53 protein-coding genes, 3 tRNA genes and 1 pseudogene (1 of these 57 only partly in view) are annotated in these 55,800 nt (G+C 74.8%); 39 read left to right on the forward strand and 18 right to left on the reverse strand.

Going from position 1 to position 55,800, the window contains the following annotated elements:
• A pseudogene (locus O2W20_RS06385) lies at positions 1-418 on the reverse strand (hypothetical protein); the annotation flags it as partial.
• Positions 419-578: 160 nt separating this feature from the next.
• Here O2W20_RS06385 and serA point away from each other — a divergent pair.
• The 4 genes from serA to cimA all read left to right on the forward strand — a co-directional run bounded on the left by serA (position 579) and on the right by cimA (position 6,199).
• A complete protein-coding gene (gene serA, locus O2W20_RS06390) occupies positions 579-2,180 on the forward strand; it encodes a phosphoglycerate dehydrogenase (RefSeq protein ID WP_269170888.1) in 1,602 nt (533 codons plus the stop codon).
• 136 nt (positions 2,181-2,316) lie between these two features.
• Positions 2,317-3,336, forward strand: a complete 1,020-nt coding sequence (locus O2W20_RS06395; RefSeq protein ID WP_269170889.1) for a 3-isopropylmalate dehydrogenase — start codon at positions 2,317-2,319, stop codon at positions 3,334-3,336.
• A 79-nt stretch (positions 3,337-3,415) separates the two neighbouring features.
• On the forward strand, positions 3,416-4,381 hold the full coding sequence (locus O2W20_RS06400; protein WP_269170890.1) for an NAD(P)-dependent alcohol dehydrogenase: 966 nt from the start codon (positions 3,416-3,418) through the stop codon (positions 4,379-4,381).
• 201 nt (positions 4,382-4,582) lie between these two features.
• On the forward strand, positions 4,583-6,199 hold the full coding sequence (gene cimA / locus O2W20_RS06405) for a citramalate synthase (RefSeq protein WP_269170891.1): 1,617 nt from the start codon (positions 4,583-4,585) through the stop codon (positions 6,197-6,199).
• A 9-nt stretch (positions 6,200-6,208) separates the two neighbouring features.
• On the opposite strand, the gene O2W20_RS06410 is transcribed toward cimA, so the two are convergent.
• A complete protein-coding gene (locus tag O2W20_RS06410; protein ID WP_269170892.1) occupies positions 6,209-7,015 on the reverse strand; it encodes an IclR family transcriptional regulator domain-containing protein in 807 nt (268 codons plus the stop codon).
• 222 nt (positions 7,016-7,237) lie between these two features.
• Between O2W20_RS06410 and O2W20_RS06415 the strand changes: the two genes are divergently transcribed.
• Genes O2W20_RS06415 through mdlC form a run of 5 tightly spaced genes read left to right on the forward strand, consistent with a single transcriptional unit; the run spans position 7,238 to position 12,376 of the window.
• A complete protein-coding gene (locus O2W20_RS06415; RefSeq protein WP_269170893.1) occupies positions 7,238-8,071 on the forward strand; it encodes an ABC transporter permease in 834 nt (277 codons plus the stop codon).
• Position 8,072: 1 nt separating this feature from the next.
• The gene (locus tag O2W20_RS06420; protein WP_269170894.1) at positions 8,073-8,861 is read left to right on the forward strand and encodes an ABC transporter permease; all 789 of its coding nucleotides are present in this window, start codon (positions 8,073-8,075) and stop codon (positions 8,859-8,861) included.
• Entirely contained in the window at positions 8,861-9,724 is an 864-nt protein-coding gene (locus tag O2W20_RS06425) for an ABC transporter ATP-binding protein (protein ID WP_269170895.1), read from the forward strand. The genes O2W20_RS06420 and O2W20_RS06425 overlap by 1 nt, the downstream gene beginning before the upstream one ends.
• A gap of 49 nt (positions 9,725-9,773) precedes the next feature.
• On the forward strand, positions 9,774-10,742 hold the full coding sequence (locus tag O2W20_RS06430; protein WP_269170896.1) for an ABC transporter substrate-binding protein: 969 nt from the start codon (positions 9,774-9,776) through the stop codon (positions 10,740-10,742).
• A gap of 2 nt (positions 10,743-10,744) precedes the next feature.
• A complete protein-coding gene (gene mdlC / locus O2W20_RS06435; RefSeq protein ID WP_269170898.1) occupies positions 10,745-12,376 on the forward strand; it encodes a benzoylformate decarboxylase in 1,632 nt (543 codons plus the stop codon).
• 4 nt (positions 12,377-12,380) lie between these two features.
• On the opposite strand, the gene O2W20_RS06440 is transcribed toward mdlC, so the two are convergent.
• The gene (locus tag O2W20_RS06440) at positions 12,381-12,779 is read right to left on the reverse strand and encodes a VOC family protein (RefSeq protein ID WP_269170899.1); all 399 of its coding nucleotides are present in this window, start codon (positions 12,777-12,779) and stop codon (positions 12,381-12,383) included.
• 91 nt (positions 12,780-12,870) lie between these two features.
• Between O2W20_RS06440 and O2W20_RS06445 the strand changes: the two genes are divergently transcribed.
• The 6 genes from O2W20_RS06445 (at position 12,871) to O2W20_RS06470 (ending at position 17,024) form a co-directional block, all read left to right on the forward strand.
• Positions 12,871-13,680: a fumarylacetoacetate hydrolase family protein gene (locus O2W20_RS06445; protein WP_269158877.1), complete on the forward strand. Its 810-nt coding sequence runs from the start codon at positions 12,871-12,873 to the stop codon at positions 13,678-13,680.
• Positions 13,677-15,161, forward strand: a complete 1,485-nt coding sequence (gene gltX / locus O2W20_RS06450) for a glutamate--tRNA ligase (protein WP_269170900.1) — start codon at positions 13,677-13,679, stop codon at positions 15,159-15,161. Before O2W20_RS06445 ends, gltX begins: the two co-directional genes overlap by 4 nt.
• Positions 15,158-16,519, forward strand: a complete 1,362-nt coding sequence (locus O2W20_RS06455) for a CPBP family intramembrane glutamic endopeptidase (protein WP_269170901.1) — start codon at positions 15,158-15,160, stop codon at positions 16,517-16,519. Before gltX ends, O2W20_RS06455 begins: the two co-directional genes overlap by 4 nt.
• 85 nt (positions 16,520-16,604) lie before the next feature.
• A tRNA-Gln gene (locus O2W20_RS06460) sits at positions 16,605-16,676 on the forward strand.
• A gap of 52 nt (positions 16,677-16,728) precedes the next feature.
• Positions 16,729-16,801 (forward strand) — tRNA-Glu (locus tag O2W20_RS06465).
• 150 nt (positions 16,802-16,951) lie between these two features.
• Positions 16,952-17,024: transfer RNA gene (locus O2W20_RS06470), tRNA-Glu, on the forward strand.
• Between the two features lie 66 nt (positions 17,025-17,090).
• On the opposite strand, the gene O2W20_RS06475 is transcribed toward O2W20_RS06470, so the two are convergent.
• Genes O2W20_RS06475 through O2W20_RS06485 form a run of 3 tightly spaced genes read right to left on the reverse strand, consistent with a single transcriptional unit; the run spans position 17,091 to position 19,110 of the window.
• Positions 17,091-17,891: a M23 family metallopeptidase gene (locus O2W20_RS06475; protein WP_269170902.1), complete on the reverse strand. Its 801-nt coding sequence runs from the start codon at positions 17,889-17,891 to the stop codon at positions 17,091-17,093.
• The gene (locus O2W20_RS06480; protein WP_269170903.1) at positions 17,888-18,406 is read right to left on the reverse strand and encodes a helix-turn-helix domain-containing protein; all 519 of its coding nucleotides are present in this window, start codon (positions 18,404-18,406) and stop codon (positions 17,888-17,890) included. Before O2W20_RS06480 ends, O2W20_RS06475 begins: the two co-directional genes overlap by 4 nt.
• A gap of 41 nt (positions 18,407-18,447) precedes the next feature.
• A complete protein-coding gene (locus tag O2W20_RS06485; RefSeq protein WP_269170904.1) occupies positions 18,448-19,110 on the reverse strand; it encodes an IclR family transcriptional regulator in 663 nt (220 codons plus the stop codon).
• A gap of 88 nt (positions 19,111-19,198) precedes the next feature.
• Between O2W20_RS06485 and leuC the strand changes: the two genes are divergently transcribed.
• Together leuC and leuD are read left to right on the forward strand one after the other, a co-directional pair.
• On the forward strand, positions 19,199-20,623 hold the full coding sequence (gene leuC / locus O2W20_RS06490; RefSeq protein WP_269170905.1) for a 3-isopropylmalate dehydratase large subunit: 1,425 nt from the start codon (positions 19,199-19,201) through the stop codon (positions 20,621-20,623).
• 5 nt (positions 20,624-20,628) lie between these two features.
• Positions 20,629-21,234 (forward strand): 3-isopropylmalate dehydratase small subunit, encoded by a 606-nt coding sequence (gene leuD, locus O2W20_RS06495; RefSeq protein WP_269170906.1) that lies wholly within the window; start codon positions 20,629-20,631, stop codon positions 21,232-21,234.
• A 36-nt stretch (positions 21,235-21,270) separates the two neighbouring features.
• Here the strand turns inward: leuD and O2W20_RS06500 are convergent, their stop codons facing one another.
• From O2W20_RS06500 to cofC, 3 genes are read right to left on the reverse strand one after another with little or no spacing between them, the layout of a single operon-like run.
• Positions 21,271-22,239, reverse strand: a complete 969-nt coding sequence (locus tag O2W20_RS06500; protein ID WP_269170907.1) for an NUDIX hydrolase — start codon at positions 22,237-22,239, stop codon at positions 21,271-21,273.
• Positions 22,223-24,295, reverse strand: a complete 2,073-nt coding sequence (locus O2W20_RS06505) for an RNA degradosome polyphosphate kinase (protein WP_269170908.1) — start codon at positions 24,293-24,295, stop codon at positions 22,223-22,225. Before O2W20_RS06505 ends, O2W20_RS06500 begins: the two co-directional genes overlap by 17 nt.
• A 14-nt stretch (positions 24,296-24,309) precedes the next feature.
• A complete protein-coding gene (cofC, locus tag O2W20_RS06510) occupies positions 24,310-24,939 on the reverse strand; it encodes a 2-phospho-L-lactate guanylyltransferase (protein WP_269170909.1) in 630 nt (209 codons plus the stop codon).
• 128 nt (positions 24,940-25,067) lie between these two features.
• Here cofC and O2W20_RS06515 point away from each other — a divergent pair, with 128 nt between their 5' ends.
• The 6 genes from O2W20_RS06515 to O2W20_RS06540 all read left to right on the forward strand — a co-directional run bounded on the left by O2W20_RS06515 (position 25,068) and on the right by O2W20_RS06540 (position 32,237).
• Positions 25,068-26,492, forward strand: a complete 1,425-nt coding sequence (locus tag O2W20_RS06515) for a serine hydrolase domain-containing protein (RefSeq protein ID WP_269170910.1) — start codon at positions 25,068-25,070, stop codon at positions 26,490-26,492.
• Complete coding sequence (locus tag O2W20_RS06520) at positions 26,489-28,033, forward strand: amidohydrolase (protein WP_269170911.1); 1,545 nt, start codon at positions 26,489-26,491, stop codon at positions 28,031-28,033. The genes O2W20_RS06515 and O2W20_RS06520 overlap by 4 nt, the downstream gene beginning before the upstream one ends.
• Positions 28,034-28,219: 186 nt before the next feature.
• The gene (locus O2W20_RS06525; protein ID WP_269170912.1) at positions 28,220-29,215 is read left to right on the forward strand and encodes an NAD(P)H-dependent glycerol-3-phosphate dehydrogenase; all 996 of its coding nucleotides are present in this window, start codon (positions 28,220-28,222) and stop codon (positions 29,213-29,215) included.
• 39 nt (positions 29,216-29,254) lie between these two features.
• The gene (locus tag O2W20_RS06530) at positions 29,255-30,415 is read left to right on the forward strand and encodes a cystathionine gamma-lyase (protein WP_269170913.1); all 1,161 of its coding nucleotides are present in this window, start codon (positions 29,255-29,257) and stop codon (positions 30,413-30,415) included.
• An 11-nt stretch (positions 30,416-30,426) separates the two neighbouring features.
• On the forward strand, positions 30,427-31,590 hold the full coding sequence (locus O2W20_RS06535; RefSeq protein WP_269170914.1) for a D-alanine--D-alanine ligase family protein: 1,164 nt from the start codon (positions 30,427-30,429) through the stop codon (positions 31,588-31,590).
• Positions 31,587-32,237 (forward strand): hypothetical protein, encoded by a 651-nt coding sequence (locus tag O2W20_RS06540; RefSeq protein WP_269170915.1) that lies wholly within the window; start codon positions 31,587-31,589, stop codon positions 32,235-32,237. The genes O2W20_RS06535 and O2W20_RS06540 overlap by 4 nt, the downstream gene beginning before the upstream one ends.
• Before the next feature lie 1,034 nt (positions 32,238-33,271).
• Here the strand turns inward: O2W20_RS06540 and O2W20_RS06545 are convergent.
• Together O2W20_RS06545 and O2W20_RS06550 are read right to left on the reverse strand one after the other, a co-directional pair.
• Complete coding sequence (locus O2W20_RS06545) at positions 33,272-33,895, reverse strand: DUF3515 family protein (RefSeq protein WP_269170916.1); 624 nt, start codon at positions 33,893-33,895, stop codon at positions 33,272-33,274.
• A 5-nt stretch (positions 33,896-33,900) separates the two neighbouring features.
• On the reverse strand, positions 33,901-34,134 hold the full coding sequence (locus tag O2W20_RS06550) for an Lrp/AsnC ligand binding domain-containing protein (RefSeq protein ID WP_014742398.1): 234 nt from the start codon (positions 34,132-34,134) through the stop codon (positions 33,901-33,903).
• A 122-nt stretch (positions 34,135-34,256) separates the two neighbouring features.
• On the opposite strand from O2W20_RS06550, the gene O2W20_RS06555 reads away from it, so the two are divergent.
• The 3 genes from O2W20_RS06555 to O2W20_RS06565 are packed head-to-tail and all read left to right on the forward strand — an operon-like array spanning position 34,257 to position 36,428.
• The gene (locus O2W20_RS06555; RefSeq protein ID WP_269170917.1) at positions 34,257-35,297 is read left to right on the forward strand and encodes a thiamine-phosphate kinase; all 1,041 of its coding nucleotides are present in this window, start codon (positions 34,257-34,259) and stop codon (positions 35,295-35,297) included.
• Positions 35,281-35,814 carry a GNAT family N-acetyltransferase gene (locus O2W20_RS06560; protein WP_269170918.1) on the forward strand — a complete coding sequence of 178 codons (534 nt, stop codon included), beginning with the start codon at positions 35,281-35,283 and terminating at the stop codon, positions 35,812-35,814. The genes O2W20_RS06555 and O2W20_RS06560 overlap by 17 nt, the downstream gene beginning before the upstream one ends.
• The gene (locus O2W20_RS06565) at positions 35,802-36,428 is read left to right on the forward strand and encodes a cytidylate kinase-like family protein (RefSeq protein ID WP_269170919.1); all 627 of its coding nucleotides are present in this window, start codon (positions 35,802-35,804) and stop codon (positions 36,426-36,428) included. Before O2W20_RS06560 ends, O2W20_RS06565 begins: the two co-directional genes overlap by 13 nt.
• Positions 36,429-36,515: 87 nt before the next feature.
• On the opposite strand, the gene rpmB is transcribed toward O2W20_RS06565, so the two are convergent.
• Positions 36,516-36,707 (reverse strand): 50S ribosomal protein L28, encoded by a 192-nt coding sequence (gene rpmB, locus O2W20_RS06570; protein ID WP_036339964.1) that lies wholly within the window; start codon positions 36,705-36,707, stop codon positions 36,516-36,518.
• 234 nt (positions 36,708-36,941) lie between these two features.
• Here rpmB and O2W20_RS06575 point away from each other — a divergent pair, with 234 nt between their 5' ends.
• The 12 genes from O2W20_RS06575 (at position 36,942) to smc (ending at position 49,605) form a co-directional block, all read left to right on the forward strand.
• Entirely contained in the window at positions 36,942-38,543 is a 1,602-nt protein-coding gene (locus tag O2W20_RS06575; RefSeq protein ID WP_269170920.1) for a DAK2 domain-containing protein, read from the forward strand.
• An 11-nt stretch (positions 38,544-38,554) separates the two neighbouring features.
• Positions 38,555-40,744: an ATP-dependent DNA helicase RecG gene (recG, locus tag O2W20_RS06580; protein WP_269170921.1), complete on the forward strand. Its 2,190-nt coding sequence runs from the start codon at positions 38,555-38,557 to the stop codon at positions 40,742-40,744.
• Positions 40,745-40,811: 67 nt separating this feature from the next.
• Complete coding sequence (gene rsmD / locus O2W20_RS06585; RefSeq protein WP_269170922.1) at positions 40,812-41,366, forward strand: 16S rRNA (guanine(966)-N(2))-methyltransferase RsmD; 555 nt, start codon at positions 40,812-40,814, stop codon at positions 41,364-41,366.
• A complete protein-coding gene (gene coaD, locus O2W20_RS06590; protein ID WP_269170923.1) occupies positions 41,363-41,848 on the forward strand; it encodes a pantetheine-phosphate adenylyltransferase in 486 nt (161 codons plus the stop codon). Before rsmD ends, coaD begins: the two co-directional genes overlap by 4 nt.
• Positions 41,845-42,534, forward strand: coding sequence for a hypothetical protein (locus tag O2W20_RS06595; protein WP_269170924.1), 690 nt, complete (start codon positions 41,845-41,847; stop codon positions 42,532-42,534). The genes coaD and O2W20_RS06595 overlap by 4 nt, the downstream gene beginning before the upstream one ends.
• Before the next feature lie 144 nt (positions 42,535-42,678).
• Positions 42,679-43,404, forward strand: coding sequence for a YceD family protein (locus tag O2W20_RS06600; RefSeq protein WP_269170925.1), 726 nt, complete (start codon positions 42,679-42,681; stop codon positions 43,402-43,404).
• A 2-nt stretch (positions 43,405-43,406) separates the two neighbouring features.
• Entirely contained in the window at positions 43,407-43,586 is a 180-nt protein-coding gene (rpmF, locus tag O2W20_RS06605; RefSeq protein WP_269170926.1) for a 50S ribosomal protein L32, read from the forward strand.
• A gap of 16 nt (positions 43,587-43,602) precedes the next feature.
• Positions 43,603-44,421: a ribonuclease III gene (gene rnc, locus O2W20_RS06610; RefSeq protein ID WP_269170927.1), complete on the forward strand. Its 819-nt coding sequence runs from the start codon at positions 43,603-43,605 to the stop codon at positions 44,419-44,421.
• 3 nt (positions 44,422-44,424) lie between these two features.
• Positions 44,425-45,303 carry a bifunctional DNA-formamidopyrimidine glycosylase/DNA-(apurinic or apyrimidinic site) lyase gene (gene mutM / locus O2W20_RS06615; RefSeq protein WP_269170928.1) on the forward strand — a complete coding sequence of 293 codons (879 nt, stop codon included), beginning with the start codon at positions 44,425-44,427 and terminating at the stop codon, positions 45,301-45,303.
• Positions 45,300-45,575 carry an acylphosphatase gene (locus O2W20_RS06620; protein ID WP_269170929.1) on the forward strand — a complete coding sequence of 92 codons (276 nt, stop codon included), beginning with the start codon at positions 45,300-45,302 and terminating at the stop codon, positions 45,573-45,575. The genes mutM and O2W20_RS06620 overlap by 4 nt, the downstream gene beginning before the upstream one ends.
• A gap of 148 nt (positions 45,576-45,723) precedes the next feature.
• Complete coding sequence (locus O2W20_RS06625) at positions 45,724-45,915, forward strand: hypothetical protein (RefSeq protein WP_269170930.1); 192 nt, start codon at positions 45,724-45,726, stop codon at positions 45,913-45,915.
• Positions 45,916-46,038: 123 nt separating this feature from the next.
• Positions 46,039-49,605, forward strand: a complete 3,567-nt coding sequence (gene smc / locus O2W20_RS06630; protein WP_269170931.1) for a chromosome segregation protein SMC — start codon at positions 46,039-46,041, stop codon at positions 49,603-49,605.
• 36 nt (positions 49,606-49,641) lie between these two features.
• Here the strand turns inward: smc and O2W20_RS06635 are convergent, their stop codons facing one another.
• Together O2W20_RS06635 and O2W20_RS06640 are read right to left on the reverse strand one after the other, a co-directional pair.
• The gene (locus O2W20_RS06635) at positions 49,642-50,406 is read right to left on the reverse strand and encodes an endonuclease/exonuclease/phosphatase family protein (protein ID WP_269170932.1); all 765 of its coding nucleotides are present in this window, start codon (positions 50,404-50,406) and stop codon (positions 49,642-49,644) included.
• Positions 50,403-52,064, reverse strand: a complete 1,662-nt coding sequence (locus O2W20_RS06640) for an alkaline phosphatase D family protein (RefSeq protein ID WP_269170933.1) — start codon at positions 52,062-52,064, stop codon at positions 50,403-50,405. Before O2W20_RS06640 ends, O2W20_RS06635 begins: the two co-directional genes overlap by 4 nt.
• 39 nt (positions 52,065-52,103) lie before the next feature.
• On the opposite strand from O2W20_RS06640, the gene ftsY reads away from it, so the two are divergent.
• Complete coding sequence (gene ftsY / locus O2W20_RS06645) at positions 52,104-53,312, forward strand: signal recognition particle-docking protein FtsY (protein ID WP_269170934.1); 1,209 nt, start codon at positions 52,104-52,106, stop codon at positions 53,310-53,312.
• Positions 53,313-53,351: 39 nt separating this feature from the next.
• Here ftsY and O2W20_RS06650 read toward each other — a convergent pair whose 3' ends face one another.
• The 4 genes in view from O2W20_RS06650 to O2W20_RS06665 are tightly spaced (at most 1 nt apart) and all read right to left on the reverse strand, a layout consistent with a single transcriptional unit that may run on beyond the window.
• Positions 53,352-54,101 (reverse strand): energy-coupling factor ABC transporter ATP-binding protein, encoded by a 750-nt coding sequence (locus tag O2W20_RS06650; protein ID WP_269170935.1) that lies wholly within the window; start codon positions 54,099-54,101, stop codon positions 53,352-53,354.
• Complete coding sequence (gene cbiQ / locus O2W20_RS06655; protein ID WP_269170936.1) at positions 54,098-54,880, reverse strand: cobalt ECF transporter T component CbiQ; 783 nt, start codon at positions 54,878-54,880, stop codon at positions 54,098-54,100. Before cbiQ ends, O2W20_RS06650 begins: the two co-directional genes overlap by 4 nt.
• A gap of 1 nt (position 54,881) precedes the next feature.
• Positions 54,882-55,232: a PDGLE domain-containing protein gene (locus tag O2W20_RS06660; RefSeq protein ID WP_269170937.1), complete on the reverse strand. Its 351-nt coding sequence runs from the start codon at positions 55,230-55,232 to the stop codon at positions 54,882-54,884.
• Positions 55,229-55,800: the 3' portion of an energy-coupling factor ABC transporter permease gene (locus O2W20_RS06665; RefSeq protein WP_269170938.1), read on the reverse strand. It continues 139 nt past the right edge of the window; the window shows 572 of its 711 coding nt (coding positions 140-711); its start codon lies off the right edge, out of view — the gene reads right to left on this strand; it ends in the stop codon at positions 55,229-55,231. Before O2W20_RS06665 ends, O2W20_RS06660 begins: the two co-directional genes overlap by 4 nt.

Below are 55,800 nucleotides of genomic sequence, written 5' to 3' on the forward strand. Positions count from 1 at the left end.
GCCCGTACGTGCCCTGGTCGTAGGCCGCCTGCCCCTGCTGTCCCTGCCCGTACTGAGGCTGGCCGTAGGGGTCCTGCCCGTACTGCGGCTGCCCGTACTGGGGCTGCCCGTACTGCGGCTGGCCGTGCTCGGGCTGGCCGTACGGGTCCTGGCCGTGCTGTGGCTGGCCGTACTGACCCTGCCCGTACTGCGGTCGTCCGTACTCGGGCTGGCCGTACGGGTCCTGGCCGTGCTGGGGCTGGCCGTACGGGTCGTGCTCGTCCTGCGGCTGGCCCGGCTGCTCCCCGGGCTCGGAGCTCTGACCGAAGGCGGTCGAGCCGGTGGACCCGGGAGCCGGGGGCTGCGCTCCGTCCTCCGGCTGCTGGCCGAACGGGGTCGTCTCGTGACGGCCCTGGGCGTCGTCCCGGTCGCTGCTCATGATCTCCTCCGACGAGGCCGGTGGCACCGGCGCTTCGCCGTCAGCTTGGCGGTGCCGGGAGGGCCGGGCAAGCACGGGGGTCCACCCGTCGTGTCCACCCAGTGGGACCGGTGGACACCGGCGCGTCGCGGGGTCGACGGCGTCCCTACGCTGTGGAGCCGTGACCACGACCACGCCCGTCGTCCTGATCGCCGAAGAGCTCGCGCCCAGCGTGTTGGAGGTGCTCGGGGGTGACGTCGAGATCCGGCACGTCGACGGCGCCGACCGGGGTGTCCTGCTGCCCGCGCTGGCCGACGCGTCGGCCGTGCTGATCCGGTCGGCCACCCAGATCGACGCCGAGGCGCTCGCGGCGGCGCCGCAGCTCAAGGTCGTCGCGCGAGCCGGGATCGGCCTGGACAACGTCGACGTCCCCGCGGCCACCGAGCGCGGTGTGCTGGTCGTCAACGCGCCGACCTCCAACATCGTCAGCGCCGCCGAGCACGCCGTCGCACTGCTGCTGGCCGCTGCCCGGCACATCCCGGCCGCCGACGCCTCGCTGCGCGAGGGGAAGTGGGCCCGGTCGAAGTTCACCGGCGTGGAGGTCACCGAGAAGACCGTCGGCGTCGTCGGGCTGGGTCGGATCGGGGTGCTGGTCGCCCAGCGGCTGGCCGCCTTCGGCGTCACGCTGATCGCCTACGACCCCTACATCCAGCCCGGCCGGGCCGCCCAGCTCGGCGTCCGCCTGGTGTCCCTGGACGAGCTGCTGCGTGAGTCGGACTTCATCACCGTCCACCTGCCCAAGACCCCCGAGACCCTCGGCCTCATCGGTGCCGACCAGCTCGCCGCCACCAAGCGGGGCGTGATCATCGTCAACGCCGCCCGCGGCGGGCTGGTCGACGAGGCCGCCCTGGCCGAGGCGCTGCAGTCCGGCCAGGTGGGTGCCGCCGGCATCGACGTGTACGCCAAGGAGCCCTGCACCGACAGCCCGCTGTTCGGGCTGCCGAACGTGGTCGTCACCCCGCACCTGGGCGCCTCCACCACCGAGGCCCAGGACAAGGCCGGCACCGCCGTCGCGCGGAGCGTGCGCCTGGCGCTGCAGGGCGACTTCGTGCCCGACGCGGTGAACGTCCAGGCCGGCGGCATCGTCGCCGAGGACGTCCGCCCCGGCCTGCCGCTGGCCGAGAAGCTCGGCCGGGTGTTCACCGCGGTCGCCGGTGGGCTCGCCCAGTCGGTGAACGTGGAGGTCCAGGGCAAGATCGCCGAGTTCGACGTCTCGGTCGTCCAGCTCGCGGTGCTCCGTGGCGTCTTCTCCGACGTCGTCGAGGAGCCGGTCACCTACGTCAACGCGCCGCTCCTGGCCGACCAGCGGGGCCTGGACGTCACGCTGTCCAGCAGCACGGAGAGCCCGCACTACCGCAACCTGATCACCGTGCGGGGGGCGATGGCCGACGGCACCGAGGTGACCGTCTCCGGCACCCTCTACGGCAAGAACCAGGTGCCCAAGCTGACCGAGGTCGGTGGCTTCGAGATCGACCTCGCGGCCGACGGCTACCTGCTGTTCTTCGTCTACGCCGACCGCCCCGGCGTCGTCGGCACGGTGGGAGCCGCCCTCGGGGAGGCCGGGGTCAACATCGCCGGAGCGCAGGTCAGCCGCACCACCCAGGGCGGCGAGGCGCTGATGGCCGTGACCGTCGACAGCCCGGTCAGCGGCGAGCTGCTGGCCGACATCGGCCAGCGGATCGGCGCCCGGCAGGTCCGGGCCGCCGACCTCAACCCGAACTGACCCACCCCGCACCCAGCGCGACCACCGGCCGCGCCGTCCCACGAGGACGGCGCGGCCTCGTGGTCCCCGGGGCGATCCGGCGGGTGCGGGTGGCGGGTGTGAGGCCGGGGCCGGGCGCCCACTAACCTCTGGCCTCATGCGCCTGGCAGTGGTACCCGGAGACGGCATCGGTCCCGAGGTGGTGGCCGAGGGCCTCAAGGTCCTGGGCGCGGTCGCCCCGGACATCGAGAGCACCCCCTACGACCTGGGAGCCGCCCGCTGGCACCGCACCGGTGAGCTGCTGCCGGACTCGGTGCTGGAGGAGCTGCGCCAGCACGACGCGATCCTGCTCGGCGCCGTCGGTGACCCGGGTGTGCCCAGCGGCATCCTGGAACGCGGGCTGCTGCTCAAGCTGCGCTTCGAGCTCGACCACCACGTCAACCTCCGCCCGGCCCGGCTGTTCGACGGTGTGCGCAGCCCGCTGGCCGAGCCCGGCGAGATCGACATGCTCTGCGTGCGCGAGGGCACCGAGGGCCCCTACGTCGGCAACGGCGGCGTGCTGCGGCGGGACACCCCGCACGAGGTCGCCACCGAGGTCAGCCTGAACACCGCCTTCGGCGTGGAGCGCGTCGTCCGGTACGCCTTCGAGCGGGCGGTCGCCCGGCCGCGCAAGCACCTCACGCTGATCCACAAGACCAACGTGCTCACCCACGCGGGCTCGCTGTGGTCGCGCACCGTCGAGGAGCTCTCCGCCGAGTTCCCCGAGGTCAGCGTGGCCTACCAGCACGTCGACGCCGCGGCGATGTTCTTCATCACCGACCCGGGCCGCTACGACGTCATCGTCACCGACAACCTCTTCGGCGACATCGTCACCGACGTGGCCGCCGCCGTCACCGGGGGGATCGGGCTGGCCGCCAGCGGCAACCTGGACGTGTCGGGGACCAACCCGAGCATGTTCGAGCCGGTGCACGGCTCCGCGCCGGACATCGCCGGGCAGGGCATCGCCGACCCGACGGCGACCGTGCTGTCGGTCGGGCTGCTGCTGGAGCACCTGGGCCGGCCCGAGCTGGCCAAGAAGGTCAACGCGGCGGTCGCCTTCGACCTCTCGACCCGGGACCCGAAGGCGCCGATCCGCACCACCGAGATCGGCGACCGGCTGGCCGCACTGTCCGGCTGACGACCCGGCGGGGCGCGGCCTGCTCGCCGCGGCCACGAAGGGGTGTCCGCCGGCCGGTCCCGCCGCTACCGTCACCGCCGTGCTGGCTGCGGTGCGCGAACGCTATGGCCCGCCGGAGCTCGTCCGGGTCGCCGAGGTGCCGACGCCGGTCGCCGGCCCCGGCGAGCTGCTGGTGCGGGTGCGCTGCACCACGGTCAACCGCACGGACTCCGCGTACCGGGCCGGCACCCCCAGGCTGACCCGGCTGCTCACCGGGGTGCCCCGTCCGCGCGCGACCGTGCTGGGCACGGAGTTCGCCGGTGAGGTCGTGGCCGTGGGGGCCGGTGTGCCGGACAGCTGGGTCGGGGAGCGGGTGTTCGGCTACGTCGAGGGACGGTTCGGTGCGCACGCGGAGTTCCTGACCGTCCCCGCCGACGGTTTCCTCTCCCGGGTGCCCGACGGCGTCCCCGACGACGTCGCCGCGGCGGCCACCGAGGGCGCGCACTACGCGGTGGCGGTGTTGTGCCGGGCCCGGATCGAGCCCGGCGAGGACGTCCTGGTGTACGGCGCCACCGGGGCGATCGGCTCGGCCACGGTCCAGCTGCTGCGCGTCCTCGGCGCGCACGTCACCGCCGTCTGCGACGGGTCCCGGGCCGACCTGGTCCGGGGGCTGGGCGCCGAGCGGGTCATCGACCGCACGACCGAGGAGTTCCTCGCCGACCCGCACCGCTACGACGTGGTCGTGGACGCCGTGGGGAAGACCTCCTTCCGCCGGTGCCGTCGGCTCCTGCGACCCCGTGGCCGCTTCGTCTCCACCGACCTGGGCCGGTTCTGGCAGAACCCGGTGCTGGCCCTGGTCACGCCGCTCTCCCGTGGGCGCCGGGTCGTCTTCCCGGTCCCGCTCCAGGACCCAGCCCTCCCCGCCCACCTGCGGGACCTGCTGGCCTCCGGCGAGCTCCGGCCGGTCCTCGATGAACGTCGTTGGCCGCTGTCCGGGATCGTCGAGGCCTACCGGTACGTCGACAGCGGGCAGAAGACCGGCAGCGTGGTCGTCGACGTGGGGTGACCGCGCGCTCCCGGCGTCCCAGGGCGTGAGACGGCGGTTCCATGACGCACGCCCGCCGTGCTTCACTGGTGGTGATGGACGCCACCCGCACGATCATCATCAGCTAGCGCGCAGTCACCTCCCCGGACTGCGCGCAACCTCCCGTACCCCGGGAGGTTTTTTCGTGTCTGGGCCCAGTACCGAACCGACCCGGGAGACACCGTGGCCACGCACCCCGCCACCGAGCTCGACCTCGACCCGACCGACTTCCACGTCTTCGACACGACCCTGCGCGACGGCGCCCAGCGCGAGGGCGTGAGCTGGTCCGTCGCGGACAAGCTCGCCGTCGCCCGGCTCCTCGACGAGATCGGGGTCGGCTTCATCGAGGGCGGCTGGCCGGGGGCGCTGCCCAAGGACACCGAGTTCTTCGCCCGGGCGCGCACCGAGCTGGACCTGCGGCACGCGCAGCTGGTGGCCTTCGGCGCCACCCGCAAGGTCGGCGTCCGGGTCGAGGACGACCCCCAGGTGCGTGCGCTGCTGGACGCGCAGACCCCGGTGGTGTGCCTGGTGGCCAAGTCCGACGTGCGGCACGTGCGCGAGGCGCTGCGCACCACGCCCGAGGAGAACCTGGCGATGGTCGCCGACACCGTCGCCTTCCTGGTCGGGCACGGACGGCGGGTGTTCGTCGACTGCGAGCACTTCTTCGACGGCTACGCCGCCGACCCCGACCACGGCGTCGCGGTGCTGGAGGCCGCCTTCGCCGCCGGCGCCGAGGTGGGCGTGCTCTGCGACACCAACGGCGGGATGCTGCCGATGGGCGTGGGCCGGGTGGTCGCCGACGTCCGTGCGCGGACCACCGGGAAGCTCGGCATCCACTGCCAGGACGACACCGGGTGCGCGGTGGCCAACAGCCTGGCCGCCGTCGAGGCCGGCGTGACGCACGTCCAGGGCACCGCCAACGGCTACGGCGAGCGGGCCGGCAACGCGGACACGTTCGCGCTGATCGGCAACCTGGTCACCAAGATGGGGCTGCCGGTGGTGCCGGCCGAGTGCCTGCCCGAGCTGAAGCGGGTCAGCCACGCCATCGCGGAGCTGGCCAACATCGCCCCGGACGACCACCAGCCGTTCGTCGGCGCCTCGGCCTTCGCGCACAAGGCCGGCCTGCACGCCAGCGCCATCAAGGTGCGCCCGGAGCTGTACAACCACCTGGACCCGGCCGTCGTCGGCAACGACATGCGCATCCTGGTCACCGAGATGGCCGGGCGGGCCTCGATCGAGCTCAAGGGGCGCGAGCTGGGGGTGGACCTGGCCGGGCAGGCCGACGCCATCGGCCGGGTGGTCGACCAGGTCAAGGTGCTGGAGGCCGACGGGTGGTCCTTCGAGGCCGCCGACGCCTCCTTCGAGCTGCTGCTGCGCGCCGAGCTGCCCGGGGCCCCGGCGCCGCTGTTCGAGCTGGAGAGCTACCGGACCTCCGTCGAGCACTGGGGGAACGGGGTGGTCGTCAGCGAGGCCACCGTCAAGGTGCACGTGCCGAAGGAGGACGGGACGACGGAGCGGGTGATCAGCACCGGCGAGGGCAACGGCCCGGTCAACGCGCTGGACAACGCGCTGCGGCAGGCCCTGGTCAGCCGGTACCCGCACCTGGCCGACGTCTCGCTGGCCGACTACAAGGTGCGCATCCTGGGCTGGAACGGCGGCACCAGCGCCACCACCCGGGTGCTCGTCGACAGCACCGACGGGGTGGGGGAGTGGACCACCGTCGGGGTGCACGACAACATCGTCGAGGCCTCCTGGCACGCCTTGGTCGACGCCTTCACCTATGCGGTGCGGCGCCGCTGAGGGACCCGGTCAGCCGGGGCTGCGGCGCAGGTCCAGCTCGATCTCCCGGGCGGCGGCCTGCAGCGCGGGCAACAGGTCGTCGCGGACCGCGTCCGGGGTGCTGTGCCGGGCGGAGGCAGAGATGTTCATCGCCGCGAGCACGGCGCCGTCACCGTCCCGCACGGGCACCGCGATCGAGCGCAGCCCCTCCTCGAGCTCCTGGTCCACCAGCGCCCATCCCCGGTCGCGGGCCTCGGCAAGCGCCCGGCGGAGCCGGTCGGGCTCGGTGACGGTGAACCGGGTCAGTGCGGTCAGCTGTGCGGTCCGCAGGTAGCGCTCACGGTCGGCCTCCGGCTGGGCGGCCAGCAGCACCCGCCCCATCGAGGTCGCGTGAGCCGGGAACCGGGTGCCGACGTTGATGGCGACGGTCATGATCCGCTTGGTCGGCACCCGGGTGACGTAGACGATGTCGTCGCCGTCCAGCACCGACAGCGAGCACGACTCGTGCACCTCGGCGGCCAGCTGCTCCATGTGCGGGCGGGCGACCTCGGGCAGGGACAGCCCGGACAGGTAGGCGTAGCCGAGCTCCAGCACCCGCGGACGCAGCTCGAACAGCCGGCCGGCGGAGCGGACGTACCCCAGCTCGACCAGGGTGAGCAGGAACCGGCGGGCAGCCGCCCGGGTGAGCCCGGTCTCCCGGGCGACCTCGCTGAGGGTCAGCCGGGTGTGCTCGGCGTCGAAGGCCCGGATGACGGCGAGTCCGCGCGCCAGTGACTGGACGAAGGCCTCCGGTCGCTCGCTGCCGCCCTCGCCGTCGGCGGGTGCCATCGCGTCCATCGAACTCCTCCCGGGCGGCTGCCTCGGCGCCCGATCACGGTTCCAGCACGAGCGTTGACGTGACTGGCCTCACGACCTACGTTCTCCACCTGAACGCATGTTCGGATGCCGCACACCGTAGCGGGATCCCGGTGGACTGCCACCCGTCGGCGGACAGGTTCGACCACTCGCCCTCACCGTGGAGGACAGGGACCTGATGCACCTGCTCACCCAGGCAGCGCCATGAGCACGACGGAGGTGCGCCCCGCCCGCGCGGGTGCCGAGCCGGTCCGCCGGCGCCGTCCCGAACTCCCGTCGGCGGTCCTCGGCCTGGGCGGGCTGGTCGGGTTCGCCGCGCTGCTCGAGCTGCTGCCCCGCACCGGCATCGTCTCGGCCGAGTACTTCCCGCCGTTCAGCGAGATGGTCCGAGCACTGGTGGAGGCGGCCGGCACCGACCGCTTCTGGGCCGCGACCGCGGAGACGGTCCAGGCGTGGGGGATCGGGCTCGGGATCGCGCTGGTCGCCGGCATCGGCCTGGGCCTGCTGATCGGCAGCGTCGAGCTGCTGCGCCGGTTCACCGCCTCGACGATCGAGTTCCTGCGGCCGGTGCCGTCGGTGGCGCTGATCCCGCTGGCGGTGCTGCTGCTGGGCCTGGGCCTGCAGTCGACGCTGCTGCTGGTGGTCTACGCCTCGTTCTGGCAGATCCTGATCCAGGTGATCTACGGGGTGCAGGACGTCGACCCGGTGGCGCGGGAGACGGCGCGGTCCTACCACCTGGGGCGCTGGGCCCGGGTCCGGTACCTGATCTGGCCGACCGCGCTGCCGTACGTGATGACCGGCGTGCGGCTGGGTGCGGCGGTCGCCCTGATCCTGGCCGTGACCGCCGGCCTGGTGGGCATCGGCACCGGGCTCGGTGCGGAGATCGCGCTGGCCCAGTCGTCCAACGCCGTCCCGCTGGTGTACGGCCTGGTCATCTTCACCGGCCTGCTCGGCGTGGTGGTCAACCTGGCAGCCCGTGCGCTGGAGCGCCGGACGCTGGCGTGGCACTCGTCGGTGCGCGCGGACGTGGGGGGCTGACGTGAACCCGGTGCTGCGCTGGGGCAGGACGCTGGGCTTCGCGCTCACCCTGCCCGTCATCCTGGTCACGCTGTGGTGGGTGTGGTCGGCGGACAGCACGAACTACTACGCGCCGCCGCTGCAGACCATCCTGACGACGTTCGGTGACGTCTGGTTCTCCGAGCGCCTGCGCGCCGACGTGCTGCCCAGCGTCACCCGGCTGGCGATCGGCTACACCGGGGCGGTCGTCGTCGGGGTCGGGCTCGGGGTGCTGCTGGGGGCCAACCGCACGCTGCGGCGGGTCACCGAGCCGGTGCTGGAGTTCTTCCGGGCCATCCCACCGCCGGCGCTGATCCCGATCCTGTTCCTGTTCGCCGGGATCGGGGACACCGCCAAGGTGATCGTGATCGTCTCCGGTGCGGTCTGGCCGGTGCTGCTCAACACCGTGGAGGGCGTGCGCGCGGTCGACGACGTCCTGTCCGACACCTCGCGGTCCTACGGCATCACCGGCCTGGCCCGGCTCCGCCACCTGGTGCTGCCGGCGGCCAGCCCGCAGATCGTCGCCGGCATGCGCCAGGCGCTGTCGATCTCGATCATCCTGATGGTCATCAGCGAGATGTTCGCCTCCACCAACGGGCTGGGGTTCAGCGTCATCCAGTTCCAGCGGAGCTTCGCCATCCCGGAGATGTGGAGCGGCATCCTGCTGCTCGGCCTGCTCGGGTTCGTCCTGTCCCTGCTGTTCCAGCTCTTCGAACGGCGCAGCCTGCGCTGGTACCACGGCCTGCGCCGATCTCAGCGAGGAGAGAACTGATGACCCAGCCGCTGCTCGACGTCGCCGGCGTGCAGAAGACCTACACCGGCTCCGGCCGGACCGTGGAGGCCGTCCGCGACCTGACCTTCTCCGTCGGGGACGGCGAACTGGTCTGCATCGTGGGCCCCTCCGGTGCGGGCAAGACGACGCTGCTCAAGTGCATCGCCGGGCTGCTGGAGCCCACCGCCGGCACGGTCACCCTCGCCGGCGCCCGCGTCGACGGACCGCCGGAGGCGATGGCGGTGGTCTTCCAGGAGTACGGCCGCAGCCTGTACCCGTGGCTGACCGTCGAGGGCAACGTCGAGCTGCCGCTGAAGCAGAAGAAGCTGGACAAGGCCCGCCGACGGGAGCTGGTGCGCGACGCGCTGGAGGCCGTCGGCCTGGCCGACGTGCACAGCGCCTACCCGTGGCAGCTGTCCGGCGGCATGCAGCAGCGCGTGGCGATCGCCCGGGCCGTGGCCTACGAGCCCAAGGTCCTGCTGATGGACGAGCCGTTCGCCGCCGTCGACGCCCAGACCCGGGCCGACCTCGAGGACCTGATCCGCTCGCTGTGGCACAAGCTGGGGGTGACGATCCTCTTCGTCACCCACGACATCGACGAGTCGGTCTACCTGGGGCAGCGGGTGCTCGTGCTGTCCTCCTCCCCGACGGTGATCATGGAGGACCTCACCATCGACCTGCCCGACGAGCGCACCCAGCTGGAGACCCGGTCCTCGCCGCGGTTCGCCGACCTGCGCGGGCACGTCTACGAGCAGATCCAGCTGGCCAAGCACCGCAAGGGCGACCAGCACCAGCGCGACGAGGTCGCCACCGGCAGCCACCGGGCCGGGCAGCCCACCGTGGCCGCGGACCCCGGTCACTAGTCCAGGCTCCACCCCCTCTCCACCTCGCACGTCCGGCAAAGGAGCCACCATGCGTCGCCTGCTCGCCCCGATCACCGCTCTCGCGCTGCTGACCACCGCCACCGCCTGCGGCGGCTCGTCCGACGAGCCGGCCACCGACACCGAGGGCGGTCTGGCCCAGGTCACCGTCGGGATCATCCCGATCATCGACGTCGCCCCCATCTACCTCGGTCAGGAGCAGGGCTTCTTCGAGGAGCGGGGCATCGAGCTGGAGCTGGTGCCCGGGTCCGGCGGCGCGGCCGCCGTGCCCGGTGTGGTCGCCGGGGACTTCGACTTCGCCTTCGGCAACGTGACCTCCCTGCTGCTGGCCCAGACGCAGGGCCTGCCGCTGCAGGTCGTCTCCAACGGGACCGCCTCCACCGGCGACCCGGAGACCGACTTCTCCGCCGTCGTCGTGCCCGCCGACAGCCCGGTGCAGACCGCCGCCGACCTGGCCGGCAAGACCGTCGCGGTGAACAACTTCAAGAACATCGGCGAGGTCACGATCCGCAAGGCGGTCGAGGACGCCGGCGGTGACTCCTCGACGGTCAACTTCGTCGAGCTCCCCTTCCCGGACATGCCGGCCGCGATCGCCAACGGCAACGTGGACGCCGCCTGGGTGGTCGAGCCGTTCGTCACCGTCGCGACCGGCCAGGGCGCCCGGGCCGTGGTGCGCAACTTCGCCGAGCCGGTGGAGGACCTCACCGTGGCGACCTACTTCACCACCGAGCAGATGCTGGCGGAGAACCCCGAGCTGGTCGACGACTTCCAGGCCGCGATGACCGAGTCGCTGCAGTACGCCCAGGACAACCCGGACGAGCTGCGCCGGATCATCACCACCTACACCAGCATCACACCGGAGACCGCCGAGCAGATCGCCCTCCCGTCCTTCCCGGAGGAGATCAACGTGGAGTCGATGGAGACGGTCGCCGAGCTGATGGCCGAGTACGGGATCACCGAGGAGACCGCCGACGTCGACGCGCTGCTCGCGACCGACTGACCGTGCCCGACCCCACGACCCCTCCTGCGGTGCCCACCGTCCGGGACGTCACCTTCGACGTGCTGCGCCGGCTCGGCCTGACGACGATGTTCGCCAACCCGGGCTCGACCGAGGTGCCCTTCCTCGCCGGGCTGCCCGACGACATCGAGTTCGTGCTGGCGCTGCACGAGGGGTCGGTGGTGGGCATCGCCACCGGCTGGGCCATCGCCCACGACCGGCCGGCCCTGGTCAACCTGCACACCACGGCGGGGCTGGGCAACGCCGTGGGCGCGCTGGCCACCGCCCGGGTCAACCGGGCCCCGCTGGTGGTCGTGGTCGGCCAGCAGGACCGGCGGCACCTCGCCCTGGAGCCCTTCCTGGCCGGCCGGCTCGCCGGCCTGGCCGGCGACTACCCGGTCTGGGTCGACCAGCCGGTGCGCGCCCAGGACGTGCCCGGGGCGATCGCCCGGGCCCACCACGAGGCGGTCACCGGACGCGGCCCGGCGATCGTGGTCGTGCCGATGGACGACTGGGCGCAGCCGATGTCCGACGCCGAGCCGCTGGCCGCCGCGACCGTGGTGCGGCGGCCGGTGGGGGTCGACGAGGCGACGGTCACCGAGGTCGCCGAACTGCTCGACGGCGCGCGGTCGCCGGTGCTGGTGGTCGGCGCCGGCGCGGACACCGCCGTCACCCGGGCCGCGCTGGTGCAGCTGGCCGAACGGCTGGCCGCCCCGGTGCGGCAGGAGGCCTTCGGCGCCCGGGCCGGCTTCCCGCAGGACCACCCGCAGTACCAGGGGCTGCTGCCCGCCGGCCGGGAGCGGCTGCGCGGGGTGCTGGCCGGCCACGACCTCGTGCTGGTCGTCGGCGGCCCGGCCTTCCGGCAGTACCCCTACCAGCCCGGGCCGTTCGTCGACCCCGGCGCCCGGATCGTGCAGGTCAGCCAGGACCCGGCCGAGGTGCACCGGAGCCCCGCCGACCTGGCCGTGCTCACCGACCCGGGCGTCTTCTGCGCCGCACTCGCCGAGCGGGTGACCGACCGCGGCCGGCCCCCCGGCCCACCGCGGACGCCGGTCACCGTGCCACCGCCGGCACCGGGGGAGCCGCTGCGGGCCCCACACGTCTACGCCCAGCTCGCCCGGCGCCTGGACCCGGACACGGTGGTGGTGGAGGAGTCGCCGTCCACCCGCCAGGTGCTGGAGGAGATGGTCCCCTCCCGGCAGCCGCTGGGGTACCTGGGTGTGGCCATGGGCGGCCTCGGCTTCGGGATGCCGGCCGCCATCGGCGTCCGGATGGCCCGGCCGGACCGGCCGGTGGTCGCGGTGCTCGGCGACGGCTCGTCGATGTACGCCGTCCAGTCGCTGTGGACGGCGGCCCGCTACGGCGTCGGCGTCCTGTTCGTCGTCTTCGCCAACGGCGGCTACGCGATCATGGACAAGCTGGTCGAGCGGCAGGGGGCCGGGAAGGCGCCGTGGCCGAGCTTCCCGGAGGTCCGGCTCTCCGCCCTGGCCACCGCGCTGGGCTGCCCGGCCCGGCGGATCAGCAGCCACGAGGAGCTGCTGGAGGTGCTGGACGACGTGCTGCCCCGGCTGCGGGACCTCGACGCCCCGCTGCTGCTGGACGTCGAGGTGGCCCCGGAGGCCGAGTTCAACCCCTGAGCGGTCAACCCCTGAGGGGCGCCACCGTGCTGGCCAGCAGGCAGAACTCGTTGCCCTCCGGGTCGGCCAGCACGTGCCAGGTCATCTCGTCGGTGAGCGGGCCCTGGCCCACGTCCACCGGGGTGGCGCCCAGGGTGAGCAGCCGGTCCAGCTCCTCGGCCTGCGACCGGTCTGTGGCGTTGAGGTCCAGGTGCAGCCGGCGCTTGCCCGGCGTCGGGTCGGGCACCGGGACGAAGTCCAGCACGGGCTGTGGGCCCTTGGGCTCCTGCCCCGGTGGGCCGATCGTCACCACGCCGTCATCGTCGGTGTCCTGCACCTCGTAGCCGAGCACCTCGGCCCACCACTGGGCGAGCGCGGCAGGGTCGGTGGAGTTGACGGCGACTGCGGTGATCCGGGCGGCCATGACACACGGTAGCGACCTGGGGATGACGCACGGTAGCGACCTGGGGATGCCGCACGGTGGCCGGACAGGGAGCCCCGACTAGCCTGAGGACGTGCGCATCGTCCGCTTCGCCCACCCAGCCGGCATGTCCTTCGGGGTCCTCGACGGGGACGGCCAGGTCGCCCAGATCGAAGGCCACCCGTTCGGTCAGATCTCCTTCACCGGTCAGCGGTACGCCGCGGCCGACGTCCGGCTGCTCTCGCCGATCCTCCCCAGCAAGGTGGTCGGCATCGGCAAGAACTACGCCGACCACGTGCAGGAGATGGCGACGGGGGATGCGCCAAAGGAGCCGCTGGTCTTCCTCAAGCCCTCCACCACGGTGATCGGCCCGGGTGACGCGATCCGCATCCCGGCCGGCAGCACGAACGTGCACCACGAGGTCGAGCTCGCCGTCGTGATCGGGGCGCGCGGCGCCCGCCAGGTCAGCCCGGAGCAGGCGCTGTCCAGCGTCTTCGGCTACACGATCGGCAACGACGTGACCGAGCGGGACATGCAGCGCAACGACGGGCAGTGGACCCGGGCGAAGGGCTTCGACTCCTTCTGCCCGCTCGGCCCGTGGATCGAGACCGACCTGGCCGGCCTCGGCAAGGACCCGGCGGACCTGGAGATCACCTGCAGCGTCGACGGCGAGCTGCGCCAGTCCGGCCGGACCAGCCAGCTGCTGTTCGGCGTGCCGACGCTGATCTCGCACATCTCGCAGGTGATGACCCTGCTGCCCGGTGACGTGGTGCTGACCGGCACCCCGGCCGGCGTCGGCCCGATCGCGCCGGGGCAGCGCGTCGAGTGCACGATCGAGGGCCTGGGCACGCTGACCAGCACGGTCGCCGGTGCCGACCCGACCTCCACGGCCGGCGTCCGATGACCGCCCCGGCCGGTCCGGTCCGCACCCGGTTCTGCCCGTCCCCGACCGGCACGGTGCACGTGGGCGTGATGCGGGCGGCGCTCTACAACTGGGCCTACGCCCGGCACACCGGTGGCCAGTTCGTCGTCCGGATCGAGGACACCGACCCGGCCCGCAACACCCTGGAGTCCGAGCGGCATCTGCTGGACTGCCTGCGGTGGCTCGGACTGACCTGGGACGAGGGCCCGGAGGTGGGCGGTCCGCACGGGCCCTACCGGCAGTCCGAGCGGTCGGAGCTCTACCAGGACGTGGCAGCGAAGCTGCTCGCTTCCGGGCACGCGTACGAGTCGTTCTCCACCAACGAGGAGGTCGACGCCCGTCGCCGGGCTGCCGGTCAGGACCCCAAGCTCGGCTACGACAACGCCGACCGGTTCCTGACCGATGCGCAGAAGTCCGCGTTCCGGGCCGAGGGCCGCGAGCCGGTGCTCCGCCTCCGGATGCCGGAGGAGGACCTCGCCTGGACCGACCACGTGCGCGGAGAGGTCCGGTTCGCCGCCGGCGCCGTCCCCGACTTCGTGCTCGTCCGCGGCAACGGCACCCCGCTGTACACGCTGGTGAACCCGGTCGACGACGCCCTGATGGGCATCACCGACGTGCTGCGGGGAGAGGACCTGCTGCCCTCGACCCCGCGGCAGATCGCGCTGTACCGGGCGCTCACCGACATCGGTGTCGCCACCGGCACCCCGCGCTTCGGGCACCTGCCCCTGGTGATGGGGGAGGGCAACAAGAAGCTGTCCAAGCGGGACCCGCAGTCGAACTTCGACGTCTACCGGGACCGCGGCTTCCTGCCCGCCGGGCTGGTCAACTACCTGGCCCTGCTCGGCTGGTCGATCGCCGAGGACCGGGACATCTTCTCGCCGGCGGAACTGGCCGAGGCCTTCGACGTCGACAGCGTCAGTGCCAACCCCGCCCGCTTCGACCTGAAGAAGGCCGAGGCGATCAATGCCACCCACCTGCGGGCGCTGCCGGTGGAGGAGTTCCTCACCGCGGTGACGCCGTACCTGGTGGGCGCCGGGTTGGTCGCCGACCCGCCCACCGCCGAGCAGGCCGCCACGCTCGGGGCGATCGCCCCGCTGGCCCAGGAGCGGATGATCGTGCTCTCCGACGCCGTCGGGCTGCTCGGCTTCCTGTTCACCGAGGACGTCGAGATCGATCCCGCGGCCGCGGAGAAGCAGCTCGGCGCCGGCGCCGGTGAGGTGCTGGACGCCGCGACCGCGGCGCTGCAGGCGCTCCCGGAGTGGACGACCGCCGCGATCGAGACGGCGCTCAAGGAGGCCCTCGTCGAGGGGCTCGGCCGCAAGCCCCGGCAGGCGTTCGGTCCGGTGCGGGTGGCCGTCAGCGGCCGCACGGTCTCCCCGCCGCTGTACGAGTCGATGGAGCTGCTGGGCCGCGAGCGCACCCTCACCCGGCTCGCCGCAGCCCGCGGGACAGCGACCGGATGACCGGCGGGGGCTGGGGCGCCGGGGGCCAGGCCGAGCCGCCCTACACCGGCCCGCCGCCGACCGGCCGGTACGGCGCCCCGCCCCGGGTGCCCCTCGGCCCTCCGCCGGGCGGTCCCGCTGGCTGGCCGGCCGCCCCCGGGTGGACCCCACCCGGGGTGCCGCCCTACCCGCCCCCGGCGCAGCACCCCTACCCGCCCCCGGCGCAGCACCCCCACCCGCCTCCTGCGCAGCCGCCGTCGGGACCGCCCAGGCCGGCCGCCCCGCCCGGGGCGCCCCCGCACGACGTCCCCCAGCCCTACTTCCTGCTGATGCGGACGCGGGACTGGGCGTGGTGGCGGCCGGTGCTGGGCCTGCTGCTGTTCACCGTGCTCTACGGGGTGGCGGCCGTGGTGCTGGTGCTGGTCGTCCTGCTGACCGGGGTGGTGCCGGACCTCGCCATGCAGGACCTCACCGACATCAGGGTGCTGCTGGTCACCAACGCCTCGCTGATCGTGGCCATCCCGATCGTGTGGGTGTGCTGGCTGGTGCCGCACGGGCTGCGGATCGGCTGGTCGTCCTCGGTGCTGGGCCGGCTGCGCTGGCAGATGCTGCTGCCCTGGACCTGGCGTGCCCTGGCGACCCTCGGGCTCGCGGTCGCCATCGGCCTGCTGCTCACCGTCGCGGCCACCGACCTGTCGATCACGGGGCCGACCTCCTCCTTCGGCTGGCTCCTCCTGGTCGTCCTGCTGACGACGCCGCTGCAGTGCGCGGCCGAGGAGTACTTCTTCCGCGGGTACCTGAGCCAGGCGATCGCCGGCTGGGTCGGCCGTCCGCAGACCGGTGCGGTCGTCGCGGGGGTGCTGACGGCTGCGCTTTTCTCCGCAGCGCACGCGCCACCGGACGTCGAGTCCTTCCTCTACCGGTTCGTCATCGGCCTGGTGCTGTCGGCAGCGGTCTGGCTGACCGGGGGGCTGGAGGCAGCCATCGCACTGCACGCGGTCAACAACGTGGTGATCTTCATCATGGCCGGGGCACTGGGGGAGGAGCTCGCCACGGCCGACCCCGGCGGCGCGCTGAGCCTGGCGACGACCCTGCTCGGGATGACGGGCATGGTGGCCTTTGTCGTCTGGGTGGCCGTCGCCAGCCGGCGGCTGCGCCCGGAGCTGCTCAGCCCCGCGCTGCAGCTGACGGCGTCGCCTTCGGCCGGACCAGCTCAGCCTCGGTGGGGCGGGCCGCCCGCTCCGCCGCCGTGGGCCGGGTCGTCGGCTCCGCCGCCGTCGGCTGGGTCGGCTCCGTCGCCGTGGGGCGACCCGCCGGCACCGAGGCCCTGGGCGGCGGGCCCGCCGACGGGCGGGTGGGGTCGGCCGAAGGGGGACTGACCCGCCGAGGGAGGGGGTGCCTGCGCCCCCTCCGTCCGGATCGGGTATCGTCTCTTCCCGGCGCCGCAAGGTGCTGAACGGCCATTGGGGTATGGGGTAATTGGCAGCCCGACGGTTTCTGGTTCCGTTAGTCTAGGTTCGAGTCCTGGTACCCCAGCGAGGAGCACGGCTCCTCAGCACGACCGCACCACAGTTCCACAGCAGCACCTGGCCCCGTCGTCTAGCGGCCCAGGACGCCGCCCTCTCACGGCGGTAGCGAGGGTTCGAATCCCTTCGGGGCTACACCTGACAGAGCCCCCGACCCCACCCGGGTCGGGGGCTCTCGTCGTCTCTGCGCACCCTCGGGGCGAGGTTCCCGCGCCCGGCGGCGCCACCGGGAGGGGTCGCGCGAAGGCGGCTCGACCGTCTGGCAGAATCGGCGCCGCAGCACCTGGCCCCGTCGTCTAGCGGCCCAGGACGCCGCCCTCTCACGGCGGTAGCGAGGGTTCGAATCCCTTCGGGGCTACACCTGACAGAGCCCCCGACCCCACCCGGGTCGGGGGCTTTCGTCGTCTCCGGGTGTCCTGTCCCCTCAGGCGGACAGCAGCTCGCCGTCGGCCGGCACGCCGTCGCGCCCGTCGGCGGCTCCGGCCCGGAAGGCCATCGGCAGCCCGGCGGCCCCGGCCAGCCCCGCGGAGTCGCAGAGCTGGACGTGCAGGTGCGGTTCGCTGCTGTTCCCCGAGTTGCCGCACTCGGCGAGTTGTTGGCCGGCGGTGACCCGGTCGCCGGGGCGCACCCGGACCGAGCCGCGCCGCAGGTGGACCAGGACTGCGTGCGCGCCCTCATCGGCGCGGACGACGACGTGGTTGCCGGCCAGCCACCGGGTGCCGCCGACCTGTCGGACGAAGCCCTCGACGACCAGCAGGTACAGGATCGACAGCCAGCCGCTGCGGGCCCGGTGGTCGCGTCGCCGCTGGTGCACGCGCACCACCACGCCCGCGACCGGGCTCAACACCGGCTGCCCGAACGCCGGGTACTCCTCGGGTCGGCGCCACTGCCCACCGGACCCGAACTCCGGGCGGCCGCCGGGCGGGTCCAGCACCAGGTCGACGGCGTAGGTCTGGCCGAGGCTGTTGACCCCGTGCGAGGGGACCTTCGTGGCAGGGGAGTTCAGCGCCCGCCAGGGGCCGCGCACCGGCGGCTCGACCACCCGCACCGGGGCCGCGGGCGGCGCCACCCGGTCGAGCAGGCCGGACCCGACAAGGACGACGACGCCGGCCAGTGCACTCCAGGCCAGGAGACCGGCGAGGTCGGCCAGGATCAGCAGCACGCCGAGCGCGGGCAGCGGCGGGCGGGACCGGGCCGCCAGCCGGCGGGCGGTCGCGCCGGTCACGGGGTCACCGCCGCCAGGACGACGTGCAGCGGGACGACCCGATCCGCAGGCACGCCGTAGCTGCCCCGGCCGCCCGTGCGCAGCCAGCCGGCGGCGGTCAGCTGGCGCAGGTGGTGGTGCAGCTGACCGGTGGTGCCCAGCCCGGGGAGTGCCGCCAGCGCGGCGGTGGTGGTGTGCCCACCGAGCACCTCCCGGAGCAGCCGGAGCCGGACCGGGTGGGCGAGCGCCGACAGGGCGGCGGCGAGGGCGTCGTCGTCGTCCGCCCCGGCGGTGCGCAGCTCCTCGGCGCCGTGCGTCCGCTGCCAGGCGTACTCCTCGCCGCCGGGCAGCCGCACCTGGCCGCCGTAGGCGACCGCGCCACCGGGCAGCTCGGCCGCTTCGGCGGCCAGCGCCTGCAGCAGCCAGAACCGCTCCGGCGTCGGCAGGCCGGCCGGCGCGTCGGTCGGTACGGCGCCCGGCCGCGCCTCCAGCGCCGCCAGCCGCTCCTCGATCCGGGTCAGTCGCGCGTCGTCCACGCACCGCAGACTACGTAACTACGTACGAACGAGCAAGCGTCTCAGCGGGCGGCGCGGGAGAGCGCCACGGCGGCGTCCAGGACGGCGCTGACCACCTCGGGGCTGGGGCGGCGGCCCAGTCGTTCGACCGGCCCGGAGATCGAGACGGCACCCAGCACCCCGCCGGCGCCGTCCCGCACCGGCGCGGACAGCGAGGCGACCCCGGCCTCGCGCTCGGCGACGCTGTGCGCCCAGCCGCGGCGGCGGACGTCGAGCAGGGTGCGGGCGGTGAAGCTGGCCGCCGGCAGCAGGGCGGTGACCTCCTCGGCGGGGGAGAAGGCCAGCAGCACGTGCGCGGCCGACCCGGCGGTCAGGGGGAGCCGCGCCCCCAGTGGCACCGTGTCGCGGAGCCCGCTGGCGCGCTCGGCGACGGCGATGCACACGCGGCTGCCGCCGTCGCGCACGTAGAACTGGGCGCTCTCGCCGGTGGCATCCCGCAGCACCGCCAGGTGGCGGCCGGCCAGGTCACCGAGGTCGACGCCGCCTCGCCCGAGCTCGGCGAGCGCCGGGCCGGGGGCCCAGGTGCCCGTGTCGGTGCGCCGCAGCAGCCGGTGGGCCTCCAGGGCCGTGGCCAGCCGGTGTGCGGTCGCTCGTGGCAGCTCGGTGCGCGCCACCAGCTCGGCGAGGCTGGCCGGCTCGGCCGAGACGGCGCGGAGGATGGCCACGGCTTTGTCCAGGACCGCGACGGGGTTAGGCTGTCCCACGCAGCAATACTCGCATCCCAACATGTGAGATGGCAACGAGGAGGACCCCGTGGGCAGGACCCTGGCGCAGAAGGTGTACGAACAGCACGTCGTCCGGCGGACGGCGGGAGAGCCCGACCTGCTCTACATCGACCTCCACCTCGTGCACGAGGTGACCAGCCCGCAGGCCTTCGACGGGCTGCGGGCCGCCGGGCGCACCGTGCGCCGGCCGGACCTCACCATGGCCACCGAGGACCACAACGTCCCGACTCTGGACATCCTGTCGCCGATCGCCGACCCGATCAGCCGGGCCCAGGTGGACGCGCTCCGGCGCAACGCCGCCGAGTTCGGCATCCGGCTGGCCCCGATGGGCGACCGCGACCAGGGCATCGTGCACGTCATCGGCCCGCAGCTGGGGCTCACCCAGCCGGGCATGACCATCGTCTGCGGCGACAGCCACACCTCCACCCACGGCGCCTTCGGCGCGCTGGCCTTCGGCATCGGCACCAGCGAGGTCGAGCACGTGCTGGCCACCCAGACGCTGCCGCAGCTGCCGGCCAAGCAGATGGCGGTCACCGTCGACGGCGAGCTGCCCCCGGGCGTCTCGGCCAAGGACGTCATCCTCGCCGTCATCGCCCAGATCGGCACCGGCGGCGGCCAAGGGCACGTCATCGAGTACCGGGGCAGCGCGATCCAGGGGCTGTCCATGGAAGCCCGGATGACGATCTGCAACATGTCGATCGAGGCCGGCGCCCGCGCCGGGCTCATCGCCCCCGACCAGACGACGTTCGACTTCCTGGCCGGCCGCCCGCACGCCCCGCAGGGCGCCGACTGGGACGCCGCCGTCGCGCACTGGTCGACGCTCACCACCGACGACGACGCCGTCTTCGACCACGAGGTGCACATCGACGCGGCCTCGCTGACCCCCTACGTCACCTGGGGCACCAACCCGGGCCAGGGGCTGCCGATCGACGCCACGGTGCCCGATCCGGCCACGATCGCCGACGAGAACGAGCGCCGGGCCGCCGAGTCGGCACTGGCCTACATGGGGCTGACCGCCGGCACCCCGCTGCGCGAGATCGACGTCGACACCGTCTTCCTCGGGTCGTGCACCAACGGCCGGATCGAGGACCTCCGGGTCGCCGCCGCCCTGCTCAAGGGCAAGCACGTCGACGCCAGCACCCGGATGCTGGTCGTCCCCGGTTCGGTGCAGGTCAAGCTGCAGGCCGAGGCCGAGGGGCTGGACCAGGTGTTCCTCGACGCCGGCGCGGAGTGGCGGGGCGCGGGCTGCTCGATGTGCCTGGGCATGAACCCCGACCAGCTGAAGCCGGGCGAGCGCTCGGCCTCCACCAGCAACCGCAACTTCCAGGGTCGGCAGGGCAAGGGCGGGCGCACCCACCTGGTGTCGCCGGCCGTCGCCGCGGCGACCGCGCTCACCGGCCGGCTCACCGCCCCCGCCGACCTGCCCGACGCCTCGATCCCCGCTGGAGTCTGACCGACATGGACGCCTTCACCACGCACACCGGCACCGCCGCCCCGCTGCGCCGCAGCAACGTCGACACCGACCAGATCATCCCGGCCGAGTACCTCAAGCGGATCACCCGCACGGGGTTCGAGGACGGGCTGTTCGTCGCCTGGCGCACCAACGAGCCGGACTTCGTGCTCAACCAGCCGCAGTACGCCGACGCCTCGATCCTGGTCGCCGGGCCGGACTTCGGCACCGGTTCCTCCCGGGAGCACGCGGTCTGGGCGCTGATGGACGGTGGCTTCCGGGTGGTGATCAGCTCCCGGTTCGCCGACATCTTCAAGAACAACTCGACCAAGTCGGGGCTGCTCACCGTGCTCATGGCCGAGCCCGAGGTGGAGGCGCTGTGGGCCGCGATCGAGGCCGACCCGGCCACCCCGGTGACCGTGGACCTGCGCGCGAAGCAGGTCACCTACGGCTCGGTCACGGTGCCGTTCGAGACCGACGACTACACCCGGTGGCGGCTGCTGGAGGGGCTCGACGACGTCGGCCTCACCGAGCGGCACCTCGACGACGTCACCGCGTTCGAGGCCCAGCGCCCGTCCTGGCTGCCCCGCTCGCTGCCGGCGCTCCCCGCCTGAGCCCGGCCCCTCGGAGGCTCGCGGAGTGGGCCGGTCTCAGCCCCGGCCGGCGGTGCTCGGCGTCAGCGTGCCGGCCGGGGCCGCGGGGTCGGCGCTGAAGTCGCGGTAGTAGTCGGCGACGAGGGCACCGGGCCGACCGCCCAGCGCCCACACACTGCCCTTGGCCGACGGCGGCCACAGCGCCCCGGCCGTGCCGTGCCACCGCGCCCCCAGGGCGAGCAGGACTGCGGGGATGGCCCCGCCCTGGCTGCAGATGACCACCGGGCCGACGGCGTCGGCGTCGGCCAGCAGCCCCGTCACCAGCTCGACGCCGGCCTGCGGGTCGGCGTCGAACCCCTCCTCGCCCAGCTCGGGCACCGACCCGACGGTCATCCCCAGCTCGCGGGCCAGCGGGTCGAGGGTCTGCCCGCAGCGCACCGGCGGGGCGCTCAACAGCCGGGCCGGCCCGAAGACCGGCAGGACCGCGGCCAGCGTCGCGGCCTGCGCGCGGCCCCGTCGGTCCAGCGGGCGCTGGTCGTCCGGGCCGTCCCAGGCCGACCGGTCGCCGGCCGAGGCGTGCCGTACCAGCAGCACCCGGGGGGGCCGGGGCACGTCAGTGCGGGCGAGGTCCTCGAGCACCGCCCGGTCGTGGCTGTGGGTGACCAGCTCGACGGCCGTGGACACCGGCAGCCAGCGGAGCTCGTCGACCTCGTCGTTGGCGGCGAACTCCCCGCCGACGGCCTCCATGACCCAGTAGTCGACCCGTTTGGGACCGTGCCGGGTCTCGTAACGGGTCTGCACGCTGCGCCGGCCGACCACCACCTGCAGGCCGGTCTCCTCGCCGACCTCCCGGACGGCGGCGACCAGCGGGTGCTCACCGGCGTCCAGCTTGCCCTTGGGCAGCGACCAGTCGTCGTACTTGGGCCGGTGCACCACCGCGGTCTCGAGCGCGCCGCCGTCGCCGGTGCGCCAGACCACGCCGCCGGCGGCGGCGATCAACCGGTCGTCCTCAGCCAGCGTTCTCACCCCGCAGCGCCAGCAGCTCCTTCTGGTTGTCCCGCTCGCCGGTGCGGGTCCAGCTCGCGTCACCGGCCAGCTGCCAGCTGCGCACGTCGGGGGCCATCGCCTCGTCGAACATGCGCTTCAGCTGGCGGGCCGCCACCGGGTCGTTGACCCGGAGCAGCACCTCCACCCGCCGGTCCAGGTTGCGGTGCATCAGGTCCGAGCTGCCCAGCCACCACTCCGGGGAACCGTCGTTGGCGAAGTTGACCACCCGGGAGTGCTCCAGAAACCGGCCGACGATCGAGCGCACCCGGATGTTCTCGCTCAGCCCCGGCACACCCGGTCGTAGGGCGCAGATGCCGCGGATGACCAGCTCCACCGGCACGCCGGCCAGCGACGCCTCGTACAGCGCGTCGATGATCTGCTCGTCGACCAGCGAGTTCACCTTGATCCGGACCCCGGCGGGCTTGCCCTCTGCGGCGTGCCGGGCCTCGCGGCGGATCTTCTCGACCAGGCCGGTGCGGATCCCGTGCGGGGCGACCATCAGCGAGCGGTAGGTGGTCTGCCGGGAGTAGCCGGTGAGGGTGTTGAACAGGTCGGTGAGGTCCGCGCCCACCCGGGGGTCGGCGGTGAGGATGCCGAGGTCCTCGTAGATCCGGGCGGTCTTCGGGTTGTAGTTGCCGGTGCCGATGTGGCAGTACCGGCGGATCACCCCGTGCTCCATCCGGACGACCAGCGCGGTCTTGCAGTGCGTCTTCAGGCCGACCAGCCCGTAGACGACGTGGCAGCCGGCGCGCTCCAGCGAGCGGGCCCAGCTGATGTTGGCCTCCTCGTCGAACCGGGCCTTGATCTCGACCAGGACGACGACCTGCTTGCCCGCCTGGGCCGCCTCGATCAGCGCCGAGACGATCGGGGAGTCACCCGACGTGCGGTACAGCGTCTGCTTGATCGCCAGCACGTGCGGGTCGGCGGCGGCCTGCTCGATGAAGCGCTGCACGCTGGTGGCGAAGGAGTCGTAGGGGTGGTGCACCAGCACGTCCCCCTCCCGCAGCGTGGCGAACACGCTCTTGGGGGTCTCGCCCTCGCTGAGCCGCGGGTGGGTGGCCGGCACGAACGGCTCGTCCTTCAGCTCGGGCCGGTCCAGGTCGTAGAGCGCCATCAGCGACCCGAGGTCGAGCAGCCCGGGCACCGAGACGACGTCGGCCGGGCTGATCTCCAGCTCGTGCACCAGGACGTCGAGGATCTGCGGGTCCATCGTCTCGGTGACCTCCAGCCGCACGGCCGGGCCGAACCGGCGCCGGGCCAGCTCCCGCTCGAGGGCCTGCAGCAGGTCCTCGTCGCGGTCCTCCTCGACCTCCAGGTCGGCGTTGCGGGTGACCCGGAACAGGTGGTGGTCGATGACTTCCAGGCCGGGGAACAGCGCGGTGAGGTGGGCCGCGATCAGGTCCTCCAGCGGGAGGAACACCGCCTCGGCGTCCGTGCTGTGCGTGCTCGCCCCGATCGGGATGAAGCGCGGCACGTTGTTGGGCACCTTGATCCGGGCGAAGCGGGGGGCGCCGGTGTCCGGGTCGCGCACCGAGACGGCGAGGTTCAGCGAGAGCCCGCTGATGTAGGGGAAGGGGTGTGCCGGGTCGACCGCCAGGGGCGTGAGCACGGGGAAGACCTGGTCCCGGAAGTACTCCCGCAGCCGCATCGCGTCGGCCTCGGCCAGGTCCGACCAGTGGATGATCCGGATGCCCTGCTCGGCCAGCCGCGGGGCGACGTCCTTGTCGAAGGCGCTGGCGTGCCGGTGCACCAGGTCCTGGGTGCGCTCGGTGACCCGGGAGAGCTGTTCCCGGATGGTCAGGCCGTCGGGGGAGCGGACGGTCAGCCCGGTGCTCTGCCGCCGCTTCATCCCCGCGATGCGGACCATGTAGAACTCGTCGAGGTTGCTGGCGAAGATCGACAGGAACTTGACCCGCTCGAGCAACGGCAGCGCGTCGTCCTCGGCCAGCTCGAGGACCCGGGAGTTGAAGTCCAGCCACGAGAGCTCGCGATTGAGGAAGCGGTCGGCGGGCAGCGGTGGAGAGGCAGCGGGCACGGGTCGATCCTGCCTCACCTGGCGGTGGAGGAGAGGAACCCCGTCGTCCGCGGCCCGACCCCGAGGTGCCGGGCGGCCGCCAGGTCGGCGGGGGTGTCGACGTCCTGGCGGAGCCCGGGCCAGTCCCCGGTCAGGGCGACCGCCCCGCTCCCGGTGTGGGCGGCGGCGGACCCGGGGCCGAAGCGCGGGTCGAGCTCCCCGGCGGACACGGCCAGCAGCGTCGTCCCGGTGCCCGCGGTGTCGGCGACGAAGCTGCGCGGCCGGCCGGCTGCCGCGGTCAGCGCGCCGGACAGCTCGTCGGTCCGCAGGGCGGGCAGGTCGGAGTGCAGGGCGGCCAGCGGGCCGGCGCCGGCGGCGCGGGCGACGCGGGCGCCGTGCTCCAGGGCGGCGTTGAGGCCGCGGCCGGGCCGGTCCTCGACCGCACGCGCGCCCAGGTCGGTGACCACGGCGGCGGCCTGGGCGTCGTCGGTGACCACGAGCACCAGGCCGACGGCGGGGCTGGCCAGCGCCGCGGACACGGTGTCGCCCAGCAGGGCCAGCACCAGCTCCGCGTGCACGGCCGGGGTGCCGGCGGTCAGCGGCGCCAGCCGGGTCTTGGCCGCGGCGAGCCGCTTGGCCGGGACGACGACCGACCACCGCTGCACCGGTCAAGCTCAACACACCGGGTCCGGGCGGGGTGCACGGCCGGTGGCGGGGGGCCGCTGCGCCGGTCGCCGGGTGAGGTGATCTGCTCCCCCCACCACAGTCCTCCGGCCCCGAGGAGCCCGCCGCGATGAGCACCACCCCCGACCGCACCGCCGAGGTCGCCGCCGCCGCGGCGGGCCACCTGGAGTCGTGGCTGGAGCACCAGCGCCGCCGGCTGCGGGTGCCGGGCGTGCAGGCTGCCGTCCGGGTCGGTGGGGAGCTGGTGCTGGACACCGCACTGGGGGTCGCCGACTCCGACAGCGGGGCGCCGCTGACCCCCGGCCACCTGTTCCGGATCGCCTCGCACTCCAAGACCTTCACCGCCACCGCGGTGCTGCAGCTGGTCGAGGCCGGCCGGATGCGGCTGGACGACCCGATCGGGCAGTGGGTGCCGGCGCTCGAGGGGTCGGCGCTGGCCGCGGTCACCGTGCGGGAACTGCTCGGTCACCAGGGCGGTGTCATCCGGGACGGCCGGGACAACGACCACTGGCAGCTGGGCCGGCCCTTCCCGGACGCGGAGCTGCTGCTGCGCATCGCGGTCGAGGAGGGCGCGGTCTTCGAGCGCAACGAGCACTTCAAGTACTCCAACATCGGCTACTCGCTGCTCGGATCGGCGATCGAGGCGGTCACCGGCATCTCCTACGCCGAGCACGTGCAGCGTGCGGTGCTCGACCCCCTGGGTCTGGCCGACACCGGCCCGGAGTGGGACGCGGCCCGGGCCGGTGAGCACGCCACCGGGCACACCGGTCTGCTGGACGGGGAGGACACCCGGCTGACCATCCCGGCCGTGGACACCCGGGCGATGGCCGCCGCGACCGGCTTCTGGTCGACCGCCCGCGACCTCACCGCCTTCGGCGCGGCCCTGACCACCGGCGACACCCGGCTGCTGCGGGAGGACACCAAGCGGCTCATGCGCCGGCCGGAGTCAGAGATCCGCGCGCACGGCGCCACGCCGCGGCACTACGGGCTGGGGCTGGACCTGCGGACGGTCGGTGAGCGCCGGCTCGTCGGGCACAGCGGCGGCTTCCCGGGGCACATCACCCGCACCTGGATCGACCCGGAGGCCCAGGTCGTCGTCACCGTGCTGACCAACGCCGTGGACGGGCCGGCCGACGTGTTGGCCCGGGGCCTGTTGGGCCTCCTCGACCTGGCGCTGGCCGCGCCCACCGGGGAGCCGCAGCGCCCGGCAGCGGAGCTGGCCCGCTACGCCGGCCGCTTCGTGAACCTCTGGGGAGCAACGGACGTCGCGCTGCTGGGCGGCCGGCTGGTGCTGCTGCACCCCAGCGCCCCCGAGCCGGCCGAGGAACACCTCGAGCTCACGGTCGAGGGTCCGGACACCCTGCGCCAGGAGGCGGTCGCCGGGTTCGGGGCGGCCGGGGAGACGGTCGAGTACACCTGGGCCGAGGACGGCACCGCCGCCGCGGTGCGGTTCGGCGGCATCTCGGCCTGGCCGGCCGAGGTCTTCCGGGCGCAGCGGGCCGCCCAGGTCCGCGCCGCCGGGGCCGGCCGATGACCGCGCTGCTGCTGCGGTCGGTCCGGGTGGACGGCCGGACCCGCGACGTCCTGGTCGCCGACGGGCGGGTGCGGGCGATCGCCGACGACCTGTCCTCCGGTGCCCCGGGGCTCGACCGGCTGCCCGAGCCGGTGCAGGTGGTGGACCTGGCCGGCGCCGTCCTGCTGCCCGGCCTGCAGGACGCGCACACCCACCTGGAGCAGTGGGCGGCGGCCCGGCGGCGGATCGACGTCTCGGCGGCGCGGTCGCCGCAGGAGGCCGCGGCGCTGATGGCCGCCGCGCTGCAGGCCGCACCCCCCGCGCCGGCCGCCGTGGTGATGGGCCACGGCTTCCGGGATGCGCTGTGGGCGGAGCCGGCCACCGCCGCCGTCCTGGACGAGGCCCTGGCCGGGGTGGTCCCGCCGGACACCAGCGTGGTCCTGGCCAGCGGCGACCTGCACACCACCTGGGCGAACTCCGCCGCCACCCGGCGCTTCGGCCTCAGCACCCCGACCGGGGTCGTGCTGGAGCAGGAGGCGATGGACGTCGTGGCCCGGGCCGCCCGGGTCGACCCGGCCGTCCTGGACGGCTGGGTCCTGGAGGCCACGGCTGCGGCGGCGGCGCGCGGTCTGACCGCCGTCGTCGACCTCGAGTACGGGGACCTGGTCACCTCCTGGGCCCGGCGCGCCGGGCTGCAGGAGGGCGGTCCCGCGCTGCGCGTGCGGGCCGGGGTCTGGATCGACCGGCTGGAGGAGGCGATCGCCGCCGGGTTGCGCAGCGGCGACCCGCTGCCCGGGGTGGGCGACCCGGTCGCCGCCGACCGGGTGCGGATGGGCCCGCTGAAGGTGTTCGTCGACGGCTCGCTCGGCACCCGCACCGCGTTCTGCCACGACCCCTACCCGGGGGCCGCGGGGGAGGACGCGCACGGGATGCTGCGCACCCCGCCGGCGGAGCTGGAGCGGCTGCTGCGCCGGGGGAGCGCGGCCGGGCTGGACCTCGCCGTGCACGCCATCGGCGACCGGGCGGCCGCGGTCGCGCTGGACGGGTTCGCCGCCGCCGGCTGCACCGGCCGGATCGAGCACGCCCAGCAGGTGCACGACGCGGACCTGCCCCGCTTCGCCCAGCTCGGCGTGGTCGCCAGCGTGCAGCCCCGGCACGCCCTCGACGACCGGGACGCCGCCGACCAGCACTGGGCCGAGGGGACGGCGCGGGCCTTCCCGTACCGGGCGCTGGTCGACGCCGGCGCCGAGATCGTGCTCGGCTCGGACGCGCCGGTGGCCCCGCTGGACCCCTGGGACGGCATCGCCAGCGCCGTCCACCGGTCCCTGGACGACCGCCCGGCCTGGCACCCCGAGCAGCACCTGGACCTGGACACCGCACTGGCCGCGGCCAGTGGTGGACGCCGCGTCGTCCGGGTCGGGGACGTGGCCGACCTGGTGGTCGTGGCGGAGCCGCCCGCGACCGTCCTCGCCCGGGACGGCGCCGACGGACTGCGGGCGACGCAGGTCCTGGCCACGCTGGTCGGCGGCCGGTTCACCCACCGCGTACCCGGGCTCGGCTGACGGACGCGGACAGGTGGCCGCCCGACACCCGGGGGCGCGTACCGGCCGATCCGGGCCGGGGGGCACGATCATGGGCTGGGTCGTCGGTGCAGCGCCGGCGGGCCACGAGACGAAAGGGGGCCCGGTGTCCGAGCACCTGTCACCGAGTGCGGTCACCGTGCCCGCCCCACGCACCGCGGCCGCCGCATGACCCGCGCCGCCGTGCTGGGCGCCGGCTCGTGGGGCACCACCTTCGCCAAGGTGCTCGCCGACGCCGGGTGCTCGGTGACCCTGCACGCCCGCCGTCCTGAGCTGGTCGCGGCGATCACCGCGACCCGGGAGAACGCCGACTACCTGCCGGGCGTGCGGCTGCCCGACGCGGTGCGGGCCACCGGCGACGCGGCCGAGGCGCTCGACGGTGCCGACGTCGTCGTGCTGGCCGTCCCGAGCCAGACGCTGCGGGCCAACCTCACCGGCTGGGCGCCGCTGCTGCCCGCCGACTCCTCGCTGCTGTCGCTGATGAAGGGCGTGGAGCTCGGCACGACCAAGCGGATGAGCGAGGTGATCTGCGAGGTCACCGGCGCCGGCGCCGACCGGGTGGCGGCGCTGTCCGGGCCCAACCTGGCCCGGGAGATCGCCGAGGAGCAGCCCTCGGCCACGGTGATCGCCTGCGTGGACGCCGACCGGGCCGCAGCGCTGCAGGTGGCCTGCCACACCCGCTACTTCCGGCCGTACACCAACCCGGACCTGGTCGGCTGCGAGCTGGGCGGTGCGGTGAAGAACGTGATCGCGCTGGCCTGCGGGGTCGCCGCCGGCCTCGGCTTCGGTGACAACACGCGGGCCTCGCTGATCACCCGTGGTCTGGCCGAGACCGCCCGGCTGGGCATCGCACTGGGGGCCGACGTGACCACCTTCGCCGGGCTGGCCGGGCTGGGCGACCTGGTGGCCACCTGCTCCTCGCCGCTGTCGCGCAACCGCACCTTCGGTGAGCACCTCGGCCAGGGGATGTCGGTCGCCGAGGTCGAGCGAATCACCCGGCAGACCGCCGAGGGCGTGAAGAGCTGCCGCTCGGTGCTGGACCTGGCCCGCGCCCACGGGGTCGACGTGCCGATCACCGAGGCGGTGGTCCGGGTCTGCCACGAGGGCGAGTCCGCCGCGCAGATGGTGCGGGAGATGATGTCCCGCGAAGCCAAGCCGGAGTAGACCCCCGGGTCGCCGTCGCACACCCGTGGAGGACCGTCCGTGACCGCTCCTGACCTGCCCCCTGAGCTCGGCGACGGCACCCGGCTGGTGCACGCCGGGGACGACCCGGCCGTGCCGGGCACCCCGCTCCGCCCGTCGCCGGTCTTCGCCGCGCCGTACCACCTCGGGGACGAGGCGCCCGGCTGGCAGGGCGCCGACGGCTACGCCCGCCCGGACAACCCGACGCTGCGGGTGTTCGAACGCGCGGTCGGCGAGCTGGACGGCGGTGACTGCCTGTCCTTCGCCACCGGGATGGCGGCGATCAGCTCGGCCGTCCTGGCCCTGGTCGCCCCCGGCGACCGGGTCGTGCTGCCCGCGGACGGCTACTACGCGACCCGGGTGCTCGCGCGCGACGAGCTGGCCCGCTTCGGGGTGCAGGTGCAGCTCGTGCCCACCCTGGAGATCGAGGACGTCGCCGCCCGCGGGGACCTCGACGGGGCGCGGTTGGTGCTGCTGGAGACCCCCAGCAACCCGCAGCTGGACGTCTGCGACATCGCCGCCGTCGCCCGGGCCACGCAGGCCTCCGGCGCGGTGCTGGTGGTGGACAACACCACGGCGAGCCCGATCGGGCAACGCCCGCTCGCCCTCGGCGCCGACGTCACCGTGGGCTCGGACACCAAGGCCCTCACCGGGCACAGCGACGTCCTGCTCGGACACGTCAGCACGGCCCGCACCGAGCGCGGCCGGGAGCTGCACACCCGGATGGCCGCCTGGCGAAAGACGACCGGCAACACCCCCGGGGTGTTCGAGGCGTGGCTGGCGCACCGGTCCATGGGCACCCTGGACCTGCGGCTGGCCCGGCAGGCCGCCAACGCGGCCGCGCTGTCGGAGCTGCTCGCCGGGCACCCGGCGGTCAGCGGCGTCCGGTGGCCCTGGCGGCCGCAGGACCCGTCGTACGCGCTGGCGACCCGGCAGATGCTGCGCCCCAGCGGCGTGGTCTCCGCCGAGCTCGCCGACTCCGACGCCGTGGCCCGCCTGGTCCGCGGCAGCCGGCTGGTCGCGGCCGCGACCAGCTTCGGCGGCATCCACACCACCGTCGACCGGCGGGCGCAGTGGGGCGGGGACGCCGTCCCGGCCGGGTTCGTGCGGTTCTCCTGCGGCATCGAGGACACCGCCGACCTGGTGGCCGACCTGACTTCCGCGCTCGGGACCCTCGGCTAGGGTCGGCGGCGATGACCGGGAAGGCGCACAAGACCAGGGTCGCTGTCGTCTTCGGCGGGCGGAGCGCGGAGCACGCGATCTCCTGCGTGTCGGCCGGGAGCGTGCTGGCCGCGCTGGACCCGGCGCGGTACGAGGTGGTGCCCGTCGGCATCACCCGGGACGGCCGCTGGCTGCTGCACGACGGCAAGGCCCTGGCCATCGACGACGGGCAGCTGCCCGAGGTCGTCGACGGTATGGCGGTGTCGCTCGTCGGCGACCCGGCCGGTCGGGGGCTGGCGGTGCTGGACGCCGGGCAGGCGATCGGCCGGCTCACCGAGGTCGACGTCGTCTTCCCGGTGCTGCACGGCGCCTACGGCGAGGACGGCACCATCCAGGGCCTGCTGGAGATGTCCGGGCTGCCCTACGTCGGCTCCGGGGTCTTCGCCAGCGCGGCGTCGATGGACAAGGAGTTCACCAAGAAGCTGCTCACCGCGGCCGGGATCCCGCAGGGTGACCACGTGGTGCTGCGCGACGCCTCCGGTGCGCTCTGCGCCGACCCGGCGCTGCTGGACGAGGCGGCCCGGGCCCGGCTCGGGCTGCCGGTCTTCGTCAAGCCCTCCCGCGCCGGCTCCAGCATCGGCATCACCAAGGTCACCGACTGGGCGCAGTTCCCGGCCGCCGTCGCGACCGCGGCCGCGGTCGACCCGAAGGTCGTGGTCGAGGCCGCGGTGCCCGGCCGGGAGATCGAGTGCGGGGTGCTCGCCGCGCCCGGCGCGGGGCTGCCCGACGTCAGCCTGCCGGCGGAGATCCGGCTGCGGCCGGGCACCGACTGGTACGACTTCGACGCCAAGTACCTCGAGGACGCCGTCGAGTTCGACGTGCCCGCCGACCTCACCCCCGAGCAGGTCCGGGCGGTGCAGGAGACGTCCCGCCGGGCGTACCTGGCCCTGGACTGTGCGGGCCTGGCCCGGGTCGACTTCTTCCTGACCACCGACCCGGCGACCGGTGCCGACCGGTGGGTCGTCAACGAGGTCAACACGATGCCCGGCTTCACCCCGATCTCGATGTTCCCGCGGATGTGGGCCGCCTCCGGCGTCAGCTACCCGGAGCTGGTCGACCGGCTGGTGGCCAGCGCGCTGGCCGGCCGGGTCCCGGACGGCAGCCCGCGGGACGGTGCCGTGCTGGGCGCCGGATGACCTCGCGGCTGCTGCGGGGCGCCGCGGCGGCAGTGCTGCTCGTCTCCCCGGCGTGCACCGGCTGCGCCTCCTCCGACGCCGACCCGGTACCGGAGGCGGCGGCGTCGGTGGCGACCCCGACGAGCGCGGCCGAGCTGGAGGCGCTGCTGGTCGAGGAGGTGCCCTCCGGGCTCCCGCGGGTGCCCGACGACGAGCTGGCCCCGCCGGCGGGGGAGAAGACGATCGACGACGTCGCCCGGTACGGGCAGGACGCGCAGCGCCAGCAGGAGGTGCTCGCCGACTACGGGTACACCCGCGGCTGGGAACGCTTCTGGCGCTCGGATGAGGAGCTGACCAGCGTCTTCATCGACCAGTTCGCCGACCCGGCCGGCGCGGTCACCTACGCCGACGACCTGGCCCGCAACGACGCCGAGCACTACGGCGGTGACCTGGACCGCTCGCCCGGGGGGCTGCCGGACGACTGCGTGCTGCTCGCCCAGGACGACCCGGCGCCGGAGACCCGGATGTCCGGCCCGGCGGTCTTCGCCTGGTGCTCGGTCGGGGTCTTCACCGTCGCCGTCGCGGCCGTCGCCGACACCCCCGAGGCGGCGCGCCGTGAGCTGGAGGCGGTCACCACCGCTCAGCTCGCCCGGCTCCCGGCCGGCTGAGGAAGGCGCCTCCCGCCAGTGAGGCAGCACGTGGGCGGGGGAACGTGGGGCCCCGAGCCCGCCGCGCAGGTACCGCGGCCTAGCAAGGCCGGCCCGGCGCGACCGCCACCCGGCCGATGTCGAGCTGCACCCGCTCAGGAGCGCGCGCACCTGCCGCTACCGACTCCACCGCTGCCACCTCGCTGACTGATGCAGCCGGTCGGGGTCGGGGCGGGTGACAGGCTCGGGCTGCAGGTGGTCAGCGACGAGCGGCCTCGATGGTCACCTCGTGGTCGTCGAAGCGGGCAACGAGTGGCTTGGTCGGCGTGACCCCCCGGCGGGAGCTCCACCACCGTGACGTGCGGGCTCACGTCCGCGGAGCAGACATCGCGTTCAGGGAACAGCTGTCCCAGGCGGATCTCGATCTCCTGGTCGGCGACCAGTTCGACGGACTGCGGGCCGCTGGGGCAGCTGCTGCTGCCGTAGGTGACCACCCCGAGGTACTGACCGTCGTCCACCCACGCGACCGACGGTCCGAAGGACCACGCCGGGCCTGGGGCAGGTGACGCGGCCGGGGGCGCGGGCGATGCGTCGGAGAACTCCTCGTCCACGGGCGGCGGAGTGAGCGACGGCCCTGGGGACGGTGCGGGGAGCACCTCCACACGAGGGCTGGGGGGTGGAGTGAGCACGAACTCCCGCTCCTCGGGGGTGCCGCGCCCGAGCCCGAACTCCGCCACGTGAGGCATCGGCGCGCCGGCTTCGCTCCCGCCGACACCGCATGCGGCCAGCGCCGGCGTGGCGGCCAGCATCGCCACCAGCAGGGGCCACGCTGACCGGGGTCCGTCCACAGCTCGCATCGTGCGGGGCCCGCTGGGGCGCCGTCCAGGGGCGCTGCCCGAACGTGACACAACGGCAGCCGGCCCTCGGGAGCGCTCGCCTCGAGTACTCCGACGCCCCTGTGGACCGCGACGTCGTCCCACGTCCCCGCCCACGTGTTGCCGTGCTGCCCATTCGGCGCGCGCAGCGGCCTCGCGCGGCGTCCATCGTTTCCTTCGTCAGTCGGGCATCGGCCCCGGGGTCGGCTCGACGTAGGGGATCGCGCCGGCGATGAGCGGGCTCAGCGCGGTGGGAGCCGCGCTGTCGGAGCTGGCCGGCACCCGCACCTGCACCGGCACGTTGCGGTCGACCGTCGTCCACACGTAGACGTCGGGGTCGGTCGTGTCGACGAACCACTCCACGCCGGAGACCAGCAGCGTCTGCGGGCCGCCGATGACGTAGCCGGCCGGCGGGTCCGCGCCGCAGATGAGCACGGTCGCGGGGTCGCCCCAGGCGTAGGCGAACGGGCTGTCGGAGTCGACCCGGCGTGAGGTCTCCTCGGCCAGCTCCAGCGGCAGCTGGCTCATCAGCGCCGGGCAGGCGAGATCGGCTTCTGGGGTGATGTCCGGGGTGTCGACGGGCAGCGCCGGCAGCTCGGCGCGGGGAGCGGAGCTGGTACCGGAGATCTCCGCGACCGCGTCCGGCTCCTCCTCGCTGCCGCGGCCGACCACGTTGACCAGCACGAGCAGGACCACGACCAGCGGCACCAGGACGGCGGTGGCGATCAGCGCCGCCCGCCGCAACGGGTCCGCGGGCGGCGGGGTGGCCTGGCCGGGGGCGGGGTCGGGGGCGGGGGTGCTCAAGCGGCTCAGAGGTTGACGACGGGGCAGGTCAGCGTGCGGGTGATCCCGTCGACGGACTGCACCCGGGCCACCACCAGCCGGCCGAGCTCGTCGACCGTGTTCGCCTCGGCGCGCACGATGACGTCGTAGGGGCCAGTGACGTCCTCGGCCTTGGTCACGCCGGCGATCTCGCTGATGCTCGCGGCGACCGCGGCTGCCTTGCCGACTTCGGTCTGGATCAAGATGTAGGCGTGGACCACGGGTTGACCTTCCTCGGGCAGTGCCTCGACGCCGGCTGCCACGTCGGCAGCGGCGGGGGGTGCGACCGGCCTGCCGAGCAGCGGGCCGATCGGCAACGTACCCCAGCCGGGGGGAGTGACCGATGACTCGGCCCCGCCCCCTGGGCCTCCAGCCGGACCCGGACGACAGCGTCGGCGCGGTCGGGGAGTTCGCCGTGATCGACCGGGTCGTGGCCCGCTCCGGCGCCGCCACGGTGGCCGAGGTGGGCCCCGGCGACGACGCCGCGGTGCTCCGCACCCCCGACGGCCGGGTGGTGGCCTGCACCGACGTCCTGGTGGAGGGGCGGCACTTCCGCCGCGACTGGTCCTCCGCCGAGGACGTCGGGCACAAGGCGGCCGCCGCGAACCTGGCCGACATCGCCGCCATGGGCGCCGTGCCGACCGCGCTGCTGGTCGGGCTGGCCTGCCCGGCGGGCACCCCGACCGCCTGGCTGGAGGACGTCGCCGTCGGGATGGCCGCCGAGTGCGCCCCCTTCGGCGCGGCCGTGGTCGGCGGCGACACCTCGGCCAGCGCACCGGACTCCCAGGCGGTCGTGCTGTCGGTGACGGCGCTGGGCGACCTGGGTGGTCGCGCGCCGGTGCTGCGCAGCGGGGCCCGTCCGGGGGACGTCGTCGCCGTCGCCGGGCGGCTGGGCTGGTCGGCCTGCGGGCTGGCCGTGCTGCGCCGGGGCTTCTCCTCGCCGATCGCCGCCGTGCGCGCGCACCGCCGGCCTACCCCGCCCTACGCCGCCGGCCCCGCCGCCGCGGACGCCGGGGCGACCGCGATGTGCGACACCAGCGACGGGCTGCTCGCCGACGCCGGTCACCTGGCCGCCGACAGCGGGGTGCTGATCGACCTGGACCGGGCCGCGCTCCAGGCGGCGTTCGTCGACCCCGCCGGGCCGCTGCCGCAGGTCGCGGCGGCGCTGGGCGGGGACCCGATGGCCTGGGTGCTGACCGGCGGTGAGGACCATGCGCTGGTGGCGACCTTCCCGGCCGGCGCCGACCTGCCGGCCGGCTGGACGGTCGTCGGCGCGGTGCACGCGAGCGGCGACGACGGGCCCGGCGTGCAGGTGGACGGGGTGCCCGCGGCTCGGGTGGCCGAGGAGCTGGGGGAGGGGGCGGGGCATGTCCACTTCGGCTGAGGCCCCGGGGGCCGCGTCCGGGCCGGCGAGGCTGCGCGTCGTCGGGTACGCCGACCCGGTCGCGCAGCACCTGATCGAGCGGGTGCAGCAGGAGTACGTCGTCCGGTACGGCGGCCGGGACGCCGCGGTGGTCGACCCGGGCGAGTTCTCCCCGCCGCTGGGGCTGTTCCTGGTCGCCGAGGTCGACGGGGTGCCGGCCGGCTGCGGTGGCTGGCGGGCGCATGGGCAGGGGGTGGCCGAGCTCAAGCGGATGTACGTGGAGCCCGGCTTCCGGCGCCGGGGGCTGGCCGGGCAGGTGCTGGTCGAGCTGGAGCGCACCGCGGCCGCAGCCGGGGCCGTGCGGCTGCTGCTGAACTCCGGTGACCGGCAGCCCGAGGCCCTGGCGCTCTATGCGCGGGCGGGCTACACGCCGGCGGCCGGCTACGGCATCTACGCGGACTCGCCGGAGGCGGTCTTCCTCGGCAAGGAGCTCATCGCCGTTCGGCCGGTCGCGGAGGAGGACGCATGGGCGTCGTGACGTTCTCGGCGTCCTTCGGCGCCGGCGGCGCGGAGATCGCCCCGGCCGTGGCCGAACGGCTCGGCCTGCCCTTCCACGACCGGGTCATCCCGGCGCAGGTGGCCGGTCGGCTGGGGGTCCCGGTGGCCGAGGCCGAGGCCAACGACGAGACCATCGCCCGCGGGCTGTGGCGGCTGGTCAGCTCGCTCGGCACGATGCCCGACCCGGTGGGCGGGGTGCTGCCCACCGGGTCGCTGCCCGACGAGCGGGCCTACCGGCAGCAGACCGAGTGGGTGGTGACCGAGATCGCGGCCGGGCCGGGGGGCGTCGTGCTCGGGCGCGCGGGGGCGATGGTGCTGCGCGACCGGTCCGACGTCCTGCACGTGCGGCTGGACGGCCCGCCGGAGCGCCGGCTCGCGGCTGCGGTCGAGCACCTCGGCGGGCCCGTCGAGGAGGTGCGCCGGGAGCAGGAGGCCGCCGACGCCGCGCGGACGGCCTACGTGCGGCACTTCTACCGCTGCGACCCGGCCGAGGCCCGGCACTACCACCTCGTCGTGGACAGCACGGCGCTGCCGCACGCCACCGTGGTCGACCTGGTGGTCGCCGCGGCCCGCGCGCGGGGGATCGGCCACTGAACCGGCCGGGAACGCCGAAGACCCCGGTGGGTCCTCAGGACCTACCGGGGTCTTCTCAGCTCGACGGCCCCCTGTCGGGGGCCAGCCTCACGCCCGAGCGACCTTGCCCGCGCGGATGCACGAGGTGCAGACGTTCATGCGCTGGCGGCCGCCGCCGGTCAGCGCGGCGCGGACGGACTGGATGTTCGGGTTCCAACGGCGCGGCGTGCGGCGGTGCGAGTGCGACACCGACATGCCGAAACCGGGGCCCTTGCCACACACATCGCACACGGCAGCCACGGTCGATCACTCCCAGAGAATTGGTCCAGCTGAAGTCAGGTCCTGAAGTCAGTCGCAGTGCTCGGCGGAGACCCGGGCGGGAGCCCAGGGCATGGTCCTGCCACGCACAACTGGAGACCACTGTAGCCGGTGCTCACCAGCCGTGTCGGACCGCCCCGTCCGCTGGGCCCGGGGCGGCGGCGGGAGGGCCGTGGGCGCCCGGTCGTGTCGGTGCGCCCCGGTACCCTGCCGCACGTGCTGGAGGCGCTGGACGAGGCCGCGGTCGGCCGATGGAGCTCCGCCGTCGTCGACACGCTGACGCAGGCGCGTGGCCGCCTGGACGAGCTGAACGTCTTCCCGGTCCCCGACGGGGACACCGGCACCAACCTGCTGATGACCGCTCAGGCCGCGCACGCGGCGCTGACCAGCGCCGACGGCACCGAGTCCGCCTGGGACGTGCTGGCCCGCGGCGCCGTGCTCGGCGCGCGGGGCAACTCCGGGGCGATCCTGGCCCAGCTGCTGCGCGGGCTCGCGGACGGGCTGGCCGACGTGGAGCACGTCCACGGACCGGTGCTCGCCGATGCGCTGGCCTCGGCCGCCGGCACCGCCTACGCCGCGGTCGCCGATCCGGAGGAGGGCACGTTCCTCACCGTGGCCCGGGCCGGCGCCGATGCGGCGACGACCGCCGTCGCCGCCGGGCAGGCCGGGCTGGCCGACGTCGTCCGGGCCGCCGCCGAGGGTGCGCTCACCGCCCTGCGGGCGACCACCGGCCAGCTGGCCGCGCTGCGCGACGCCGGCGTGGTCGACGCCGGGGGCGCCGGCTGGTGCCTGGTGCTCGATGCGCTGGTCGGCACGGTCACCGGCACGACGCCGGCTCGCGCGCCGCTGGACGGGCGGCCCGCCCGGCCCCGCCGGTCACCGTGGCCGGTGCCGGCCGCGCCCGCCCCCGGGCCCGGCAGCGAGGTGCAGTTCCTGCTCGCCGACTCCGACGAGGCCGCCGTCTCCCGGCTGCAGGCGCGGCTGGCCGAGCTGGGCGACTGCCTGGTCGTCGTCGGCGTCGACACCCCGGGCGGCCGGGAGTGGAACGTCCACGTCCACGTCAGCGACGTGGGGGCGGCGGTGGAGGCCGGGATCGAGGCGGGGCGGCCGCACCGGATCTCGGTCACCCCGCTGGCCCCGGTGCGGGCACCGGCCGCCGCGGCGGGGCTGCGCGCCGTCCTCGCGCTGGCCTGCTCCGCCGGGCTCGCCGAGCTCTTCGGAGCCGAGGGCGTCACCGTGCTGACCGCACCGGTCGACGCGGTCGACGAGGACGCCGTCCTGCAGGCGGTGCTGGACACCGGGGCCGAGCAGGTCGTCGTGCTGCCCAACCACTGGGAGGTCACCGCGGTCACCGCCCGCGCCGCCGACCGGGCCCGCGAGCAGGGCCGCGACGTCGTGGTCGTCCCGACCCGGTCGGCCGTGCAGGGCCTGGCGGCGCTCGCCGTCGCCGACCCGGCCCGCCGCTTCGGGGACGACGTCATCGCCATGGCCGAGGCCGCGGCCGCGACCCGGTGGGCGGAGGTGACCGTCGCCGAGCAGGAGGCGCTCACCTCGGCCGGCCGCTGCGCCCCCGGGGACGTGCTGGGCAGCGCGGAGGGCGACGTCGTGGTCATCGGCGCCGACCAGGTCGCCGTCGCCCGCGACCTGCTGGACCGGCTGCTGTCGGCGGGCGGGGAGATGGCCACCGTCGTCGTGGGGGAGGAGTCCGCCCTCGGCGACGCGGTCTGCGCCCACCTCTCCGCGGTGCACCCGACGGTCGAGGTGGTCCGCTACGCCGGCGGTGCCGGGGCCGTGCCCCTGCTGATCGGGGTCGAGTAGTGGCGATCTCCATGGACACGCCGCTGACCCGGGTCCTCGGACCCAAGACGGCGAAGGTGATGGCCGAGCAGCTGGCGCTGCACACGGTGCGCGACCTGCTGCGGCACTACCCCCGCCGGTACGCCCGGCGCGGGGAGATGACCCGGCTCGACGGCCTGGAGGTCGGCGACCGGGTGACCGTGCTGGCCCAGGTGAAGAGCGTCAGCACCCGGCGGATGCAGCAGCGCCGCGGGACGCTCACCGAGGTGACCGTCGGCGACGGCGCGGGCAGCATGCGGCTGGTCTTCTTCAACAACCGGCACGCCCACCTCGACGTGGGCGAGTGGGGGCTGTTCGCCGGCACCGTGGGTCTGTGGCGGGGGGACAAGCAGTTCAGCCACCCCGACTGCCACATCATCACCGGGGACGACGACGACTGGGCTCGGGCGCTGGTGCCCCTCTACCCGGCCAGCAAGGACGTCTCCAGCTGGGTCATCCAGAAGTCGGTCAAGCTCCTCCTGGACGACGCCCACTCCCTGGAGCAGCTGCTCGAGGACCCGATCCCGGCGACGGTCCGGGATCGTCACGGACTGGTCGACCTGGCCACCGCACTCCGGCAGAAGCACCGCCCGGAGAACCAGGAGCAGGTCGACTCCGCCGACGAGCGGCTCAAGTGGGATGAGGCGCTGGTGCTGCAGGCGACGCTGGCCGCCCGTCGCCGGGCCGCCGCGCTGGAGCCCGGCATCGCCCGGCCGGGGCGCCCCGGCGGGCTGCTGGACGCGGTCGACGCGGCCCTGCCGTTCGCGCTGACCGACGGCCAGCGCGAGGTCGGCGAGGAACTGGCTGCGGAACTGGCCCGCGAGCAGCCGATGAACCGGCTGCTGCAGGGCGAGGTCGGCTCCGGGAAGACGGTCGTCGCCCTGCGGGCGATGGCCCAGGTCGTCGACGCCGGCGGGCAGGCCGCGCTGCTCGCGCCCACCGAGGTGCTCGCCGCGCAGCACGCCCGCAGCCTGGCCGCGATCCTGGGTCCGCTGGGGCGTGCCGGCGAGCTCGACGGCGACCCGGCCGGCACCCGGGTGGCGCTGCTCACCGGTTCGCAGAAGGCCGCCGTCCGCCGCGAGGCGCGGGCTGCGGTCGCCGACGGCAGCGCGGGCATCGTGGTGGGCACCCACGCGCTGCTGCAGGAGGGCGTGGAGTTCGCCGACCTGGGGCTGGTCGTCGTCGACGAGCAGCACCGGTTCGGGGTGGAGCAGCGGGACGCGCTGCGCGCCAAGGGCACCCGGCCGCCGCACGTGCTGGTCATGACGGCCACCCCGATCCCGCGCACCGTGGCGATGACCGTCTACGGCGACCTGGAGACCTCCACGCTGCGCCAGCTGCCGGCCGGCCGCGGCGGGGTGTCCAGCTCGGTCGTGCCGGTGGGGGAGAAGCCGGCCTGGCTGGACCGTGCCTGGGCGCGGGTGCGCGAGGAGGTGGCGGCCGGCCGGCAGGTCTACGTCGTCTGCCCCCGGATCGGCGACCTCGAGGACGGCGGCAAGGGCGACGACGGGCCGGACGACGCGGACGGCGCACCGCCGCCGGAGGAGAAGGGCGGCACCAGCGACAAGCGCCCGCCGCTGGCGGTGCTCGACGTCGCCGAGGGGCTGCGCAACGGCCCGCTGTCGGCGCTGCGGGTGGAGGTGCTGCACGGCCGGATGCCGCCGGAGGAGAAGGAGGCGCGGATGCGCGCCTTCGCCGCCGCGGAGGTCGACGTCCTGGTCGCCACCACCGTCGTCGAGGTGGGGGTCGACGTGCCCAACGCCACGGTGATGGTGGTGATGGACGCCGACCGGTTCGGCGTCAGCCAGCTGCACCAGCTGCGCGGCCGGGTGGCCCGCGGGAAGCACGCCGGGCTGTGCCTGCTGGTCACCGAGGCGCCCAGCACCTCCCCGACCGGCCAGCGACTGGCCGCGGTCGCCGCGACCACCGACGGCTTCGCCCTCGCCCGGCTCGACCTGGAGACCCGCCGGGAGGGCGACGTGCTGGGTGCGGCGCAGTCCGGCCGCCGGTCGAACGTGAAGCTGCTGTCCCTGCTGGACGACGAGGCGCTGATCGCCGAGGCCCGGGTCGAGGCCACGACGCTGGTCGAGCAGGGCCGCGGGCTCGCCGACCACCCTGAGCTGGCCGCCGCCGTCGCCGCCCTGGCGCTGGACGAACGCGCCACCTACCTGGAGAAGGCATGAAGCAGCAGTCCTGGCCCAGCCCGTCCGAGGCCGGCCCCGGAACGGAGCCGACCGGCGTGACCCCCCGATGACCCGGCTGATCGCCGGCGTGGCCGGCGGCCGGCGGCTCAAGGTGCCCCGGGCCGGGGTGCGCCCCACCGGTGACCGGGCCAGGGAGGGGCTGTTCAACTCCCTCGGCTCGCTGCTGGACCTCGACGGCGCCCGCGTACTCGACCTCTACGCCGGCTCCGGGGCGCTCGGGCTGGAGGCGTTGTCCCGCGGCGCGGCCGAGGCGGTCTTCGTGGAGTCCGGTGCCGGCGTGCTGCCGGTGCTGCGCGGCAACATCGAGACCGTGGGCCTGCGCGGGGCGCGCGTGGTGCAGGGCAGCGTGCAGGCCGTGGTGGCCGCGCCGGCGCCGGCGGCGTTCGACCTGGTGTTCGCCGACCCGCCCTACGCCGCCCCGGTCGAGGAGGTGCTCGGCGTGCTCGAGGCGCTGGCCGGCAACGGCTGGCTGGCCCCGGACGCCGTCGTGGTGGTGGAGCGGTCCAGCCGCGAGCAGACCTTCCCGTGGCCGACACCCTTCGACGGACTGCGTGATCGGCGGTACGGAGAGGCAGTGCTCCGGTACGGTCGCTTGTCGTGAGGCGAGCGGTCTGTCCCGGTTCGTTCGACCCGGTCACCAACGGCCATGTCGACGTGATCACGCGCGCCGCCGGCCTGTACGACGAGCTGGTCGTCGCGGTGCTGGTCAACCCCGGCAAGGCCGGCCTGTTCGACGTCCACGAGCGGATGGCCCTGCTGCGTGAGGCGGTCGTCGACCTGCCCAACGTCACGGTCGACAGCTTCGAGGGGCTGCTCGTCGACTACTGCCTGGCCCAGCAGATCCCGGTCATCGTCAAGGGGCTGCGGGCGGTCGGCGACTTCGAGTACGAGCTGCAGATGGCCCAGATGAACCGGGAGCTCGCCGCCGTCGAGACCCTGTTCGTGCCCACCGCACCCCAGGTGGGGCACCTCTCCTCCAGCCTGGTCAAGCAGATCGCCCGCTTCGGCGGCGACGTGTCGTCCCTGGTGCCCAAGGCGGTCAACGACCGGCTGGTCGCCCAGTCGAAGGGCAGGCAGTCGTGACCGAGGTCGTGTACCGGCTCTACGAGACCGTCGACGAGCTGACGACGGTGATCGAGAACGCCCGCAGCGTGCCGATGTCCAGCTCCTGCATGGTGCCGCGCGACCACCTGCTCGACCTGCTCGACGACCTCCGGGAGAACCTCCCCGAGGAGGTCCAGCAGGCCGGGGCGATCGTCGAGCAGCGCGCCGAGATCCTGCAGCAGGCCCAGGCCGAGGCCGAGCGGCTCACCGGCCGCACTCGCAGCGAGAGCGAGCAGGTGGTCGTCGCCGCCCGCCGGCAGCGGGAGGAGCTGGTCGGCACGGCCCGCCGGCAGCGGGACGAGATCCTCACCGAGGCGCAGGCCCAGGCCGACGAGCTCATCGCCGGCGCGGAGGAGGAGGCCGAGGAGCTGCTCGCCGAGGCCCGCCGGTTGCGTGACCAGCTCGTGCGGGACGGGCAGGAGCAGCGCGCCGAGCTGATCGCCGCGGGCCAGGCCGAGCACGAGCGGCTGCTCACCGAGACCGAGGTGTACCGGACCGCCGTCGACCGGGCCGACGAGCTCGGCGCCCAGACGGTGGCCGAGGTGGCCCGGATGCGGGCCGAGGTCGACGACTACGTCGACAGCCGGCTGGCCGACTTCGGGAACACCCTGGCGCACATGGCGCGTTCGGTGGACAAGGCCCGGGACAACCTCCGCAGCCCGTGACCGGTCCGCTCCACCCCTGACCGGGAGGTGTGGACGGAGGGATCGGGTAGGCTGGACGTCTGTCCGGCTGCTGCCGTCCTGCGTGCCCGTCCGGCGTGGGCCTCGCGCCGGGCACCCCCACCTTCGACGACGACGAGTACCGACATGCCTGCTTCCTCCGCGCGCTCCACGGGGCCGTCCTCCGGCGCTGCGTCCACCGACGCCCGGCGCCCGGTCGGCGACCCCGTCGACAAGCCGCTCCCCACGCCGGCCGAGAAGGCCGCCGAGAAGGCCTGGAAGATCGACCTCCGGGAACTCGGCCGCCGTGCCGGCTCGATGCGTGAGTGGGAGAAGACCCTCCCGGCCCTGGAGGGCTGGGGTGTGGAGATGATCGGCGTCCCCGCGGGTGCCCCGGTCCAGCTCCACCTCCGCCTGGAGTCGGTGATGGAGGGCGTCCTGGTCACCGGTCAGGTCGAGCTCCCGGTCACCGGCCAGTGCGCCCGCTGCCTCGAGCCGGTCGAGGACACCGTTGAGCTCGACGTCCAGGAGCTCTACGCCTACGCGGGCAGCACCACCGAGGCCACCAGCGGCGAGGACGAGGTGCGCCGCATCGACGGCGACCGGCTCGACCTCGCGCCGCTGGTTCGTGACACCGTCGTCCTGACCCTCCCGCTGTCGCCCACCTGCCAGCCGGACTGCGCCGGCCTGTGCGTCGACTGCGGCGAGCGGCTCGACGACCTCCCTGCCGACCACTCCCACGAGGTGCTCGACCCTCGGTGGGCCGGGCTCGCCGCCCGGTTCACCGAGACGGCCGACAGTGCCGATCCGACCGACAGCGCGGCCGGACCCCAGCCGGGGTCCACCAACCGCACCAACCCAGAGGAGAACTGACCGTGGCCGTTCCGAAGCGGAAGATGTCCCGGAGCAACACCCGCGCCCGCCGGTCGCAGTGGAAGGCCACGGCCCCCACCCTGGCGCCCTGCCCCAACGCGGCCTGCCGTGAGCTCAAGCCCCCGCACCAGGCGTGCCCCACCTGTGGCCAGCACGACGGCCGCCAGGTCCTCGCGGTCTGACCTGCGCAGCTCGAGCGTGGCGAAGTCGCCCAGCACACCGGCGTCCTCGGTGCTGAGCTCCCTCCCCGGGGAGCCCAGGGCCGAGGACGCCGGTCGTCGTGTGCCCGCCGGCGGTGCCGCACACGCCGAGCGGGCGGCCCGCTGGCTGCTCGCGGCGCTGGACCTCGAGCTGCCCGGCGACCTGCTGGGGCTGGCGCTGACCCACCGGTCCTGGGCATACGAGAACGGTGGGCTGCCCACCAACGAGCGCCTGGAGTTCCTCGGCGACTCGGTGCTCGGGCTGGTGGTCACCGACGAGCTCTACCGCAGCCACCCGGACCTGCCCGAGGGCCAGCTGGCGAAGCTGCGCGCCTCGGTGGTCAACATGACCTCGCTGGCCCGCGTCTCCCGGTCCCTGGGCGAGGGGGGCATCGGCCCGCACCTGCTGCTGGGTCGGGGGGAGCAGTCCACCGGCGGCCGGGAGAAGGACTCGATCCTCGCCGACGCGCTCGAGGCGCTGATCGGGGCGGTCCACCTCGGGCTGGGGCTGGACACCGCCTCGTCGGTCGTGCACCGGCTGTTCGACCCGTTGCTGGCCGAGTCGGCCACCCGCGGCGCCGGCCTGGACTGGAAGACCAGCCTCCAGGAGCTCGGGGCCTCCCTGGGCCTGGGGGCACCGGTCTACGAGGTCGAGGACGAGGGTCCCGATCACGCCAAGACCTTCACCGCCGCCGTGCTGCTGGCCGGCGAGGTGCGCGGCGCGGGCGCCGGTCGGACGAAGAAGGCCGCCGAGCAGGAGGCCGCCGAGACGGCTTGGCACGCCCTGTCGGCCGACAGCGGACCGACACGGGACTGAGTCGTGCCGGAGCTGCCTGAGGTCGAGGTCGTCCGCCGTGGGCTGGAGCGCTGGGTCGCCGGCCGGACGATCCGGCAGGTCGAGGTGCACCACCCCCGCGCGGTGCGCCGGCACCTGGAGGGGGCCGACCACTTCGTCGCCGCGCTCACCGGACGGACGCTCAGCGCCGCCCACCGCCGCGGCAAGTACCTGTGGCTGCCGCTGGCCGAGCCCGACGGTGCGCCGTCCGGGCAGGCCCTCGTCGCCCACCTGGGCATGAGCGGGCAGCTGCTGGTGGAGAAGCCCGACGAGCCCGACGAGGTGCACCTGCGGGCCCGGTTCCGGTTCACCGACGGCGGCCGCGAGCTGCGCTTCGTCGACCAGCGGACCTTCGGCGGGCTCGCGGTCGAGGACGCCCCGACCGACGGTCTCCCGGCGCGGCTGGCGCACATCGCCACCGATCCGCTGGACCCCGGGTTCGACGTCGACACCTTCAGCGCGGCGCTCCGCCGCCGGCACACCGAGGTCAAGCGGGCGCTGCTGGACCAGACGCTGATCGGCGGGGTCGGCAACATCTACGCCGACGAGTCGCTGTGGCGGGCCCGGCTGCACGGGGCCCGGCCGACCGACAAGCTCACCCGCGCCCAGGTCAGCGACCTGTTGGAGGGAGTCCGGGACGTGCTCGGCGAGAGCCTGGCGCAGGGCGGCACCTCCTTCGACTCGCTCTACGTCGACGTCAACGGGCAGAGCGGGTACTTCTCCCGGCACCTGGCCGTGTACGGGCAGGTCGACCGCCCGTGCCCTCGTTGTGGCACCCCGATCCGCCGGGAGTCGTTCATGAACCGCTCCAGCTACAGCTGCCCGCAGTGCCAGCCCCGCCCGCGTCCCCGCCCGGCCCGATGAGCGCGCTTCGGCGGGTGGTCGCCCTGGTGGACGGGCAGGTGCAGGGCGTCGGCTACCGCTGGTTCGTGCGGCAGGCGGCGACCGGGCGCGGCCTGACCGGGTCGGCGACGAACCTGCCCGACGGTCGGGTGGAGGTCGTCCTCGAGGGTCCGGACGACGACGTGGCGGCTGTGCTCGCCGAGCTCTCCGGGCCGCGGGCCCCGGGTTCGGTCACCTCGGTGGAGCACCGGGACGACGAGGTGCAGGCGGTGCCGGACTTCACCGTGAGGTGACGAAGACGACATCCCCCCGACACGGTGGCGTCGCCCTGCTGCCGTTGACCCACGTCGTGGCTGGTGTCACCCTGAGGACGCCAGCCCGCGCAGACCGCCCTCCGGCGGTGCGACGGGACCTCTTCCTGCAGTGAAAGGCCGTTGAGTCATGGCCAAGGCCCTGTTCGGTTCCGTCGTCGCTCCCCACGAGCTGCGAGCAGCCGAGGAGAACGCCGCCCTGCGAGCGAAGGTGCGCCGGCTCGAGGCGCAGCTCGCCGTCCTCCGGGAGGAGCGCGACGCGGCGATCGCCCGCGAGCTGCTCACCATGGCCCACGAGTCGGCCGACCCCGTCCTCGCTTAGACCACCTCCGTCCCACCCACCTCTCCCGTGCACAGCGGGAGGGGCGATCGGCGTGTCGTGGGTGAGGATGGGGCCGCCCTGCGCTGAGCAGGACTGTCGTACCTCCCCGGGAGTCTCTGCACCGTGCACCTGTCCAGCCTGACGCTCAAGGGCTTCAAGTCCTTCGCGTCGCCGACGACGCTGCGCCTGGAACCGGGGATCACCGCCGTCGTCGGCCCCAACGGCTCGGGCAAGTCCAACGTCGTCGACGCCATCGCCTGGGTGCTCGGCGAGCAGGGCGCCAAGAGCCTGCGCGGCGGCAAGATGGAGGACGTCATCTTCGCCGGCACCGCCGGCCGCCCGGCGCTGGGCCGCGCCGAGGTCACCCTCACGATCGACAATGCCGACGGCGCCCTGCCGATCGACTACACCGAGGTCTCGATCACCCGCCGCATGTACCGCTCCGGCGAGAGCGAGTACGAGATCAACGGCGACAAGGTCCGGCTGCTCGACGTCCAGGAGCTGCTCAGCGACTCCGGCATCGGCCGGGAGATGCACGTGATCGTCGGCCAGGGGCAGCTGGACGCCGTGCTATCCGGCCGCCCGGAGGACCGGCGGGCCTTCGTCGAGGAGGCCGCGGGCGTCCTGAAGCACCGCAAGCGCAAGGAGAAGGCGCTCCGCAAGCTCGACGCGATGCAGGCCAATCTCGACCGGCTCGGCGACCTGACCGCCGAGCTGCGCCGCCAGCTGAAGCCGCTGGGCCGCCAGGCCGAGGTCGCCCGCCGCGCCGCCGGGGTCCAGGCCGACCTGCGCGACGCCCGGCTCCGGCTGCTCGCCGACGACCTGGTCGACCTGCGTGACGCACTGGACGCCGACATCGCCGACGAGACCGCGGCCCGCGCCCGGCGAGCCACCGTCGAGGCCGCGCTGGGCGAGGCCGCCGGCAGCGAGGCGACGCTGGAGCGGCAGCTCGCCGCCGACGCCCCGGTGCTGGCCGCCGCCCAGGACAGCTGGTTCCGGCTGTCCACCCTCGCCGAGCGGTTCCGCAGCGTCGCCCAGCTCGCCGCCGAGCGGCACCGCCACCTCGCTGCCGTCCCCGCCGCCGCGCCCGGTGGCCGGGACCCCGACCAGCTGGACGCCGAGGCCGACCGGGTCGACGCCACCGAGCGCGAGCTGGCCTCCTCCCTGGAGGCCGAACGGGCCCGGCTGGACACCGCCGTCGCGGTGCGCGGGGAGGTCGAGACGGCGCTGGCCGACGCCGAGCGTGCACTGGTCGCCGCCGCCCGGGCGCTGGCCGACCGGCGTGAGCAGCTGGCCCGGCTCTCCGGGCAGGTGGCCGCGGGCCGGTCGCGGGCCGCGGCCGGCGAGGCCGAGATCGAGCGGCTGGCCGCCGCCGCGACCGAGGCCGCCGACCGTGCCCAGGTGGCCGCCGACCGGCTGGCCGCCCGGCGCGACGAGCTGAGCGCGGACGCCGGCGGCGACGAGGGGCTGGCCGCCGAGCACGCCGCCGCCGTCACCGCACACGCCGCGGCCGCCCGGGCGGTCACCGAGCTCACCGCGGCCGAACGCGCCGCGGAGCGGGACCGGGCCGGCTGGCGGGCCCGCCGCGACGCCCTGGCCCTGGGCCTGGCCCCGGCCGACGGCGCCGCCGCGGTGCTCGCCGCGGGGCTGCCCGGGGTGCTCGGTCCGGTGCCCGACCGGCTGGCCGTCCAGCCCGGGGCCGAGGTCGCGCTGGCCGCTGCCCTCGGTGGGCTGGCCGACGCCGTCGTGGTCGACGGGGTCGAGCAGGCGGCCGCGGTGCTCACCCACCTGGCGAGCACCGACGGTGGCCGGGCGGGCCTGCTGGTGACCGGTGGGCTCCCGGCCGTCTCGCGGGACGGCTGGCCCGAGCTGCCCGACGGCGCCCGCTGGGCCCTCGACCTGGTGGCGGCCCCCGCCGAGCTCGCCCCCGCGCTGGCCCGGGCGCTGGAGCGGGTCGCGGTCGTCCCCGACCTGCCGGCCGCCGTCTCCCTCGTGCGCACCCACCCCCGCGTCCGGGCGGTCACCGACACCGGCGACCTGCTCGGCGCCGACTGGTCGGTGGGGGGCCAGGCGAACGCGCCGTCGGGGCTGGAGGTGCGGGCACGGGTCGACGAGGCCGCCGCCGAGCTGGACCGGGCGACCGCGCACGCCGCCGGCCTGGCCGAGGAGCTGGCCCGGGCCCGCGAGGACGCCGCGGCACGCTCGGCCGACGTCGACGCTGCGCTCACCGCCCGGCAGGCCGGCGACCGGGCGCGCTCGGCCGCCGCCGCCGAACTGGCCGAGCTCGGTGCCGCGGCGCGCTCTGCCGTGGCCGAGGCCGACCGGCTGGACGCCGCGCGGGTGCGGGCCGAGCAGGCGCGGGAGCAGACCGAGGCCGGGCTGGTCGAGCTGGAGGAGCGGCTGGCGGCAGCCGAGGCCGCACCGATGGAGGAGGAGCCCTCGACCGACGAGCGCGACCGGCTGCGCGCCGAGGCGAGCGCCGCCCGGCAGGCCGAGACCGAGGCCCGGCTGGCGGTGCGCACGGCCGAGGAGCGGGCCCGGTCGCTGGCCGGCCGCGCCGAGTCGCTGCGTCGGCAGGCCCGGCAGGAGCGGGCGGCGCGCGAGCGGGCCGCCGCCGCCCGGGTCGCCCGGGAACGAGGCGCCCGGGTGGCTGCGGAGGTGCGGGCCGGTGCGGAGGAGGCGCTGACCCACCTGGCGACCTCCCTGGCCCGCGCGGCCGCCGAGCGGGACGCCCTGGCCGAGGCTCGCACCGGTCGGGAGGCCGAGCTGCTGGTGGTCCGGGCCCGCGTGCGGGAGCACACCGCGGAGCTCGACCGGCTCACCGACGAGGTGCACCGCGACGAGGTGGCCCGTGCCGAGCAGCGGCTGCGGATCGAGGCGCTGGAGTCCCGGGCGGCCGAGGAGTACGGCGTCGACCTGCCGACCCTGCTCGCCGAGTACGGGCCGGCCGCGCCGGTCGCCCCCACCCAGGCGCAGCTGGCCGCGGCGGAGGCGGCGGGGGAGCCGGAGCCCCAGCCGGTGCCCTACGACCGCGGCACCCAGGAACGCCGGGCCGCCCGGGCCGAGCGGGACCTCGCCGCGCTGGGCAAGGTCAACCCGCTGGCCCTGGAGGAGTTCGCGGCCCTGGAGGAGCGGCACACCTTCCTGGCCACCCAGCTCGAGGACCTCAAGGCCACCCGCCGCGACCTGCTCACCGTGGTCCGCGAGGTCGACGCGCGCATCCACCAGGTCTTCGCCGAGGCCTTCGCCGACACGCAGCGGGAGTTCGAGCAGGTCTTCGCCACCCTCTTCCCCGGCGGGGAGGGGCGGATCTTCCTCACCGACCCGGAGAACCTGCTGACCACGGGTGTGGAGGTGGAGGCCCGGCCGCCCGGCAAGAAGGTCAAGCGGCTGTCCCTGCTGTCCGGTGGCGAGCGGTCACTGACCGCCGTGGCGCTGCTGGTCGCCATCTTCCGCGCCCGGCCCTCGCCGTTCTACGTCCTGGACGAGGTCGAGGCGGCGCTGGACGACGTCAACCTGGGCCGGCTGCTCACCCTGATCGAGCAGCTCCGCGACACCTCGCAGCTGATCGTGATCACCCACCAGAAGCGGACGATGGAGATCGCCGACGCCCTCTACGGGGTGAGCATGCGCGGCGACGGCATCACCGGCGTGATCAGCCAGCGGCTGCGCGAGCTCGAGCCGGCGTAGCCGGCGAGCGCTGGGCCGGCCGGCGAGCCGGCCTGGTCAGCCGGTCGCCGGCACGTCGAGGTCGACCAGCAGGGGGTGGTGGTCCGAGGCTCCCGCGCTGTCCAGCACCCGGGCGCCGCGCACCGTCACGCCGGCGGACACCCACACCTGGTCGATCCGCACCCGCGGGCGGCGGGCCGGGTGGGTCATCCCCTGGGGGGCGTGCACCGAGAAGCGTCCGGCCTGGTCGCTGCGGTCGGCCGCCAGCTCCCAGGCGTCGCTGAGGTGCTCGCGCAGCGCCGCCAGCTCCGGGGCGGTGGCGTCGGCGTTCAGGTCGCCGACCAGCACGGCCGCCGTCCCCGGGTCGGTGTGCAGCGCGGCGACCGCGGCGGCCTGCGCGGCCCGGTCGTCCGCCGACCGGCTGGACAGGTGCGTCGTCGTCACCGCCAGCACCCCGCCGGCCAGCTGCACCTGCGCGCGCAGCGCACTGCGCGGCTCCCCGTGTCCGGGCAGCCGGTGCAGTTCCGAGCCCAGCACCGGCAGTCGGGACAGCACCGCGTTGCCGTACTGGCGGCGTCCGCTGCTGGCGCCCGGTTCGTCGATCGAGGGCCCCCACGCCAGCTCCATGTCCAGCCCACGGGACAGCAGCAGCGCCTGGTCGACGTGCTCGCTGCGGTCGCCGAAGTGCCGGTCGAGTTCCTGCAGGCAGATGACGTCGGCGTCGGCAGCCGCCAGCACCCGGGCGAGCCGGGGCAGGTCGTGCCGGCCGTCGCCGCCCACGCCGTGGTGGACGTTGAAGCTGACCAGCCGGACCGTGCTCATGACAGCCGGGTGTCCAGCACCTGGGTGAAGTGCTCGGTTCCGTCCTCGTCGCGGCTGGTCGCCCAGAGCAGGAACCGGGCGTCCCGGCCCTGCAGCACCAGCTCGCCCAGCTCGTTGCCGAAGAAGGGCCCGGCCTGCTTCCGCCACTGCAGCGGGCTGGACTCCACCCGGGCCAGCGCGCGCAGCCCACCGGTCAGCACCCGGGCCCACCGGCTCCAGCCCACCTTGAAGCCGATCTCGATGGCGTGCGGCGCCTGGTTGTGCAGCGGCGACACGGTCAGCTGGTGCACCCGGGTGTCCAGGTCGCCGGGGTTGACCAGCTCGGCCGCGTAGGCGTGGTGGACGTCGCCGGACAGCACCAGTGCGGTGGCCGGCGGATGCCCCAGCTCGCCGCGCGCCGTGGCCACCAGGGTCCGGCCCAGCCGCTCGAAGGACTGCCCGAAGGCCGCCCAGTGCTCCAGGTCCGCAGCCTGCCGCAGCTTCTCCATCAACCGGCCCAGCGGGTTGCCGTGGTGACGGACCGAGAGCGTCTCGTTCCACCGCTCGATGTCGTGCACCGAGTGCGGCAGCAGCCAGGGCAGCGAGGTGCCGATGAGCAGGTGCTCGACGCCGTCCTCGACCGACCGGCGCACCGCGGCATCGACCCAGTCGAACTCGAAGTCGTCGACGATCTTGCGGTCGTGCTCCTCCAGCCCGCGGCCCGCGCGGGTGTCGACCATGATCAGCCGGGTCGACCCCCAGTGCCGCACGTAGCTCCAGCGGACCGTCTCCGGCTCCGTGTCGGCGGCCCGGGCCATCTCGTCCAGCATCGGCCCGGCGTCGTCGGACTCGTCGGCGTTCTTCTGGATCGCCTGCCAGGTCTCGTTCTCCGCCAGCTCCTGCGGCGAGAGGTTGCCCAGGTGCTGGTAGATCCAGTAGCTGACCAGCCCGCCGCAGATCCGCTTCCGCCACCAGTCGGTCGGGGTGACCTCTGCACGCCAGGCCGCCGAGGTGTTCCAGTCGTCGATCATCTCGTGGTCGTCGAAGACCATCGAGGACGGGATCGTCGACAGCAGCCACCGGACCTGCGGGTCGCCCCAGGACTCGGCGTAGAGGCGGCTGTACTCCTCGAAGTCCGCGGCCTGGGCACCCGGCGGCTGGGACAGGTCCCGGCGGGAGGCCATCCACTCCTTCGTCGCCGGGGTCACCTCATCGGCGTAGACCTGGTCGCCGAGCAGGACCAGGGCGTCGGGCCACTGGTCCTCGGGCAGGTCCAGCAGCCGGCGGGCGTAGCTGTCCAGCGCGTCCGGCGGGATGGCGTCACGGACGTCGACGGAGGTGGGCGTGGCGTAGCGGCACGAGCCGAAGGCCAGCCGGAAGGGACCCGGGCGTCCGGCCGTCCGGATCCGGCTCGGCGGGGCGCTCGAGTGCGGTGCGGGCCAGACCAGCTGGCCGTCCAGGTGCACCTCGTAGTGGGTCGTGCTGCCCGGCTCCAGACCCTCGACGATGACGAGGGCGTAGTGGTGGCCGTTGACGCAGAACGTGCGGGCCCGCTGGCCCAGCACCGTCACGTCACAGGGGCGGTCGGTCTCCACCCAGATGGTGGCCGACACCGGGTCGACGTGGCGCAGGAGCGGCCCGAGCAGCAGGAGCGGTCGGGTGCCGGCGGTCTCGGGCATGCGACACAGCCTGCCCCATGATCCTGGGAGACTGTCGGCATGGAGTTCGTGCTGATCGCGATCGCGATCCTCGTCGTCGCCCTGATCGCCGGGATCGGTCTGCTCGTCGGCCGTGGCCGGCGCACCACCCGACTGGACTCCGACGCCGCGCGGGGCACCACGCTCACCCGCCCGCCGATCGCCCCGGACCCGACGTCGGGCGCCACAGCAGCGGACCAGTACACCGGGCCACCGGACGCTCCCGCGCCGACCGAGGCCGAGCCGTCGCTCGTCGACCTGCCGCCGGCGGAGCCGGAGCCCGGCCTGGTCTTCGAGACCCCACCGCCCTCGGCCGGTCGGCTCATCCGGCTGCGCTCACGGCTGGCCCGCTCCCAGTCCTCGCTGGGCCGGGGCCTGCTCACCGTGCTGGCCCGGGAGAAGCTCACCGAGGACGACTGGGAGGAGGTCGAGGAGACGCTCCTGGCCGCCGACGTGGGCGTCGCCGCCACCACCGAGATCGTGTCCCGGCTGCGCACCCAGAGCCTCGTGCTGGCCACCGCCTCGGGCACCCAGCTGCGCGACCTCGTCGTGCAGGAGCTCACCACCGTCCTGCGCCCGGACATGGACCGCACCCTGCGGACCTCCCGGCACGAGGGACGCCCCGCCGTGGTCCTGGTCGTCGGTGTGAACGGCGCCGGGAAGACGACGACGGTCGGCAAGATCGCCCGGGTGCTGGTGGGCGACGGCAAGAGCGTCGTCCTCGGTGCCGCCGACACCTTCCGCGCCGCCGCAGCCGACCAGCTGGAGACCTGGGGCGAGCGGGTCGGGGTGCTCACCGTCCGCGGTCGCGAGGGCGGTGACCCGGCATCGGTGGCCTTCGAGGCGGTCCGCACCGGCACCGAGGCGGAGGTGGACGCCGTCCTGGTCGACACCGCCGGGCGGCTGCACACCAAGTCCGGTCTGATGGACGAGCTCGGCAAGGTCAAGCGGGTCGTGGAGAAGCACGGGCCGGTCGCCGAGGTGTTGCTGGTGCTCGACGCCACCACCGGTCAGAACGGGGTGGTGCAGGCCCGGGTGTTCACCGAGGCCGTCGAGGTAACCGGCGTCGTCCTCACCAAGCTCGACGGCACCGCCAAGGGCGGCATCGTCGTCGCCGTCCAGCGCGAGCTGGGCATCCCGGTCAAGTTGATCGGACTGGGGGAGGGGCCCGACGACCTGGCCCCGTTCGAGCCGGAGGCCTTCGCCGAGGCGCTCGTCGGGAACGCCTGAGCAGCACTGCGGGCCGGGGCCTGGTCGCTGCTGCCCCGGTCAGCCCACGGCGCGGGGATCGAAGCCGAAGGGCAGCTCGAGCCGGTGGCTGGCCAGCAGCTCCGGGTCGGCCAGCAGCTCCCGGGTCGTGCCGTCGGCGACCACGACGCCGCCGTCCAGCACGACCGACCGTGGGCAGAGCTGCAGGGCGTAGGGCAGGTCGTGGGTGACCATCAGCAGCGTGATCGGAAGCGCCTGGAGCACCTCGGCCAGTTCCCGCCGGCCGGCCGGGTCCAGGTTGCTGCTCGGCTCGTCGAGCACGAGGACCTCCGGCTGCATCGACAGCACCGTGGCGACGGCGACCCGCCGGCGCTGGCCGAAGGAGAGGTGGTGCGGCGGGCGGTCGGCGGCGTCGGCCATGTCGACCGCGGTCAGGGCGTCGGTCACCCGTCGGGCGACCTCGGCCTCGGGCAGGCCGAGGTTGCGGGGGCCGAAGGCGACGTCCTCGCCGACCGTGGGCATGAACAGCTGGTCGTCGGGGTCCTGGAAGACGATCCCCACCCGGCGGCGGACCTCCGGCAGGTTCCGGTCCTCGACCGGCAGCCCGGCGACCTCCACCCGGCCGCGGCCGCCGCGCAGGATGCCGTTCAGGTGCAGCACCAGCGTGGTCTTGCCCGCCCCGTTGGGCCCGAGCAGCGCGACCCGCTCGCCGGGCTCCAGCCGCAGGTCGACGCCGTAGAGGGCCTGGTGCCCGTCGGGGTAGGCGAACGCCAGGTCGTCGACGAGCAGCGAGGGGATGGGGGTGCTCACCCGAGCAGTGAACCCCCGGCCAGCACGGCGGCCGCGGCCAGGGGGAGGCTGAGCGCGGTGGCCCACGCGCGCCCGCCGGCCACCGCGACCGGACCGCTGGGCAGCCGCCCGGTGTACCCCCGGGACAGCATCGCCAGGTGCACCCGCTCACCGCGCTCGTAGGAGCGGATGAACAGCGAGCCGGCCGCCGGGCCGAGCACCTTGAGCGCACCGAGGTGCCGGCCGCGGAACCCCCGGGACTCCCGGGCCACCTGCATCCGGCGCAGCTCACCGCCGACGACGTCGGTGTACCGGATCATGAAGCTGAGGATCTGCACCAGCACGGTCGGCAGCCGCAGCCGCTCCAACCCGCGCAGCAGGCCCCGGGCCTCGGTCGTCGCGGCCAGCAGCGTCGCGGCCAGCACCGACAGGGTCGCCTTGGCCAGGATGCTGCCGCCGGCGGCCAGCCCGCTCTCCGACAACGACAGGCCCAGCACGTCGGTGCGCGGGCCCCGGGAGACGAACGGCAGGAGCGCGGCGAACAGGACGAACGGCACCTCCACCACCAGGCCACGCAGCAGCCGGCCCGGCCGCACCCGGGCCACCGCCGCCACGGTCAGCAGCAGGAGCAGGAAACCGGCGTAGGCCAGCGGGGCCCAGCCGGCGTGCACCGGGGTCGCCACGACCACCAGGGCGAAGGCGAGGACGGCGACCAGCTTGGTGTGCGGCTCCAGCCGGTGCACCGGGCTGTCGCCGGGCACGTAGGCCGCGGCCAGCCCACCGCCGTGTCCTGCGCCCACCTCAGTGCTGGCGGGCGTCGGCGCGAGGGGCCGAGTCGTCCGGGACCGAGTCGTCCGAGGCCGGGCGTCGGCGCACCAGAAGGACCAGGACGCTGGTCAGCGCCAGCACCAGCAGCACGCCGATCACCCCGGCCAGGCCGCCGGAGAGCCGGTCGTCCCCGATCCAGGAGGCGGTGTAGTCGGCCAGCGGCGAGTCGGCGGCCGCGCTGTCCCGGGCGGTGGAACCGAAGCCCTGCTCCTCGGCGGTGGCCTCCAGCCCGTCGGGTGCGGAGCTGGCGTACCAGCTGCCCACTCCGGCGATGAGCAGCGCGAGGACCGTCCCGATCAGCACGAACGTGCGGGTGCGGGTCATCGGGCGTCCACCGCGGTCGCGCCGGCCAGGCCCGGGCGGGGGGCCAGTTCCCTGGCCCGCAGGAGGTGGCGGCCGCCGCGGACCAGGTCCGGGCGGACGGTGAGCACAGCGCCGAGGACGGCGACGGTGATGACCGCCTCGCCCAGACCGATCAGCAGGTGCACACCGACCATGGCCGCGGTGACCGGCCCGAGCGCGACGTCAGCGACGCCGCCCAGGCCGAACAGGCCGACGAACACCAGGGCGGCCGCCGGCACGGACAGGAAGGCGCCCACCCCGGCGGAGGCCAGCAGCCCGGTGCGGGTGGCCGGCAGCACGGCCCGCAGCCCGCGGAAGACGCCGTACCCGACGCCGATCGCCACCAGGCCGAGCAGGGTGACGTTCGTGCCGAGGGCGGTGAGGCCGCCGTCGGCGAAGACCAGGGCCTGCACCAACAGGACGACGGTCAGGCACAGCACCGCCGTCCACGGGCCGACCAGGACCGCGGCCAGCGCACCGCCCATGAGGTGGCCGCTGGTGCCGAAGGCGACCGGGAAGTTCATCATCTGCACCGCGAAGACGAAGACCG

The sequence above is a fragment of the Modestobacter sp. VKM Ac-2982 genome (assembly GCF_026967935.1).
In the GTDB taxonomy this organism is placed as follows: domain Bacteria; phylum Actinomycetota; class Actinomycetes; order Mycobacteriales; family Geodermatophilaceae; genus Modestobacter.

Excerpts from the sequence above, each read along its gene's own strand:
- O2W20_RS06395 (WP_269170889.1), top strand. The coding sequence starts at position 2,317 with ATGCGCCTGGCAGTGGTACCCGGAGACGGCATCGGTCCCGAGGTGGTG.
- O2W20_RS06410 (WP_269170892.1), bottom strand. The coding sequence starts at position 7,015 with ATGGACGCGATGGCACCCGCCGACGGCGAGGGCGGCAGCGAGCGACCG.
- O2W20_RS06415 (WP_269170893.1), top strand. The coding sequence starts at position 7,238 with ATGAGCACGACGGAGGTGCGCCCCGCCCGCGCGGGTGCCGAGCCGGTC.
- O2W20_RS06425 (WP_269170895.1), top strand. The coding sequence starts at position 8,861 with ATGACCCAGCCGCTGCTCGACGTCGCCGGCGTGCAGAAGACCTACACC.
- O2W20_RS06430 (WP_269170896.1), top strand. The coding sequence starts at position 9,774 with ATGCGTCGCCTGCTCGCCCCGATCACCGCTCTCGCGCTGCTGACCACC.
- O2W20_RS06440 (WP_269170899.1), bottom strand. The coding sequence starts at position 12,779 with ATGGCCGCCCGGATCACCGCAGTCGCCGTCAACTCCACCGACCCTGCC.
- gltX (WP_269170900.1), top strand. The coding sequence starts at position 13,677 with ATGACCGCCCCGGCCGGTCCGGTCCGCACCCGGTTCTGCCCGTCCCCG.
- O2W20_RS06455 (WP_269170901.1), top strand. The coding sequence starts at position 15,158 with ATGACCGGCGGGGGCTGGGGCGCCGGGGGCCAGGCCGAGCCGCCCTAC.
- leuD (WP_269170906.1), top strand. The coding sequence starts at position 20,629 with ATGGACGCCTTCACCACGCACACCGGCACCGCCGCCCCGCTGCGCCGC.
- O2W20_RS06515 (WP_269170910.1), top strand. The coding sequence starts at position 25,068 with ATGAGCACCACCCCCGACCGCACCGCCGAGGTCGCCGCCGCCGCGGCG.
- O2W20_RS06520 (WP_269170911.1), top strand. The coding sequence starts at position 26,489 with ATGACCGCGCTGCTGCTGCGGTCGGTCCGGGTGGACGGCCGGACCCGC.
- O2W20_RS06525 (WP_269170912.1), top strand. The coding sequence starts at position 28,220 with ATGACCCGCGCCGCCGTGCTGGGCGCCGGCTCGTGGGGCACCACCTTC.
- O2W20_RS06535 (WP_269170914.1), top strand. The coding sequence starts at position 30,427 with ATGACCGGGAAGGCGCACAAGACCAGGGTCGCTGTCGTCTTCGGCGGG.
- O2W20_RS06540 (WP_269170915.1), top strand. The coding sequence starts at position 31,587 with ATGACCTCGCGGCTGCTGCGGGGCGCCGCGGCGGCAGTGCTGCTCGTC.
- O2W20_RS06555 (WP_269170917.1), top strand. The coding sequence starts at position 34,257 with ATGACTCGGCCCCGCCCCCTGGGCCTCCAGCCGGACCCGGACGACAGC.
- O2W20_RS06560 (WP_269170918.1), top strand. The coding sequence starts at position 35,281 with ATGTCCACTTCGGCTGAGGCCCCGGGGGCCGCGTCCGGGCCGGCGAGG.
- O2W20_RS06565 (WP_269170919.1), top strand. The coding sequence starts at position 35,802 with ATGGGCGTCGTGACGTTCTCGGCGTCCTTCGGCGCCGGCGGCGCGGAG.
- recG (WP_269170921.1), top strand. The coding sequence starts at position 38,555 with ATGGACACGCCGCTGACCCGGGTCCTCGGACCCAAGACGGCGAAGGTG.
- rsmD (WP_269170922.1), top strand. The coding sequence starts at position 40,812 with ATGACCCGGCTGATCGCCGGCGTGGCCGGCGGCCGGCGGCTCAAGGTG.
- O2W20_RS06600 (WP_269170925.1), top strand. The coding sequence starts at position 42,679 with ATGCCTGCTTCCTCCGCGCGCTCCACGGGGCCGTCCTCCGGCGCTGCG.
- O2W20_RS06620 (WP_269170929.1), top strand. The coding sequence starts at position 45,300 with ATGAGCGCGCTTCGGCGGGTGGTCGCCCTGGTGGACGGGCAGGTGCAG.
- O2W20_RS06625 (WP_269170930.1), top strand. The coding sequence starts at position 45,724 with ATGGCCAAGGCCCTGTTCGGTTCCGTCGTCGCTCCCCACGAGCTGCGA.
- O2W20_RS06635 (WP_269170932.1), bottom strand. The coding sequence starts at position 50,406 with ATGAGCACGGTCCGGCTGGTCAGCTTCAACGTCCACCACGGCGTGGGC.
- O2W20_RS06640 (WP_269170933.1), bottom strand. The coding sequence starts at position 52,064 with ATGCCCGAGACCGCCGGCACCCGACCGCTCCTGCTGCTCGGGCCGCTC.
- ftsY (WP_269170934.1), top strand. The coding sequence starts at position 52,104 with ATGGAGTTCGTGCTGATCGCGATCGCGATCCTCGTCGTCGCCCTGATC.
- O2W20_RS06660 (WP_269170937.1), bottom strand. The coding sequence starts at position 55,232 with ATGACCCGCACCCGCACGTTCGTGCTGATCGGGACGGTCCTCGCGCTG.